Genomic DNA, 57671 nt, shown 5'->3' with positions numbered 1-57671 from the left:
CCACCTTCAACCCAGTCAGGCCGATTAGCGTATTAGGATCCAGGTAACGGGCGCCGCTTACAGTGATGCCGCCCAGAGTGTAACGCTGGGGCTGCTCGCCGGCAGAAGCAGCCGGCACCTGAGTTTGGGCAACGGCCGTGCTTACTGGCACTGCGCCCAAGGACAAGGCCAGCGCGGCAGCTGGAATAAGTTTATGGTAGGAAGAACTCATGTTCTGTTATTACGAAACGGTTAGCTGCTCACTGGTTTTCCCGAAACGACGCTCCCGCTGCTGGTAAGCCCGCAGGGCATCGTAAAAATGCTCCCGCCGGAAATCAGGCCACAGCAAATCGGTGATAAACAGTTCCGTATAGGCCAGCTGCCACAATAAAAAATTACTGATACGCTGCTCGCCACTCGTGCGAATCAGCAATTCAGGATCTGGAATGCCTGCTGTTGAAAGAAAGCTGGCTATCGTTTGCTCCGTGATTTGCTCCGGCTGCAGCCGACCAGCTGCTACCTCTTGAGCCATTCGCTGCGCGGCCTGCGTTAGGTCCCACCGGCCGCTGTAGCTTAGAGCTAGCAGCAGAGTAGTTCGGGAGCCTTCTTTAGTTAGCTCGATTGCCTCCGCCAATTCCTTTTGGCAGGAAGCAGGCAAATTTTCAATCTGGCCGATTGCTTGAAGGCGGATGCTGTTTTTGAGCAGCGTAGGGGTTTCTTGCCGGATGGTATGAACCAACAACTGCATAAGCGCCATCACCTCGTGCGCCGGCCGCGACCAGTTTTCGGTCGAGAAGGCATACAAGGTTAAGTAGCGCACCCCCACTTCCGCGGCGGCCTCTACTGTTTCGCGCACGGCCTTGATGGCGCTCTGGTGCCCGAAAATGCGCAAGCCCCCCTTCTGCTTGGCCCAACGGCCATTGCCATCCATTATGACAGCTACGTGAGCGGGTATATTCTGGGAATCTATCTCGGACCGGACGGCCATCAGTACTTTTTGCGTAAAGAGGCTGCAAGTTACGCAAATGGTTGCATTCGCCTCTGCTCAATAACAAGTTGCGCTCAAGGGCCTTAATACGAACAGCCCCCGGCACCTAGTATGTCGGGGGCTGTTTGCGGCAAGACTTGTAGCCAACTACTTATCAGTAGTAATTAGTTTTTCTTTGCTTTTTCCTGGCTAGGGTCAGGACAGCGAATTTTGTAGAAGGTATAGGAAATGCTCAGGCCGTTGTAGAAGTACCAGTCCTGATCATGCGAATTACCAATCAGGTCGTTTTGCCCCCGAGATTTGCCGTCAATATGGTCCAATTGATCAGTGAAAGTTTTGCGCGCCCCAGCTTCCAAGCCTAGGTTCCAGTGGTCGGAAAGGGCATATTTGAAACCTAAGCCCGCTGGAATAGCCAGATTGATCATGCCCGCCTTGCGGTCTAGCTGAGGGTTAGCACTACTAGCTGTCTGAGTATTGGCATAAAATCCGGCCAGTCCAACGAATACATAGGGCGTGAAGTGGACCTTGTCGCGCCGGTCGTGGTAATCAAAGAAATTATATTCTACTACGCCGGATGCTTCCAGCAGGCTACCTTTCATGTTAGCATTGCGGTATTCGGCTAACGGAGCAATTCTTCCATTAACACCCTGCACGTTACCATCGTCGGCACGTAACAAACCAGCTGTGAACCCTGCCCGCAATGTTATGGGTGCAGACACATCCTTTCGGTAAAAGGCTGTCAGGGCCGGGCGGTTGTTGCGGAATTGGTAGTTCGGTGACAGCTCCCCTTTATAGGTTAAACCGCCCAAGCCTATTCCTATCTCGCTAGTGTTCTGAGCAGTTGCCGTGTAGGCAAAAAAAACACTCCCTACTGGCAATACGCCAGCAAGGAGTGTTTTGAAGAGCTTCGATTGAGTCATTAGACTGGCTGTTGGTGAAAAAGGACAGCCAGTTTACTGGCTATCGGAATTTGGGGCTTCTTACTCGAGGAGCAAGGATATAGTTTACCGACACACCCAAAGTAGTGTACCAGTCTTTTTCAGAGCTTTTGCCGCGCATCTCGCCACCTTGAACGGCTTCAGTATATGTGCCTGGGACCTCTTTCGTAATATCCCAACCGAAATACTTAGCAGCAGGAGAAGAGAGAGCATCCCGGTTAGCTACGTAGTTACCGCTTACGTCGTCAAGATAGTCGGTAAAGGTTTTACGGAAGCCAAGCTCTAGGCCAATATCAAACTGCTTGTTCAACTTGTAACGAGCCCCAGCACCGAAAGGAATAACGAATTGGGTCAAAGAGTAGCCCTCCGACTGTCCCTCAGTTCTCAACGCTTGCAGAGCAACATAATTGCCTTCTGCGTCCAAACCTTTCGGATTATGACGCATTACTCCGATACCACCGAATACGTAGGGTACAAAGTCAGGACGCTTGATGTAGTTGTTGCGATTCTCAATCAGATCAAACATGCCTACTGCCGCAAACTCCAAAATACCGTTGCGGAAGTTCATGTTCCGGTTGAAGCGGAACTTAGCGTCCGCATCGTTCTGATCAGCAGCTTTCGAGTCGTCGCCGCTAATACGACCGTATGTCAAAGAGGCGCGCCCCGATATACGCGGAGCAAAACGACGTGTGAATGTCAGACCTGCATTAAGACGAGTTGCACCGGGACGGAAGCTGGGAATACTAGGCTTGGGAGTAATATCTCCAAAGTAGTTCATGCCAGTTACGGTCAGGCCAACAGAGTTGTACTGCTTCCGCTTGCTGAATTGCTGCGCACTCGCTTCCGTCGCTACCAGTGCGAGGACTAGCAGCAGGGCCGTAGTGTAGGTGAAGAGTTGCTTCATATTAAGCGAAGGTTAGAAAATATTCAAGTTCAAGAATGCGAAAATTGTACAAGCACGGTCGCAGTCAGCGACAAAAGTAGAGGATGACGGGAACTTTAAAAATTATTAGTGGAAAATCTCTATGCTTAAATAGGTATGCCAGCAGGGTTCCGACGGTCCAGACCCCAGTTTAACTTACTGCGCAAGGTACTCAGGAAGTTAACATGGTTAAGCTTTACCAGGCGAGCATTAAAGTTTTCTCGGCGAACAGCAATCTGAATTCCGGCCTCTACTGTTTCGGAGCGGGAGTCAAGTGAAAGCAAAAAGTTGTTGCTTCTGCCTTCAATTTCAAAGGAAATTACACTCCGGTCTGATACAATTAGCGGCCGTACGTTCAGATTGTGGGGACATACGGGAGCGATAATAAAATTGTTTGTTTGTGGTAACATAACGGGTCCGCCGCAGCTCAGCGAATACCCAGTAGAGCCAGTGGGCGTGGCCACAATCAGGCCATCTGCCCAGTAGGAGTTCAGGTACTCTCCATCGATGTAGGTATGTACCACAATCATGGAGGAGGTATCGCGCTTCAGGATGCTGAACTCATTGAGGCCGAAGTTAATAGCGCCAAAGGTATCGGGGTCTGTATCAACCCGAATCAGGCTTCGGTCTTCTAGTACAAAGTGCCCTTTGAATAGGGAGTCCAAGGCGGGGCCAATCTTGTCGGGGGAAATGGTGGCCAAAAATCCTAACCGCCCGGTATTGATGCCGAGGATCGGGATTTGAAGGGCTCCGACGTAGGTAACGGTGTCGAGCAGGGTACCATCGCCTCCAATGCTGAGCACGAATTGCATGCCCCGTAGGGAGTCGCCGCGCCGGAAGGTGGTAATGCCCTCAGGTAAATCAACCCGCTCACTGAGGTAAGCATGAAACGATTCCAGAACGCATACTTCGGCCTGCCGACGCGTCAGTTCTTCTACCATTTCACGCATGAAAGGCGTTAGCTCCTCACTAAATGGCTTACCTAGAATGGCAATTTTCATAACAAAAGCTTAATCTGATGCCTCTTTGGCAGGAAGATTAAATGGGGAACTGCGTACGAAAAAAGAAGCCTCCCTCCCGCTCCCGGGTACGGGCATACTCCAGAGTAAGCACCCAATCGTAGTACGTTACCAGGTGTAAGGCAACGCCGGTGGAGGCCAGCAGCTTATTGGGCAACCGATTCGTAGGCCGGGGTGCTGGTGTCTGCACGTAGCCTACGTCGGCAAAAGTATTCAAATAAAATACGAGGGGAATGGTGTTGAACTTAGTAGTGCGCACTCCATTGAGCTGGAGTTGGCCTACATCAAGCAACCGATACGTAAGCCCTTGCTGCACGAGACCGTAGTGGCGGCCATCTATTACGTAAGCGTCATAGCCGCGCACCAAGACATCATACCCGAATGCTCGGTTGTCGGCGTAGCCTACGGACCGGGCTAGGCGCACTTGCGCGGCTGTACCAATGGTGTAGTAAAACGGACCGCCCAGGGCTAAATAGCGGGCGTAGCGCCCCCGTAGCGTAAGTACATCTGGTGTGCCTGGTGTAACAAACGTGCGGTAGGATAGGGCAAGTTGCGCGTACTGTCCGGTTAAGGGGTAGGCAAATGTATGGCGCTGGTTGAGGGTGCTGACTAAACTGAGCTCCACGTATTCCCGGCGCGGTCCGTGCAGGTAGTAGGTTGGGTTGTAGTAGAGCACGGAGTCGGAGACTTGCTCGCGGTGGTACGACACATCTAGGGCCGTGAGGTGCTGCACGGTACGGCGCCAACGCAGCCCTAGGGTGGCATACTGTCGCTCAATAGGGAAATCATTTTCCTGCCGCAGATTAGCGAGCCTATCTTGCACCGTGGCATAGTCTAGGGCATGGCTGCGGTAGTAGGACAATCCGGCCCCTAGGCCAATACGGCGCCGCCGACCGTAGCCTGGCGCCTCATAGAACACTTCGTATTTGCGGTTGAAGCCTAACTGCACGTTGGCCAGCAGTTGCTCGTTCCGGCCCCGAAAGTTACGGCGCACCAGATGCAACCCGTAATCTACGCGCTGCCAGCGGTCCGCACGGTCGAGCCAGGAGCGAAAATTGCGGTCGGCCAGGGAGAAGATGGGTACAGGAAAGGTGTACCACCGCTCTTGCACGCTGTAGAGAATGGTTACTTCGCCGTCGCGACAGACGGCCTGCAGCAGCACCTGGTGGAAAAGCTGCAGGTTAAATAAGCGGCGGCGGTTGGCTTCCAGTCGTTTACTGAAGGTAGCGGCCCGTAGCGTATCGCCTTCCCGGAAATCCAGCTCGGCTCGTAGCACCGGCTCTTTCGTTACTTTATTGCCCACAAACAGAATGCTGGCAACCCGCAACGTGGGGTAGCCGGGCATTGCAAGCTAATCACACTGTCGGTTGCGGCGCGGCGGAGCGAATCAGGGGGAGCCGCGGAAAGGCCAGCGACAGGCATAGCTGCCGGGGCCGACGGTAGCAGGCCTAGCAGCAACGTCAATACAATAGCTAGCACTTCTCCTACCTGCTCAGATGTTCAGGTAACGCAGCAGGGCATCGTAGCGCTGCTGCTCGTCTTCGCTCACTTCCTCGGTGCCGCTGAACTGAGCCGTAATAGAATACCCGAACCGCTCTAGAGTAGCAATAATGCGGGTAATATTGGGCGTGTTCAGCTTCAGAGTGAGCCGGATCCGGTAGGGGTCGTGTTCGTCCTGAGCCACGTGGGCGCTTATGATTTTAGCGTTGTTTTCCTCTACGTACCGGCTAATCTGGGTTAGGGAATAGTCCCGCTCTTCCATGGCCAGCACAATAATGCCCTGCTGGTTACTAGCAACGGGCACTTTACCGAAGGCCGCCAGCGTGTCGCTTACGGTTACCACACCCATATACTCCCGCTGCTCATCAAGTACGGGCACTAGCTGCACTTTATTTTGCACGGCCAGCTCAATGATATTGTAGAAGTGCTGGTCGCGCTGCACGTGCACATCAGCGTAGTTCAAGGCAATATCACTGAGCAGCTGCTTATCGGCATCCTGATCCATCAGGTCCGATTCCGTCACCAATCCCAGGTACAGCCGATTATCGAGCACGGGCAGCTGGCCCACATGGAATTCCTCCAGCCAGCGGGCCGCCTTTTCCATAGAGTCCGTCACCTTCAGGGCGGAATCATCTGATTCAGTAAATCCTCGGCGATAATGGAGTTCATGGGAGGGAACTAGGAACGAAGATAGAGGTAGGGCACACTACCAAAGAAAGAAATTCCAGCCATACATACGTACGTGGCTGGCTAAAAGAGCGGGTTCACCAGACCAACAGTTGCATTTATTTGGCGAAAGCCTCGGCGGCGCGGAGCTTACCCGGCTACCGGAACAGCTGTGCGCGCTAAAAACTGGTGCAGTAGCTGGTTGAAAGCAGTTGGGCGCTCCATCATGGGCGCATGACCGCAGTGGTCCAGAAAGCGCAACTCAGAGCCGCGGATGAGGCGGTTAAACTCGTGGGCTACTACGGGGGCGTTATCGTGTCGTTCAGCCCCCACACTAGCAGGGTAGGTACGCGGATGTGCTGCAATTCCTTGGCTAGGTTATGCCGCTGCGCCGAGCGGGCAATGCTAATGATGCGCAGGCATTTCGCGTTGGAGTTGGTTACGCTAAATACCTCATCAACCAGTTCCTGGGTAGCAATAGCAGGGTCGTAGAAGGTATAACCCACCCGCTCTTGCACGTAGGCATAGTTACCACGCTTAGGAAACGAACCGCCCATGCTGTCCTCAAACAAGCCACTGCTACCCGTTAAGACCAGCCGGTTTACGCGGCCGGCGTTGCGCAACGTGTACACTAGGGCAATGTGCCCGCCGAGGGAGTTGCCGAGCACGGTGCACGGTTCGGGCAGCTTTACTTCCGCCAGGAAATCTTCGACAAAACCTACCAGGCCGGGCACGCCCGCTTTGGTGAGCGGCATGTCATAAATTGGCAGGAGCGGAATTACTACGCGGTACTGGGCGCTAAACTCGGCCACTACGTCTTGCCAATTGCTCAAGGCTCCGAACAGACCGTGCAGCAGCAACAGCACTTCGCCGGAACCTTCATCTACGTAGTGAAATCCATTCTTTTCCTTGATCTGCAACGCCATCTTCTCAGGGAATATACTGCCGGGCTCAGGGCGCCGGAGCAGGTTGTGCAATGATACAATTCTTGACCCAATTGCCTAGCAGGGCCAGGCCGTTGGGCGTCAGGAGAGCTTCCGGATGAAACTGCACCCCGTACAAAGGCAGTGTACGGTGACGCAGCGCCATGATTTCCTGCTCGGTGGTAGTAGTACGGGCCAGCGCCTCCAACGACGGGGCAGCTGATCTAGTACGAGAGAATGGTAGCGCGTGACGAGCATGCGCAGCGGTAGCCCTGCATTCAGCGGGCTCGGGGCCAGCCATTCTACCTCCGATACTTTGCCGTGCATGGGCCGATTGGCCCGGCTGATCTTGGCCCCAAAAAACTCGCCCAAAGCTTGGTGGCCCAGACATACTCCGAGCATAGGCAGCTGCTGGTGGTAGGCCTCGATGACAGCTGGCATCACGCCTGCCGCCGCCGGCGTGCCCGGCCCCGGCGACAAGACGACACCATCGAAGGATAAGTCCTGCAACTCAGTTAAGGATACGTCATTACGCCGCACCAGCACCTCACAGCCTAGCTGCCGGAGGTAGTCCAGCAGATTATAGGTGAAGGAGTCGAAGTTATCTAGTAGCAGCAAACGCATGGGCAAAGGTAAGGGTAGGTGTACTAACCAAGCAGTTGGTTACTAGTTCCGCCCCGCGCCTACATTCCATGCAGGATGGCTACTAAAACACCTCGCGCAACTTATCCAGCAGAGTGCCAGCGAAGGGCAACACGAAGCTTACGATGCTCAGGGCCAGCGGCGTGGCTTCCCGCACAACGGGTAGCACCTGCGAATCGGCCAGCAGCTGGGGTGAAATCAGCTGCAGACCCGCCATACCTACCCCGTGCAGTAATAAGCTGAGGCCGAGTACCCATTTCAGCACGCCGCTCACCGCGCCGCCCAAGCTATCCAGCACGCCCAGCGGGGTCAGGTGCACGGCCGTGCGGATGACGCCGCTCAGCAGATGCACACCCCAACCGATGGCGGCAAACACCAGCACGAACGACACCAGCGGCAGCAGTCCAAAGGCCTCCCCCACATAGTGACGCACCAGTGGAATGGCATCGTTTAGCAACAGCAAACCACCCACTACCCCAGCACCAGCGCCAGCAACGAGGCTACCTCCAGCAGCAACCCGCGCCGGTAGCCTTTCACCGCGCCAATGCCCAGCGGAATAAGCAGCAGGATATCAAGGGCGGACACAAGGTGGAACAGTGAAGAAGTGAACAGGTGAGTTTGACGGGCTGTCCTAGCAAGGACGCAGATGGCGGTGACCCATCTGCACCCTTTCGCTACCCATTATTGCCCTCTTACAGATTCGTGTTGTTAAGCAGGTTATTTACTACCTGTGAAATCTGCCGGCCATCGGCCTGACCTGCCAATTCGCGGGCGGCTACCCCCATTACCTTACCCAAATCAGAAGGGCCGGTGGCTCCTACGCGCTGGATGATGCCGACGAGCTTTTCCACCAGATCAGCCTCTGACAGTTGCTGGGGCAGGTACTCTTCGATGATGGCCAGCTCTGCCAGCTCTATTTCTTCCAGGTCAGAGCGGAACTGCTTCTGGTACATTTCGGCGGCTTCGCGGCGCTGCTTAGCCGACTTGGTTAGCAGCTTCGTTTCGGCCTCAGGAGTTAGGGCCGCGCCGTGTTGTCCTTCGGCCGTTTCCGCCAGCAGGATCTGGGATTTAATGCTGCGCAGGGCGGTCAGACGAACTTTGTCTTTGGCCAGCATAGCCTTTTTAATATCAGCGTCGATGGTTTCTTTCAGAGCCATGGGAAGGAGAATAAAGGAGGTGCAAGATTACGGGTTATTCCCGACAACGGGGTCGACAAGGCCCTTTTTCAGCTGCGGGAGAACTGCTTGTATAGGCGGTAACGTAACGTTGGGGTTAGCAGCATGACCGGAAACGGAAAGCGAGGTGGGCTGTTTGAGGTTGTATCTTTGACCACGTACCTCCCGGCCAGCCTACCCTACTATGACGAAGCTCAGCGTAAACATAAATAAAATAGCCACCCTGCGGAACGCCCGCGGCCACAACCGCCCCGACCTGTTGCAGGTAGCCCGCGACTGTGAGCGGTTTGGCGCCCAAGGTATTACGGTGCACCCGCGGCCCGACGAGCGCCATATTCGCTACCAGGACGTGCACGATCTTAAGCCCCTGGTTACCACGGAGCTAAACGTGGAAGGCAACCCCACCCCTGATTTCTTAGCCCTGGTGCGCGCCGTGCGTCCGGAGCAGGTGACGCTGGTACCGGACGCACCCGATGCCATTACCTCCAATGCCGGCTGGGATACGGTCCGGCACCAGGAGTATCTGCAGGATGTGGTAGCGGAGCTGAAGAGCTTTGGGGCCCGCGTCAGCATCTTTCTGGACCCGGTGGTAGAGCTGGTGCACGCAGCAGCTAGCACCGGCACCGACCGGATTGAGCTGTACACCGAAGACTACGCCCGCCGCTACCACACCGACCGGGAAGCAGCTATTCGCCCCTACCGAGAAGCCGCGGAAGCTGCCCAACAGCTGGGCCTCGGCCTTAATGCCGGCCACGACCTCGACCTGGACAACTTGGCCTACCTTCACCAAAACCTGCCGGGCCTGGCGGAGGTGAGCATCGGCCACGCCCTGATTTGCGACGCTCTGTATTTGGGTCTGGAAAACACCATTCAGTTGTACCGGCGCCAGCTAGCTTAGGGGATTACCAAGAAGGAAGTAACCATTCATAATCGGGCCGGTAGGCTATATGCCGCTTCAGTTGGCGCCCGGTGGCACCGGCCACTTCGTACTTCTTCATTCCTCATTTTTGGTTCTTCATTCAACAACATGCCCCGCTTGTCCCTCTCCGACTTCCTGCAAGGCCCCGCCGAAGCTCCCATTCTTGATGTGCGGGCGCCGGTTGAGTACGCCCAGGGCCACATTCCCGGAGCGCTGAGCTTTCCGCTGTTTTCGGATGAGGAGCGGGCCCGCATTGGCACCACGTATAAGCAAATGAGCCAGGAGAAGGCCGTGCTGCTGGGCCTCGACTTGTTTGGGCCGCGCATGAGTCAGATGGTGCGGCAAGCGCAGAAGCTTGCCCCTCACAAGCAGGTGCGCGTGCACTGCTGGCGCGGCGGTATGCGCAGCGGGGCCGTGCAGTGGCTGCTGGAGTTGGCTGGCTTCCACGTGCATCTGCTGAACAAAGGCTACAAAGATTACCGGCATTGGGCCCTGGCTGAGTTCGGGCAACCCCGGTCGTTGCTGGTGCTCGGCGGCCTAACCGGCTCGGGCAAAACCGACGTGCTGCAGGCCCTGGCCGCCACTCAGCAACCCGTCCTCGACCTGGAAGGACTGGCCAGCCACAAGGGGTCGGCGTTTGGCAGCATCGGGCAGCCACCTCAGCCTACCCAGGAGCAGTTTGAGAATGAGTTGGCGGCGGTGCTGGCTACCCTGCCGGCGCAGGTTCCTATCTGGGTCGAGGACGAAAGCCGCACCATCGGTAGCATGCACGTTCCCCCGCCCCTATTTGCCCAACTGCGCACGGCCCCGCTGATTTTACTGGAAATTCCTCGTGACGTGCGAGTGCGGAAGCTAGCCGAGGAATACGGCCGTCACGACCCAGCTGCCTTGGCTACCAGCATCCTCCGCATCCGAAAGCGCCTGGGTGGCCTGGCAACCAAGGAAGCCCTGGCGGCCATTGGCGAAGACGATATGGAGAAAATGGTCAGCCTCGTGCTCGACTATTACGACCGGACTTATACGCACGGACTAGCCGACCGCCCGGTCGTGCGCGTAGCCTCCGATACCTGCGACCCGGCTATTAACGCCCACCTAGTGCAGCGGGCCGCCCAGGAAGCTGGTTTTCTGACCACTCATCGGCCTACTTCCCATGGTTCCTAAGCTGCGCGTAGCTCGCCCTACCGATCAGCTAGCAGCCGTAGTACGGTTTTACCGCGACGGGCTAGGCCTTCAGGAATTAGGCTCTTTTGCGGGGCACGAGGGCTTTGATGGGGTAATGCTAGGGCACCTGCAGGCCCCCTACCACTTGGAGTTTACTTCTCAGCCCGGGCACTTTGTTGGCCGGGCTCCAACGGCTGATCATCTGCTCGTATTTTACCTACCCGACCGGCTGGAATGGCAACTGGCTGTTGACCGGCTGCAGGCTCAAGGGTACCCATCAGTGCCGGCCGCTAACCCGTACTGGGACAAGCTTGGGCTTACTTTCGAAGACCCGGATGGTTACCGGGTAGTTTTACAGCAAGCCGCCTGGAATTATTAATCACGCGCCTCCTACCACCTCTATGTCTTCTGTCTCCAACCCCACCGACCACATTCGCCTTACTCAGTATAGCCACGGCGCGGGCTGCGGCTGCAAAATTGCGCCTAAAGTGTTGGATCAGATTCTGCACACCAGCATTCCGCAGCCCCACAACGACAAGCTGCTGGTAGGAAACTCCTCCCGCGACGATGCCGCCGTGTATGATATCGGGGGCGGGCAGGCCCTGATCAGCACCACTGATTTTTTCATGCCCATCGTGGATGACGCCTACGATTTCGGGCGTATCGCTTCGGCCAATGCCATCAGTGATGTGTATGCCATGGGCGGGCGGCCGGTCATGGCCATTGCCGTGCTGGGCTGGCCCATTGACAAGCTGTCGCCCGAGGTTGCTCGGCGCGTAATTGAAGGTAGCCGCAGTATCTGCGCCGAAGCTGGTATTCCATTGGCAGGGGGCCACAGCATTGATTCGCCGGAGCCCATATTCGGTCTGGCCGTTACCGGCCTACTCGACATCAGCAACCTAAAGCAGAACGATACCGCCACGGCCGGCTGCGAGCTGTACTTGACCAAGCCGCTGGGGGTAGGCATGCTCACCACGGCCCAGAAGCGCGGCATCTTGCGGCCGGAACACGAGCAGCTGGCGCCCCACAGCATGATGCAGCTCAACAAAATTGGGGAGCCGCTGGGCAAGCTCCAGGCCGTGCGCGCTATGACGGACGTAACGGGCTTTGGGCTATTGGGCCACCTTGCCGAAGTGTGCGAGGGGAGCAACCTGACGGCCGAGGTAGACTTCAGCAAAGTACCCCTGCTGCCGGAAGCCGAGCAGTACCGCGCCCAAAAGTCGATTCCGGGCGGCACCGTCCGGAACTGGGATTCTTACGGCCACAAAATCGGGGAAATTACCGAGGAGCAGCGCCAGTGGCTCTGCGACCCGCAAACTTCCGGTGGCCTGCTAGTATGCGTGGAGCCTGCGGGCCGAGACGCTGTGCAAGCCATATTCGCGGAGTACGGCTTAGCTTTGGAGTCTTTCGGCCGGCTGCGCGAGCACGCGGCCGGGGAGCCCTGGATTCTGGTGCGCTAAGCCCGATAAATGAAAGTGTTGCCCTTTCTGCGGCCGCTGCTGGAGGCGGCGGCCGCCATTACCCTAATGGTGGTCGGTCTGCGAGTAATTACCGGCTTTTTCACCCGCAAAAGTCGGGTGTACCGCCCCACCTTTCTGCGGCAGTTTGCGCTATTGTTCTGGCCGTTACTGTGCCTGGGGTAGGCTTACCTTTTCTAGGAACCTTTTTCTACGCCGGTACGCTCTCGAGCTACGAGCTGGTTCTGCTGACGGCCGTGGCGGCCGTGGTGCTGGGGTTTTCCGTGCCGGCCTTCCTGCTGCATAGCCAGTACTACGCGCGTAACCTGCACACTACCCTTGTTTTCGACCCGAAGCAAAACGTGTTGGAAGTGTACGAAGGCCGGGTTCGGATTCCGTTTGGCAAAAAGGATATTGCGCGGGTAGAGCGGGTGACTTGTAAGTCGGAGCGGCTTTTCTGGAGTAACTACACGTACCTGAAGCTGCAGTTGCAGACCGGCGAGGTGCTTACCCTTACCTCCCTGCTGACTAATTTGGAACCCGTTACGGAGTTTCTGCGCAACACGCCTCTGGAGAAAAAACAGCGGTGGTTTTGCTGGGCCTGAGGCGAGAGAAAGTTAGCCGTATCGTGCGCCAGCCTCCTCACCCGAAACAAGCTAAACCATACTAATATAAGACAGTTGCTGCCTTCTTATTTAATAGCAACTCCTCTATATTACGCAATCGAACCCCTGCCCATCCGGTACCCATCAGGAGCCCGGCCATCTTATTGCCCCGTTGCTGATGCAGCGCCTGCTGATTCTCTGTTTTTTATTCTGTATTGCCTATACGGTAGCCTCCGCCCAATCAACGGAAGCTACGTTGCTGCGGAAGCTCCGCACCCAACCCGCCGATACGGGCCGGGTGCGGCTGCTCAATGCTTTGTGCTACGAACTGCACGACAGCGCGCCCACCCGCGCCCTCACCTATGGGGAACAGAGCAGGGCGCTGGCCCGTCGTCTTCAGGACCAGCCGGGCCTGTTACAGGCCTTGCTCAACCTGGGTAGCTGCTATGCTAACCTAGCCGACGGCCCGCACGCCTTGCAGTTGCAGCAGCAAGCTCTTCAGCTAGCCCGCCGCCTTAACAACGTAGATGGTATTGTGCGCAGCTACGCGGGTATGGGCGGCGTCTATCATGAGCGTAACGACACGGCAGCGGCCCTGCTGAACTACCGCCGGGCCCTGGAACGAGCTTACGAACCCCGGGTGACCGTCCGGACCCAACTCATGCTTTTCGGCAACCTGGGCAACCTCTACTTCAACCTGGGGCGCCGCCAGGAAGGGCTAGTATTCACTCGCCGGGCCTTGCAACTGGCCCGCCGCACCGGCGACCGGCCCGGAGAGTCGCTGTACCTAGCCGATTTGGGCTCCTTCTACCTGCAGATGAACCAGCTGGAAACAGCGGAAGGATTGCTGCGCCAGTCGGTTATGCTGGTTGAACCGCTCAATATTCCTCGTTTCGAGGCGGGCCACCTGGAGCTGCTGGCAACGGCCCTACTACTTAAGTCGGAGCTGGAAGAGGCGGAGGAGCTTACCCGCCGGGCACTGGCCCTTTCCCGCCGCATCGACTACAAAGAGCGGGTATTGGATGCCTACAGCTTGCTGGCCGAAATCAGTGCCAGCCGGCGCAATTTTGAACAGGCGTTTACATGGCAAAATCGGTTTCGGGACCTGAATGACAGCCTCAACAGCCGCTCACGGGTGCAAACCTTAACCGCCCTGCAAACCCGCTACGAAACAGCCGAAAAAGAAGGCCAGATCCGGCGGCTTACCGAGCGTGGCCTAGCCTCCCAGCAGCGCAACCGGGCCCTTTGGGGCACTATTGCGGCCCTGGTGCTGGGCTTGGGTGGCATGGGCCTGCTGTACTTTAAGCTGCGGCGCAGCCGGGAGGCCCTGGCCGTTAACCACCGCTTCTTGGAAGAGGCCACTAAGGAGTTGCGGCAGGTAGCCGCCTCCAAAGACCGGCTCTACGCTATTGTGGCCCACGACCTACGCGGCCCCGTTACCTCGTTTGCGGGCGTTACCGAGCTTATTGATTTCTACCTCAAGCAAGGCGACGAACAAGGCCTGCGGCGCCTGCCTGACCTCGTGCGCCAGTCGGCCCATCAGCTCAACCATCTGCTGGATAACCTGCTAAACTGGGCCGTTAACCAAACCGGCGAGTTAGCTTTTCGTCCTGAGCGGTTACCCGTGGTGGAGCTGCTTACTCAGGCGATACAACTTTACACTAACACGGCTGAGGCCAAGCAGATTACGCTCCGGCTGGAAGCTCTACCGGAGGCAGCAGTGTGGGCAGATGCGCACATGACCCAGACAGTGCTGCGCAATTTGGTAGGTAATGCGCTGAAGTTTACCCCCAGTGGCGGCACTATTCAGCTCGGGGCGGAAGCGTTGCCCGGTTCCGGGGTGCGGCTAAGCGTAACCGACACGGGCGCTGGCATGGATCAGCGCCAGGTCACGGCCCTGCTTACGGACGCCGGACCCACCAACCACCCCATGCGCGGCCCTCGTTCCGGTACAGGACTGGGCCTGCTGCTCTGCCGAGCCTTCATGCACCGCCAGGGCGGTAGCCTCGATATTAAAAGCGTGCTGGGCCAGGGAACTACCGTGGCCATTACCCTACCTGCCGCCCGGGCCTGAGGCTGACGACGGGCCGTTGCTACTGCCAAAGTCCCCATCTTTGCAGGGTTATGCTGCAACTTCACTTCCGCGAAATGGGGCAGGGCGCCCCACTAGTAATTCTGCACGGCCTGTTTGGCACCCTCGACAACTGGCAAACCCTAGCCCGGCGCTGGGCCGAGGCGGGTCACCGCGTTATTGTGGTGGATTTGCGCAACCACGGTCGCTCCCCGCACGCCCCGGAACACACCTATGCGCTGATGAGCGAGGACGTTCTGGGCCTGTTCAATCAACTTCAGCTCGGCCCCGACACGACCCTGATGGGCCACAGCATGGGTGGCAAAGTGGCCATGCGCTTCGCCCTCGACTACCCCGCCCGCCTAGGCAAACTGGTGGTAGTTGACATTGCCCCGCGCTTTTCCGACATGCGCCACCAGGACGATATTCTGGCTGGTCTGCACGCGGTGCCACTAGCTGCTCTGGAAAACCGACAGCAGGCCGACGAAGCCCTGGCCCGTTACATCCGGCAGGTAGATGTGCGCCAGTTTCTGCTGAAAAACCTGTACCGCCGCGAGGACAACTCTTTTGCCTGGCGCCCTAACCTGGAGGCCCTGACTGCAGAAATGGAAGACATCGGCGCCGAAATAACGGCTGAGCAGCCCTTCCTGAAACCTACTCTGTTTATCCGCGGCGGCAAATCAGACTACGTTACGACGGAAGACAAGCTCTACAGTATTCCGGTGCTATTCCCGAACTCCCAAGTAGAAACCGTGGTAGACGCGGGCCACTGGGTGCACGCCGAGAAGCCCGAGGAAGTATTTGGGCTGGTGAAGGCCTTTATTGAACAGTAATTGCTAGCCGAATTGTGAAAGGCACCCTCTACCTTATTCCGACCGTGCTGGCTGAAGACACGGCCGCCCAGGTCCTGTCCCCGCAAGTAGCTACCCAGGTGGCCGGGCTATCCTACTTTCTGGTGGAGAATGCCCGTACGGCCCGGCGCTTTATCAAAGGCGTAGCCCCGCAGCAAGTCATTGAGGAGCTGCGCATCAGCGTCATTGACAAAGACAGCACCGAGGCGCAGATTCAGGCGGCCCTGGCCCCGGTTGCGGCCGGCCAAGATGCAGGCGTCATTTCCGAGGCTGGCTGCCCCGGCATTGCGGATCCCGGTGCCGAACTGGCCCGCCGGGCCCACCAACTCGGCATTCGTGTAGTACCCTTGGTAGGCCCTTCCTCCCTACTGCTGGCCCTGATGGCCTCGGGCATGAATGGCCAGAGCTTTGCCTTCCACGGCTACCTGCCCATTGAACGGGCCAAGCGCGTAGCGGCTATTAAAAAGTTGGAGCAGCAAGCACTACAGCAGCAGCAAACCCAGCTCTTCATCGAAACGCCCTACCGCAACTTGCCCCTGCTCGAAGACCTACTCCAGACCCTACACCCCGGTACCCGCCTATGCGTGGCGGCCAGCCTCACGGCTGAAAACGAGCTGGTGCGAACCGATACCGTAGCGGGCTGGAAAAAGGCCGGACCGCCCGATATTCACAAGCAGCCGGCCGTATTTCTGATTGGGCACTAACGCCACAGGGCCGCCGGACAAGTGTCCGGCGGCCCTGTGGCGTTTATTTTTCTGGCTTATTTCAACACCTGATACACAATCAGGGACGACACGTAGGCTAGCCCTGTCATGTAAAGCATCTGTAGGATGGGCCACTTCCAGCCCTTGGTTTCGCGGTAAGTAGCAGCCAGGGTGCTCATGCACTGCATGGCAAACACGTAGAAAACGAGCAGGGAAAAGGCCCGGGCTGGCGTGAAAAATGGCTGCCCGTTTTCATCCTTTTCAGCAGCTAGCTTTTGCTGCACCGTCTGCTGATCGGCGTCTTGGCCTACACTATAGATGGTAGACATGGTGCCCACGAACACTTCCCGGGCGGCAAACGAGGTAATCAGCGAAATACCAACCTTCCAGTCGAAGCCCAGGGGCCGAATACCCGGCTCGATAAAGTGGCCGAAGATGCCAGCGTAGGAGCTTTCCAGCTTTTCAGAAGCTACTCGGGATTCTATTTCTGCCGGACTCAGCCCTTGCGCCCGTCCTTCGGTAGTAGCCTGGGTTTCGGCCCGCTCCAGCGCGTCGCCCGGACCGTAGGAGGCCAGCACCCAGAGCATGATGGAAATGGCCAGAATAACCTTACCCGCCTGGAAAACAAAGGCTTTTACTTTTTCTACGATGGTAATGCCCACGTTTTTCCAGCGGGGCCAGCGGTACACCGGAAACTCCATAATGAAGTAGCTCCGCTCCGTGGTTTTAAGCAGCAGCTTCATGGCCCAGGCCGAAAGAATGGCCGCAAAGAACCCCAGCAGATATAGCCCCATTAGGGCTACCCCGCGCAGGTTAAAGATACCCAGCACCGGCTCGTCGGGCACGACCAGCCCAATCAGCACGGTATACACCGGAATCCGGGCCGAGCACGACATAAGCGGCGTTACGAAGATGGTAATGAGCCGGTCCTTGCGGTTTTCAATGGTGCGCGCGCTCATAATGGCGGGCACGGCGCAGGCTACCCCCGAAATCAGGGGCACAATGCTTTTACCGTTCAGCCCAAACCGGCGCATAATCCGGTCCATCATAAAGGTCACGCGGGCCATATAGCCGGTTTCCTCCAGCACGGCTATAAAGGCGAAGAGCAGGGCAATCTGGGGAATGAAAATTAGCACGCCGCCCAGGCCCGCCAGCACGCCTTCCGTCAGCAGGTTAATTAGCGGCCCATCGAAATTACTCTGGATGAGTCCGTTAATCCAGGCTACGCCCTGATCAATCAGCTCCATGGGGTAGCTGGCCCAGGCAAAAACGGCCTGAAACATCAGAAACAGCACCCCGAAGAAAATCAGGTAGCCCCAGACCTTATGGGTCAGAATTCGGTCGAGACGGTTGCTGTAGGGCTCGTTTTTCTCGGTGCGCGTAACCGACACGCAGTTAAGCAGTATCTCGTTGATTCGCTGGTACCGGTCGATGGTTTCCTGGGCCTGCCGGGCTGTGGGCTCAAAACCGTACTGCTCAGTCAGCTCCTGGATATAGGCCCGGTCATCGGCCGTCAGAAAGCTGATGTGGCGGTACTGATGGGCGTAGTGCAGGGCCAAGTAATCGTTGTGCAGATTGAAGTAGTAACGAATCTGCCGAATCATGGGCAGCAACTCTTCCTCCGGCTCGTAGAAATGGGCCTTGGGGGCACCCAGCGTCTGGGCCATAACAATCTTGAGCGCGGCAATGCCCACGCCCTTGCGGGCATTCATTGGGATAATGGGCACGCCCAACTCCTCCTGTAGGGCGGCCACATCAATCCGCACGCCGTGCTGCTCGGCCACGTCCATCATGTTCAGGGCCAGCACCGTGGGTAGGCCCATGTCGGCCAGCTGGGTGAACAGCAGCAGATTACGGCGCAGGTTGCTAGCGTCGGCCGTTACCACCACGAAGTCAGGGTACTGCGCGCTGGTTTGGTCATAGAAAAGGTCCGTGATTACCTTTTCATCCAGGCTTTTGGGGTAAAGGGAGTAAGTACCCGGCAGGTCAATGATTTCGGCCCGGTGCTGTGAGGTAAGCTGGCTGGTGCCGGTTTTGCGGTCCACCGTAACGCCCGGGAAGTTGCCTACCTTCTGGTTGAGGCCGGTGAGCTGATTAAACAGCGAGGATTTGCCGGAATTGGGGTTACCAACCAGCGCAATGCGCGTCAGCGGGCCCGGTTGGCGCAAAGCATTCACGTCAAGCGGAGCACCTGCTACCCCCACGCCGGCCCGACCGGAAAGTAATTGCCCGCCTACCATGTACTGAGGTTATTTCAGAAGAATCGTTGCCGCCTCACTTACCCGCAACGACAACGTATAATCGGCCATATCTCCCACCACCAGCGTAATAGGGCAGCCCAACGGTGCCCGGCTGTTGAGCCGTACCTGCGTGCCCGGAATGCAGCCCATTTCCAACAGCTTCAGGGCCATCTCAGGATCTTTCAGGCAACAAATAGTGCCGCTCTCCCCCAGCTGGAGGTCTTTCACGCTGCGAGGCGCGGCCGGCGTAGGAGCAAGAGGTTGGCGCTTGGACACGGGTGGGGTTATTTAGATTTACTTCAAACAAAGGTACCACCCTTTTAGGTTTCGGCCAAAATCAGGTTTTTCCCAGATTATAGTTCGCCACAAACCGATGCTACTTCCTAACTGGCTGATTTGTAATTATTCCGCAGACAAATTGCATTGGTATAAATATTCTCAGAACACTTGCATTTAGTGCCCGGATTCATTGTAATTTTGGGATATCATATACTGTCTGCATATGCTCCAACGCGTACTTTCTCTTCTCTTTTTTGCTTTGCTTCTTCCAGCACTAAGTTTTGCTCAGGAGAACAAAATTTCGGGCCGCGTCGTCGATGAAAAGACCAAGGAGCCCATTCCATTCGCCTCTATTGGCCTGAAGGAAGAACAAACCGGTGCTCTTACCAACGAGTACGGTTATTTCCAGATAGCCATGCCGGAGAAAAACCCCCAAGACTCCCTGGTGGTAGTAGCCCTGGGCTATTTTCACAAGGCGGTTCTGGTTAAGCCGGGCATCAAGATTCAGGATATGATTATTGAGGTTCCTAAGCGCGCCATCGAGCTGAAGGAAGTTAAGGTAATCAGCAGCGCCAAAATCAAGAACCTTGACCTGGGCTCGAAGTCAAATACGCCGGGCGAGGGTATGATTCAGGGTATGCCGGGTAGCCAGTACGCCTTCTTCGTGAAGAACGATAAGGCGAAGAAGCTGGGCAACGTACGGTCGGTATCCTTTTACATCGGTGAAAACGGCTTCCCCGCGAGCCTTTCCGCGTCCGTCTTTATAAGGCCGACGGTAACTACAACTCGCCCAACACCGACTTGCTCACGGAAAACATTGTGGTTTCGGCTCCCAAAGGCGGCGAGTGGTATACTATCGACCTGACGCAGTACAATATTGAGGCGCCAGTAGAAGGTTTTTTCGTGGCCATGGAGTGGATTGTGAGCGGTGACAAGTTCTACACCACGAACTTCATGGACAACTACACTCCCTACGGTCAGATTCTGCGTCCCACGTTTGAATTCAAGGAAAGCCGCACTTGGAACTACACCATCGGCCGGGGCTGGAGCCTGATTACGCTCGCCAACAACGGCATGCGCTACAACGCCATGATCCGGGCCGAGGTTGACCAGATCAAAGACTAATCACAGATTTCCACGGAAAAAAGCGGATCGGTCGGATTTCGTAGCCGGCGCTCTTTACCGTCAATAAAAAAGGCTTGCCAAATGGCAAGCCTTTTTTATTTCAACATTATTTGGGTCTACCGAATCGTATTGGGGCATTTATAGAATCCGCCCAATCCGCTTTTCTCCGTGGAAATCCGTGAGCTTATTTGCGCACGGCAATTTCTACCCGGCGGTTTTCCTGACGGCCGGCGGCGGTAGCGTTGCTAGCAACGGGAGCAGCTTCGCCCATGGGCTCGAGGCTTACTTTGTCGGCGGCTACTTGGCCATTTTTCACGAGCCAGTCGCGTACGGCGGCGGCGCGCTGGGCGCTTAGCTCGCGGTTGTAGTTTTTGTCGCCGCGCGAATCAGCGAAGCCCATTACCTGAATGTCCTTGCCGCGGTGGCGACGGGCAATAGAGGCGCTGATTTCGGACAGGGCCCGGGTAGCGGTAGGCTTGATGGTGGCTTTGTCCGTATCAAACAGTACTTTTTCTTCCAGGGCGTACACGTTGTATTGGTCGTCGCCGCGGACGCTAACTTCCGGCAGGTCAATTTCTTCCAGCTTCACGTCCGCCAGCTTGGCTTTCGTCATATCCCAGGCGTTGCTTACGGCGTTGCCTGCTTTGTCAGCGGCGTTGTCGACAGAGCCAGCTGCGGTGGCAGCGGCATCACCGGCCGTCTGGCCGTCGCGGTATACCACGGCGGTATCGGCGGTAGCTTCTTGGGGCTGGTCTTTTTCCTCGGGCTTTTTCAGGTCAGAGCAGGAGGCGAGCAGCGTAGTCGCTGCTAGCAGAGAGAGCAGGTGCTTTTTCATAAATAGGGGGAGTGGTTGTGTATCGGTCAAACTACGGGGAAAGATGGGTAATGTTAGGCTAGCGGCCATTACTCGGTTACAAATACGCGCTTGACCCGCTCGCTCACGTTGGTAAGCAACTCGTACGGGATGGTGCCAATGCGGGTCGCCAGTTCCGTCAGGGGTAGCTCCTCCCCGAAAATAACTGCCGGGTCGCCGGCTTGGGCCTCGGCAATAGCAGTTACATCCACCATGCACATGTCCATGCACACGTTGCCGATCAGGGGGGCGCGCCGACCCCGAATTACTACCTCGCCTACCCCGTTGCCAAAGCGCCGGTCGTAGCCATCGGCGTAGCCAATGGCCAGGGTAGCAATGCGCCGTTCGTAGTCAGCGGCCTGGCCACGCCGGCCGTACCCGACGGTAGCGCCGGCGGGCAGGGTTTTGATTTGGGAAACCGTGGTGCGCAACGTGCTGACGGGCCGCAGCGCATCCGGCTCCTGGCCGCTGGCTTCAACCCCGTACAACCCAATGCCCAGCCGAACCATGCTGTGCTGGGCCTCCGGAAAGCGCACAATGCCGGCCGAATTCAGGGCGTGTTGCAGAATGGGGTAACCCAGAGTCGCTTCCAGCTGGGGCACCATGCGCTGGAAGGCCGCTAGCTGCTGCCGGGAAAAATCGTTGTGCTGAGCTTCGTCGGCGCCGGCCAGGTGGGTCAGGGCGCTGGCCACGCGCAGGTGGGCGGCATTGTCGCGCAGCAGCTGGCAAAGCTGAGGCACGTCTTCTTCGGCAAAGCCCAGGCGGCGCATCCCGGTATCGAGTTTGAGGTGAATGGCGGGCAGGGCCTGCTCCCGGGCAGCCGCTAAGTAGTCGTGCAAGCGCTCAAAGGAGTAGATTTCGGGCTCTAGGTGGTACTGACGCAGCTTCTGGAAGGCATCGGGCGAGGGGTTCATCACCATCACTGGCAGACTGATTCCATGCTGGCGCAGCTCTACGCCTTCGTCGGTGTAGGCCACGGCCAGATAGTCGGCGCGGTGGAACTGGAGCAGGTTGGCCACCTCGTAGGACCCGCTGCCGTAGGCAAAGGCTTTTACCATAACCATGAGCTTCACATCGGGCTGAAGCCGGTGGCGGTAGAAGTTGAGGTTATGCACCAGGGCATCAAGGTTGACTTCCAGCACCGTACCGTGAATTTTCTGCTGGAACGCGGCCACAATTCGCTCAAAACCATAGCGGCGGGCGCCCTTCACCAGAATGGTTTCGCGGCGAAACTGTTCGGGCTGAAACTCCAGCAAAAAGGCTTCCGTGTCGGGGTAGAACGCCGTGCTCAAGCCCTGAAAAACAGCCCGATGCTGGCTGATATCTGGCCCGATACCCACGAGGCGGTCGACGCCGTGGGCGGGCAGCAAGGCGGCGGCGCGGGCGTACAGCTCGGCCCCACCCAGGCCCGACTCCAGCACATCGGACAGAATAAGGGTGCGGCGGCCGCGGCGAGGCTGGCGGGAAAGGGCATCGAGGGCGAGGCGCAGGCCGGCCAAGTCGTTGTTATAGGTGTCGTCGAGGACGTAGCAGTCGTTGAGGGCCTGCTTCATTTCCAGGCGCATGGCTACCGGCTGGAGCCGGTCGAGGCGGCGCTGAATTTCGCTGGGCACTACTTGGCGCCACAGCAGCACGGCTAGGCCATGCAGGGCGTTTTCCACCGAGGGCTCGTCGGCGAAAGGCAGGGTGAACGTGTACTCTTGGGGCCGGGGGCGGGCCCGCTCCAGGCGCACCACCGTGCGGTCGGCGGAGGCTTCATGAATAGTAACCAGCAGGTCGGCTTCCTGGGCGTCGAAGCGGGCCCGCTGGCGCGTCCAGGCGCTGAGTACGGTGCGCGTGGGTCGCAACTGCTGGCGAGCCGCCGCGTGCACCAGGGCGTGGTCAGCGCAGTAGAAGAGCGTATCCACATCCTCAAACAAGCGCATTTTCTCGGTCACTTTCTCAGCCGAGGATGTGAAGCCCGCGTCGTGGGCCGTGCCGAGGTTGGTGAAGATGCCAAGGGTAGGCTGAATGATGCGGGCCAACCGCCCCATTTCGCCGGGCTCGGAAATGCCCGCTTCGAAAATGCCCAGCGTGTGCGTCTCGTTCAGCTCCCACACGCTCAGGGGCACGCCCACTTGAGAATTATAGGAACGCGGGCTTTTGCAGATTAGCTCGTCGGGACTCAGCAACTGGGCTAGCCACTCCTTTACAATGGTTTTGCCATTGGAACCCGTGATGCCGAAAACCGGCAGGTGAAACCGGCGACGGTGGTCGGCGGCGGTGGCTTGCAGGGAAGCTAGGGAGTTAGCAACCAGTAGGAAGCCGGCTTCGGGGTAGGCATTTATTTCTCCCGGCACCAACGTTACCTCTTCGACCACAAACAGCCGCACGCCCGCCTGATACAACTCAGGCAGGTAGCGGTGGCCGTCGTGCTGGGGGCCGCGCAGGGCAAAGAACACGCTGCCGGCTGCGGTGGTTACCTGCCGGCTGTCCAGGAGCAGGCGGTGCACGGGCGCCGGCGAGGCGGGCAGCTGCAGCAGAGTGCCGCCGGTAAGCGCAGGAAGGTCAGAGAACTGGAGCATAGCGGCGTAAAGGTAAGGCCGCGGCGCGCAGAGCCGGCAGCGCGTATCTTTGCCGTCTTATTTAGTATTCAGTGTCTCTTTCTCGTCATCACCTGGCGGCCCTGGCGGCCTTTCTCATTTGGGGTTTCTTCCCGATTCCGTTGCGTTGGCTGGCTGGCTACCCCAGCGGGCAAATTCTCTTCTTCCGGATTCTGCTTTCCTTGCTGCTCCTGCTGCTGATCCACGGCCTGGGCCGGCGGGCTACGGTGCGCGCAGTGTGGGCTCAGTGGCAAGCCGCCCCACCCGCCGAGCGCCGACAAGTGGCGCTGAGTACTGGAGTAGGCGGTTTGCTGCTGACTTCTAACTGGCTACTGTTCATTTATGTCGTTAACCAGGTGAGTGTGCAGGCGGGCTCGTTTGCCTACCTCATCTGCCCAATTCTTACGGCCTTGCTGGGCTTTGCGCTGCTGGGCGAAAAGCTCCGGACCAATCAGTGGGTAGCCATTGGCCTGAGTGCGTTGAGCTGCGCCCTGCTGGGCGCCGGCCAGCTGCATACGCTGCTGATGAGCCTGGTGGTAGCTTCCACCTACGCCATCTACCTTATCAGCCAGCGCCGCCTGCAGGGCTACGACCGATTGGTGCTGCTGACGGTGCAGCTGCTGCTGGCGGCCTTTCTCATCTTGCCCCTGGCGCCGCTGTTGGGCGCCCAACCCCTGGCCGGCCTGCACGACACGCACCTATTGCTGGTTACTGGCCTGCTCAGCGTGGGCTTTACCGTGCTACCACTTTTTCTGAACCTGTATGCCCTGAATGTGCTGCCATCGGGGCGGTGGGCATCATGATGTACCTGAATCCGCTGGTCAGCTTTGCCCTGGCATTTCTGTATTTCGGGGAGCGAGCTTCTACCTCGCAGCTGGTTGCCTACGGCGTAATTTTACTGTCAGTGGTGCTGTATAATCTCTCTTTCCCGCGGCGGCCACAGTCAATAAACAGGTAAAAACGGGTACCTTCGGGCTGCCCAGCCGGGCCGTGGGGCGCTGGCAGGCAGTTTTCCGACTCGTAGTAAGCCGAATGACAACTCCTTTCCGTCCGGCCACCGCGCCGCTCTGGCGCCGGGTGCTGCCGCACCTGCTGGCCGTCCTGTTTTTCCTGGTGCTGGCCGCCGTGTACTTCTCCCCCATCTTGTTCGAGGGCAAAACCCTGGCCCAGCACGACATTGTGCAGTTCAACGGTGGGGCTCATGAAGCGGCCCAGTACCGGGAGCAAACCGGCCAAGAGGCCCTCTGGACCAACTCCATGTTCTCGGGGATGCCGACCTACCTGATCAGCACCCGCTTCCCCGGCGACCTGAGCGTGTACCTGCACAAGCTGTTTACGCTGGGCTTGCCGGCCGTGGTAGCCAACTTGTTCCTGGCCCTGGTGTGTGGTTACGCCCTGTGTATTGCCCTGGGCCTCTCGCCGCTGGTAAGCGTGGTAGGAGCCGTAGCCCTGGGTTTTACCAGCTACAACCTGATCATTCTGGCTGCCGGCCACAACACCAAGAGCTTGGCCTTAGCCTACGCCCCCCTGGTGCTGGCGGGTTTGCTGGTGGCGTTCCGGCGCAATAAATGGCTGGGCACAGCCCTATTTGCCCTGGGCCTGGCCATGAATGTGCGCTCTAACCACCTTCAGATAACCTACTACCTGCTGCTGCTGGTGCTGGTGTTTGGGGTAGTGGAATTGGTTTTCGCGTCCCGTGAGAAGCGTTTGCCTGACTTTTTCACCCGCACGGCTTTGCTGGCCGTAGCTGCCCTGCTGGCCGTGGGCGTGAGCTTCGGCCGCCTCTATACTACCCTGGAATACAGCAAGTACAGCATCCGGGGCAAATCGGAGCTGAAAACGGCAGCCCCGACTGCGCCGGGCCAAGCCGCTACCCCTGCCGACGACAGTGAAGGCTCGGGCCTGGGCAAGGAGTACGCTTTCAGCTATAGCTACGGTATCGGCGAAACGGCTACCCTGCTCATTCCGAACTTCTACGGCGGAGCTTCGCAGATGAAGCTGAGCGAGAACTCCGAAACCGGCAAGGCCCTGGCCGCGGCCGGCGTACCGCCCGTGCAGCTCACGGACTACCTGGCCCAAATGCCTACTTACTGGGGCGACCAGCCCATTACTAGCGGCCCGGTGTACGTGGGTGCGGTGGTGTTCTTCCTATTTGTGCTGGGCTTGATGGTGGCCGACCGCCGCACTCGCATCTGGCTGCTGGCCGGCACGTTGCTGTCGGTGCTGCTGGCCTGGGGTAAGAACTTCGAGACGTTTAACTACCTGATGTTCGACTTCTTCCCCGGCTACAACAAGTTCCGGGCCGTGAGCATGGCCCTGACCATTGCCCAGTTGACCATGCCCCTGCTGGCCGTGCTGGCCCTGGCCCGCGTGCTGCGCGGCCGTACCACGGCAGCGGCCCCAGTAGCCGCGGCTCCGGTAGCCGCCAGCCCCCACCCGAGCCTGGCCGCCCTGGCCGGTAAGCCCGCGGATGATGCCGACACGGCCGCGCTGAAAAAGCAGGTGCTACGGGCGCTGGCCATTACGGTGGGCCTATGCGCCCTGGCGTTCTTGGTTGGGCTGGTGTCCGACTTCGCCGCCCCCATTGACGCGCAACTGCAGCAGCAAGGCTTCCCGCTGGACGCCCTGCGCGCCGACCGCGCCTCCCTGCTCCGCACCGACGTATTCCGCTCCTTATTTTTTGTGGCCGCCGCCGCTGGGGTACTCTGGTTTTTCCTGCAGCGCAAGCTCTCGGCCGGGCTAGCTGCTACACTAGTAGGGGTACTAACTCTAATTGACCTGTGGGGAGTGGACAAGCGCTACCTCAACGACGGTAACTTCCAGCAGGAAACTATTGCCGAGCAGTTCGTGCCCACTCCCGCCGACCAGCAGATTCTGCAGGACAAGGACCCTAACTACCGGGTGCTCAACGTGCAGAACCCCTTTAATGAAGCCCAAACTTCTTATTTCCATAAGAGCATCGGGGGCTACCACGGGGCCAAGCTGCGCCGCTACCAGGATTTGATTGAGCGGCAGATTTCGCAGAACAACACCCAGGTACTCAACATGCTGAATACGCGCTACGTCATTGTGCCCGGTCAGCAGGGCCAGCCCCAACAGGTGCAGCGCAACCCCGGCGCCCTCGGCAACGCTTGGTTTGTAAGTCAGGTGCAGAAGGTGCAAAACCCCGACCAGGAAATCAGTGCCCTAACCAGCTTGAACGCCGCTACCACGGCCGTGGTGGACGCCTCCAAGTTTCCGCAAGTGAAAACCTCTTACCCCACCGCCGGCGCCAGCATCGGGCTTACCAAGTACTCGCCCAACGAGCTGACGTACCGCTCTAACGCCCCCGCAGAAGGCCTAGCCGTTTTCTCGGAAATCTACTACCAGGATGGCTGGAACGCTTACATCGACAGCAAGCTCGTGCCCCACTTGCGGGCTAACTATGTGCTGCGAGCCCTGCCCGTACCGGCTGGTTCGCACACCATTGAGTTCAAGTTCGAGCCTACCGAGTACGCCATTGGCAACACGGTTTCCATGATTTCCTCGGTGCTGCTGATTGCCGCCCTTCTGGGCGCCCTGTTCTACGCCCTCAAGCGCCGCCCCGAGCCCCACTCCATTCAGGACACTATGCTGGCCTAGTAGTGAAATGGTACGTTAGCAGGTAGAAAATTGGTCATCCTGCGTAGCGCGAAGGACCTTGTCACGCGTAAACGAGTCGTTGTTACGATGTCGTGCTGCCGCGTGATAAGGTCCTTCGCGCTACGCAGGATGACGTGTTATTAAAGCATTAATTCCTCTATCTCACGCTTCGTCTTTCTCTATGCTTCTTCAGCCGCTGCATGAGCCTGCCGCCGATAAGGCGGGTGTTCGGCTGCTCCTGCTGCGCGACGATCTGAATCATCCTGAGTTGCCCGGCAATAAGTGGCGCAAACTCAAGTATAACCTGCAGGAAGCGCGGCGGTTGGGTCATGATACGCTACTCACCTTCGGGGGCGCGTACTCCAACCACCTGGCGGCCGTAGCTGCGGCAGGCCGCCTAACGGGGTTGCGCACCATTGGCATCGTGCGGGGTGAAGAGCTAGGTAGCCGGCCGCTAAACCCCACGCTAACCCAGGCCCGGGCCGATGGCATGGAGTTGCGTTTTCTGGACCGTGCTACCTACCGCCGCAAGCAGGAACCGGATGTGGAGGCGGCCTTACTCCAGGAAACGGGTCCGGCCTACGTACTGCCCGAAGGCGGCTCCAACATCCTAGCTCTGCCGGGCTGCGCCGAGCTAGTTGCAGAGCTTGCGCACCTCACTGAGTTTGACACCCTCTGCGTAGCCTGTGGCACCGGCGGCACCCTGGCTGGCTTACTCACGGGCCTAGCCGGGCAGCGCGAAGCTCTGGGTTTTGCGGCCCTGAAAGGCGCCGATTTCCTACGGGCTGATATCGACGCGCTAACCCAGCAAGCAGTGGGGCGCAGCTACGCCAATTGGTTTCTCCACACGGCATATCACGGTGGTGGGTACGCCCGTTTAAGTCCGGAACTGCGCCGCTTTATTCAAGAGTTTGAGCATCGTCACGGCGTTCTGCTTGACCCCATTTACACCAGCAAGATGATGGTAGGCATCCTAGATTTGCTGACCCGTGGCTACTTCCGACGGGGTAGTACGGTAGTCGCCATTCATACCGGCGGTTTGCAGGCCTGGGCCGGTTTTGGCGGTAGCGGTGCATAAAATCACTTTGCGTACTGCTTCTCTACGCTAATTGAAAATACAGCCTCAAGCAGGGCATCTTGCGGGCTGACGCCAGGTTTGCTGCTACAACATCAACCCGCAATGCGCTTCGCTTCCAGCTTTGCATGATGGCCAGCACTGCGTCAACCACAACTTTTACTACCTGCTTTCACCCTCTGATACCTCCGCAATAAGTGACGGGTGACTGCTTTTCTCCAGCCACTGCTGGGCCCGCCGCCACAGGGGTAGGGCCCCCAGAGTGGCCAGGGCAAACACGTAGGGCAACACAGGACCCGAAAACCGAATATCGTAGTCCTCAATGGTGAGCGTGATGATGCCGGCCTGCACTACGAAACCGGCCGCCAGAAACACCCGCATGGGCCGTGCCACGAAACGGTAAGCCAGTCCGCGCAGCGCCAGCCAGTAAACCAACGGCAGGGTCATAAACTGCCAGAAAATGTGCAAGGCCGAAAAGTAGGGCTTGGGAAAACCCATAAAAAAAATTAGCTTCCAGATAGCCAGCTGCCCGAAGTAGCGCGGATTATGCAGGATAAAATATGCCAGCCGTTCTACCGGCGTAGCATCCGGCGCGGGCAGCGCTAGCGGCCCAGTCGGGTGCATCAGGATGCCATCGTACATGAAAATGATCATGCCCTCCCGGTAGGTTTTTATCAGTTGAAAAGTAAGTAACAGCTGGTTGAGCGCCGTCCAGGCCACTGGCAACAGCAGTAGCGCCGCCCCTAGCACCAGCCACTTCAACCGGCGCGGCCCCCGCTGCTGCACCACAACGGCCAGGGCTAAGGCCGCTGCTACCAGGGCCACAAACCCGTTGGGCCGTACGCTCACGGTGATTAATAGCACGAGCAGGGCTAGGGCCCCACTGCCAACCGTACGCACGCGTGCCACTGCCCAAAAAGACAGCAGCAGCAGACTGGTAAACAACGACTCCGTCAGTAGAAAAGCGTTAAACCGTTGAATGTCGGACCACCCGATGTAAAGCAACGTTGCTAAAAAGGCTGGCTCCCAGGCGCCGCGACCTAGACGCCGGACAGCGCGGTAAAGCGCTACGGTGGCTACGCCGGCCACCGCATATTGGCCTAAGGCCATGGCCGTGCGCCCCAGCCCTACCTTCAGGAATGCACTCAGAAATAACGGGTAGCCAATGTAGCGGGTGTAGTGCACCTTCACGAAGTTGCCTTGCTCGGCTATTTGGTGGGCGTAGTCGAGGTAGTGGACACTGTCGCCATAGGCGTGCGGACTGTGGTTTACGTGCCAACTCACCACTTGCACCCCCAGCCAGCATAATACCAGCACCGCCACGTGGTAGCGGGCCAGCAAGCGCAAGCCGCGCAAAGCCAGCGCACTAACACGGGGTAGCAGAAAATTAGGAGCAGCGGCCATCAACGGTAACTAATATGCCCTAAAGCTAGGCTGCCAAGCCGGAACTGCGCGCCCCGGTCGTCGTTGGGCCAGTAGCTTGCGTATACGGGGCCATTACTGCTCTGCTTCTGTATGCCTCTACCGCGTTTGCTACGCCGCCTGCTGCCCTTAGCTTTTCTGCTGGGCCTGGGCTGGTTTCTCTGGCTGAAAGTCCGTCCGGTCTTGTCTGAGTTGGACAATCCGCTCAGCCCCACCCCGCGCATTACCGTGACGCACAATACCGTGCTGCAGAAGGTAGAAAGCCTGGGCCGACTGGAGTTGGTGCGCTACCAATTTAGGGATGTAGTGGAGTACAAGAAAAGCACTTACCGTTTCCTGCCCGACGCGAAAGTGGCGCTCATTGTAGCCGGCAATGCCGTAGGCTGCCTCGATTTGCGCAAAGTGCGCCCCCAGGACGTCGTGCTGGAAGGCGACTCGGTGCTTCGGCTGGCCCTACCGGCGCCGGAGCTATGTACTTGGCAAGTCGACCACGCCAAGAGTAAGGTGTACAGCGTGGAAAACGGCTTTTTCCAGGATGCAGAACTGGTAGACGCCGGCTACAAGTACGCCGAAGCCAACGTGCGCACCGCCGCGCTGCAGTCCGGCATTCTGGCCCAGACCACCCAAAACGCCGAGCAGATTCTGCGGCCCATGCTTGAGACGATGACTGGCCGCCGAGTGGTGCTGGTGCCCCGGCTGGAAAACCCACTCCTACCCGCCCGCCGGTAAGTAAGGGTCTGACTAAGCACTGTAAGCTGTCATTCCGACCATAGGGAGGGAATCTGGCTTAGACACCAGAAGATTACCCCAGATTCCTCCTTACGGTCGGAATGACAGTAGAACATTACGTAGGCCTGTGGCCCCCAGAGTCATCGGCTAGTTTTCCTCTTCTTCGGGAGCTTTACCGAGGTCATTCAGAGCCATTTTTATCAGGTCCTGCTCATAGCCCTTGCCCACGAGGTAAAGCTGAATTTTTTGGCGGCGCTTACCCGGATGGCGCTCCTTTTCCTGGCGGTCCTTTTTCTCCAGCACGTCCACCAGGTTCTGGTAGTACTCGTCTCCGTCAATTTCCTTCATGCCGGCTTTAATACAGTACTCCGACAGGCCTTTTTGCTTAAGCTCCTGTTGAATACGGCGGCGGCCCCACTTCTTCTGACGTACGTGACCCCGCACAAAGCTCTTGGCGTAGCGCTCCTCGTCCAGCAGGTTTTCCCGACTCAGCCGGATCATGATTTCCCCCGCCTCATCCTCAGTCAGGCCGTAGTCGCGCAGTTTGCTTTCGGTTTCCTTGAACGTGCGCTCCTGGTAGGTGCAGAAAGCGGCAATTTTTTGCAGGGCCTCGGTGGGAGTATAAAATTTCTTCTTGGGCTGATTAATCATGGGGCAGAAAACGGAGTAGCGCGGCGGAAAGGATGTAAATAACCCAACACGGCCCAGCCTGCCTTGATTCCGCAGGAAGGCATAAGTCGGGAAGTTTGGGCAGCTAAGGTGCTTTGGGCTGGCGCAGTGAAGAATCGGGAGCTGTGGCTAGTATCGGGGCGCTGGGCAAGGTAGCGGAAGATCTATTTTCATCCTCAGCCAACCATTGCCGGCGCTATTTCCTCTATCTTGATACCACTTGTGATGATTCCGCAAATGCACCGCTATTTCCTAATTTTACTTCTACTGCTACATACCGTTGCGCCCGCTGCCGCCGGTATCGTCCGGGGCCGCATTACTGATGCGAAGGGAGAAGGCCTGGCGTTTGCCAACGTGGCCGTGCGCGCCAGCACCACCAGCACCGCCTCCAACGAACAAGGCAACTACCAGTTGCGCCTGCCCGCCGGCCGCTACGAGTTGGTGTTTCAGTACGTGGGCTTCAAGCCCCGGCTCGAAACCGTGCGCGTGGCCGGCGGCGACACGGCCACGGTACTCAACATCACGCTCAGCCCGGAAAACTACCAGCTGCGCGAAGTCATTGTGCGCTCCACCGACAAGGACCCCGCCTATACCATCGTGCAGCAGGCCATGCAGTGGCGGCGCTACCACCAGCGCGAGGTAGCGGCCTTCAAAGCCCGTACTTACATCAAAACCCTGGGTCGCTTTACCGATGTACCGGGCAAGATTCTGGGCCTAGTGAAAGTAGGGCCCGACATCAAGCCCGGCATTTTTTACCTCTCCGAAACCGTATCGGAAATGAGCTTCCGCCAGCCCAACGTGGTGCAGGAGCGCATGATTTCCTCCCGAGTCAGTGGCGACACCAAAGGCATCAGCTTCAACCGGGCCAGTGCCGGGCGGGGCCTGAATTTCTACCAGAATGTGCTGAAAAGTGGCTTTTCGGAGCGGGGCTTCGTCTCGCCCATTGCCGCCAATGCCCCGCTGTTTTACCGCTACGAACTGGAAGGTAGCACCCGCCAGGGCGCGCTGCTGATTCATAAGATTAAGGTGACGCCGCGCCGCCGCACCGACCCCGTATTTGCGGGCCACATCTACATTGTGGATGGCACTTGGCGACTACACTCCGTGGCCCTAAACCTGAGCAAGGATGCCCAACTCGACTACGTAGACAACCTGCACATTGAGCAGATTTTCGCGCCCGCACCCGGCCCGTCGGATGTGTGGGTCATGCAGTCACAGAAGGTAACGGTGGGCTTCACGGCGTTTGGCTTCAAGGGCAACGGCTACATCACGGCCATCCTCTCCAATTACAAGGTGACCCCCACGTTCCCGAACCGCCCCGCTCCTACTACCCCCGCGCCCGCCCCCGGCCCTGATGCGGCCGACGAGGCGCCGGCGGTAACTCGCGAAACGGTGGCTCAGGTGAAAAAGCAGAAGCCCAAAGTGGATGGCCTCAACCGCACCATGCGCCGCCAGAGCCGGCAGGTGGCCACTACCCGCGACACGAGCAGCCTTGCCCTGGGCCAATTGAAGCGGGGTGAGGTGATGCTGGTGGAAAAAGGCGTGAATGAACGGGACACCAGCTACTGGACGTCCATTCGGCCGGTGCCGCTCACGGAAGAAGAGCAGAAAGACTACCAGGTAAAGGACAGCACCGAGGTTATCCGCAATTCTCGCCCCTATCAGGATTCCTTGGACCGCAAGCGCAATGAACTCAGCCCCAGCAAGTTTCTACTAACGGGCTACGTGTACAGCAACACCTTCCGCAAGCGCCAGTGGTACGTGGCGCCGGTGTTCAACATTGTGAACTACAACACGGTGGAAGGGCTGGTCATCAACCCCCAAGCTACCTACACCCAGCGCACCGACGACCGGCGGGCCTGGTCCGTGACTCCATCCTTGCGCTACGGTTTCAGCAACGAGCTGCTTAGCCCCAGCGTAGCCGCCTCCTGGCAGCTCGACGCCGTAAAATTAGCCCGCATAAGCGTGGTGGCAGGCCGCACCATCGAGAATTTTGACCCCAGCAGCCAGCTTACGCCGTTTATCAACACGTACTACACGCTGCTGCAAAACCGCAACTACGCCAAGCTCTACCGCCGCGACGGACTGCAGCTAGGCTACCAGTGGGAGCCCCTGAACGGCCTGACCGTGCAGACGACGGCCAGCTATTTCACTCGCCACGAGCTACAGAACACTACCTTTAAGCTGCTCACTGACCACGAAGACCGCACTTTCACCCCGAACGAACCCGTCAACGCGGAGCGGCCCGACGGCACTCGTTTTGGCCGCAGTCAGGCACTTACTACCGAAATTACGGCTTCCTTCCGGCCGGGCCAACGCTACATCACCCGTCCCGATGGCAAGTTCAACCTCGGCTCCAAGTACCCCACCTTCTCCCTGACCTGGCGGCAGGGCATTGGCGGTATTTTGGGTTCCGATGTGCGCTACACGCTCCTGGAAGCCGGTGTGCGCCACTCTGTTAGCCTGGGGTTGTTGGGCACCAGCAACTATCGGGCGGCAGCCGGTTTTTTCCCCGGCTCACCCCGGCTGGCCTTCATGGATTTCCGCCACTTCAGCGGTAACCGCACCTACCTCACTGAGGACTTCGCCAAGTTCCAACTGCTGGATTACTACCGCTTCAGCACCGCCGATAAGTTTCTGGAAGCCCACTACAACCATCATTTCAATGGCTTCCTGCTGAATAAGATCCCGTTGCTGCGGCGTTTGCACTGGCAGGAAGTGGCCTCGCTCAACTACCTCACCACGCCTACTGCCAACCATTACCTGGAGCTGGGCGTGGGCGTAGAGCACGTATTCAAAATTCTGCGCGCCGACTTCTACACCAGCTTGCAATCTGGGCAGCGGGACGGCACGGGCGTCCGGATTGGAATTGGGTTTTAACCGCAGCAAAAAGGGAGTGAAGTTTAGCTACTTCACTCCCTTTTTGCTGCGGTGGACTAGCTATTTAACGTCCTCGAAGTCCACGTAGTCACCACCGGTAAACTCTTTAGGTTTCTGGGGCTTCTGGCGGGGCGGCACGTAGTCGACGTGAACTTGGCCGGAACCTGGACGGGTAGGGCCTGGCCCGGGGCGAGGCGCCTCGAATGGAGCGCCACCAAACTGCTGCCCAAAGCGCTGGGCTTGCTTTTTAACCAACTTGCCGACCACCAACCGGAGCACCAGCGGCATTACGAAGCGCATGATGAGCCAGAGGACCAGCAGAATGAGCAGTAATTTTACCATTAGCGAAGCTCTAGAGTGGGAGCTGGGGAAACGGGTTGAAAGTAGAAATCAGCCGTGACGGTGCTGCTTAGCTGCGCTTCGGTGCACGGCACAAGCTCAAAACGCTCGGACAAGATAAATGGTTTATACCCTAGCGTGGCTAGCAACCCAGCCACGGCCCGGCGGTTTTCCAGTCCATTTAGCTCGGTTTGAATAAGGGGTTGAAAGCGGCGTAGGGTAGCCTGCATATGGCGAAACACCTCATACTCAAAGCCTTCCACATCACACTTCACGAAATCGAGGCGGGGAAGGTTCTGGAACAGCGCATCGGGCACGCGCATGGGCACTTCGTAGGTGCGGGCATACTGCTCCTGGGGGTTGCTGGCGGCCACTTTCGTCATGCCATGATGCAGGAGGCCGTCGCGCTCCGGGGTGCCCATTTGCACGGTGGTTTGTTCGCCGCCCAGGGCGTAGGGTAGCAGCGTCAGGTTCTGGTAGCCGCTCAGGCGCACATTGTCCTGCCAGATAGCCTGAAAAGCAGGAATGGGTTCCACGGCTAGCACCTGCCCTTGCGGCCCTACCAGCCGGGAAAGGGCCACGGAATAGTAGCCCAGGTTGGCCCCGATGTCAATGCACACGAAGCCAGGCTTTACAATCCGCTCCAAAAAGAACAGCTCCGGGTATTTCTGCCGACCCCAGCCCGCACCCACCAAACGCAGGTACACACGACTGACCAGGCGGATATAGCGCTCAAAACCCAGCGTGCGGACCAGTAGTTTGCGCAATTGTTTCATCATAGCGGCGCAAAGATGCCGGAAAGACGGGAATCCGAGCTGCCGCGCCGGGCTTTCCTGCTACTTCTCTTCCGTAGTTGCCTGACTCCACCACGCCGAGGTGCCAGCCGCTACCAGTCCGCCCAGCAGGTACCAGGCCACGGTCATGGCTTTGGTTTGCGGGGTGCGGTTGCTTGGGCCGTCGCCCAGACCTAGGGGCCCGGGCAGTACTACGCCGCCTACCCCAGCAGCCAAGCCCAACGCTATACCGCGCCACCACACGCCCTGGCCCGTGCCTACCAAACTGTAATACAGCCCATTGCTAGCAACGTCCCCCAGCAGCGTGAGCCCATAAGCGGTATTCTCATCGGGCTGCGGAGCATTGGCTTTGAACAAAAGCTTGCGCAAGCCTCGCTCGCCCAGAATGTCCATGCGTGGGGCGTCCACGGGGCGCAGTTGTCGCACCGACTCGTGCACGATGTTTAGGACTAGGGCGCCGGCCAGGCCACTGCCAAGGGCCTGCAGAAAGGAAGAGGAAGTTGACTTCATATGGGTAAAGCAGCCAGCGGTTAGTAGACGGTGGTTTCTAAAAATTTACGACGAGTGCTTGCGCGTTGTTCGCTGGGCTTTCTATCTTTGCTGCCCCTGACGGATACGCCGCCTCGGAAATGCCTCTTTAGCTCAGTTGGTAGAGCAGCTCATTCGTAATGAGCAGGTCGTTGGTTCGAGTCCAATAAGAGGCTCACAAGTACAGAAAGTCCGCCATTCTCTCGCACCAAGCGAGGAGTTGGCGGACTTTCTGCTTTACTGGCCTTACTGGAAGGCCTAGTTAAACAGTACCGGCGTTAAATTTTGCCCAGGCCCCGCACGTACTCCTGCACGACGGGTAGCAACAGAGGAACGGCAGCGTCCAGGTAGTCCCGCTCGGCGGCAGTCCAGTGACGCGGGTGCCCGAATACGCAAGGCTGCAAAATCCCCCACAGCTGGCCATTATACGTGATATGCGCATGTACTAAGGCCCGGTGCCCGAAAGTGCGGCGCTCAAACTCTTGGTTAAGCACTTCGGGGCCCGCTTCGTGCACATCCTCCACATACACCGAAGGACGGGCGGCCAGAGCGGCCCGGAACAACGGATCCTGTTTCGGCAGCTCGCCGGTGTCATCTTGCCAATCGTGGCGCGGATCGGGCACGGCTTCATCCAACCGCCAGACCAAGGCAATGCGGCCCCGAGCCTGAGTCGGGTCGCGGACGTAGAGGAAGCACCGGTCGGCGCGCAGGTGGGGGCCAATCAAGTTGAGGGCCCGTTGCAAGGCCTCGGCCGGTGGGCTCCCGGCAGCTAACACGGCCGTAAGTTCGGCTAACGGTGAGACAGACATTGTTTTCTTGGCAAAGTTGTAGGCGTTCTTTCTTGGTAATTATCTGCCGTTCCGTGCCTTCCCGATAATCGGAAACCACACAGAGCTGCTGGGCTTGACTGAGCAGTACGTTGGAAACTCCGCCAAAAAAACCGGCCCACGAGAAATTTCTCGCGGGCCGGTTTTCTACTCACGTATCAGCTGGGGCTGACAGTGGGTTGCTTACAAATCGGAAGCGTAATCGTCTTCGCCGTAGCTGCGGGTAGCGCCCCGGTACACAGAGTCGTTGGCGCTGTCCCACTTCGACGACGAAGCGTTTGACTTGCTTGACTTATCGGATGAGCCGCGGTACGAGCGGTAGGTTTCGCCTTTGGCGCTGCTGCTCTTCGAGCGCAGGGCCAGCCAGCTCAGGCCGCCTACCAGCAGCGCGCCGCCCATTACTTTTTGGCGGGGCGTCAGCTTGTTTACTTGGTCCAGCGCCTTCGTGCCGAAATCTTTGATCTGGTTAACGTCAATGTTTTTCAGCCACTGCTGTTGATCCAGCCATGACTGCTGCTGGCCCGACTGGCCTGACCGGCCCGAAGTGGAAGCTTTGCCTTGGGAGGAACCGGCGTTGCTGGGCTCATTGTAGACGGAAGAAGCAGAGTTGTCTGTGCCTTCGGCCGAGTTAGCGGCGTCCTGGGAGGTTTCGCTGGCAGGAGTGAAGGTGACGTGCTTATGGGCGGGAGCGCCGGGCTGGTTGGACTTTTGCGTGCTCATAGTGGAAAGGGTTGGGAATGGAATCTAACCTGAACCAGACCAGGGGTCAGTTCCCTCCCCTATTCGTGAAAAGTTAACGTAAGGTTATAGCCAGTACTAAAAATTATCCTGCTCAGGGCCAGGCACAACCTTGCCGGCCCGATGCTAGTAACAGCAAGGTTTTATCACCTGCTTGGTACTACAGCCATCCACAGTTAACCGCTCGCCACATGCCCTTTTCGCCCGTTGCCGATCCCGCCCGCCGCTTTCAGGATAAGGTTTGCTTGGTTACGGGTGCTACTTCCGGCATTGGGCAAGCCGTGGCCGTTCGGCTGGGCCGGGAAGGCGGCCGCGTGGCCGTGCTGGGGCGCGACGCTAAAGAGGGCCAGGAAACCGTGCAGCTCATTCAGCAAAGTGGTGGGCAGGCGCTGTTTGTGCGCACCGATGTGGGCAAAGACAGCCAGCTAGTGCACGCCGTGGAGCGCACCGTCAAGGAATGGGGCCGCATTGATGTGTTAATCAATGATGCGGGCACGATGACGTTTGAGCCCATCCTGAAACTCGACCCCAAGGCCTGGGACCAACTCATGCTGGTTAACCTGCGGGCGTTGTTTCGACTAACCCAGCTGTGCCTGCCTCACATGAAATACGGGGCCATTGTGGCCGTCAGCTCCGTGCACGCTCAGCAAACTACCGCTAACGTGGTGCCCTACGCCACCAGCAAAGGAGCCATGGAAGCCTTCGTGCGCGGCCTCAGCCAGGAAATACCGCACACTCACGCCCGCATTAATGCCGTAGCGCCCGGCGCCGTGGATACGCCCATGCTCCGAGAAAACCCGAATGTTAAGAGCGGGAAAGAAAAGATTACCGGCCAGGTAGGCACCCCAGAAGAACTAGCAGCTGCTATCTGCTTTATTGCCTCTCCCGAAGCCAGCTTTATCAACGGCACCACCCTAGTAGCCGACGGCGGCCGCCTAGCAGCGCTGTGATAGGTGAATGAGTTACTGAGTAGAGGGAAGTACTGTCATAGTGAGGGCACCGAAGCCATCCTTCCATTCTTGACCAGCCTAATAACCAGACAAGCCCCTGACGCCAGCACGGACGTCAAGGGCTTGTCATATTTCTAGGGTAGGCGTTGGTCAGGACAGATGACGTCATCGTGCCTCCTCGCCATGACACACTTCACTTAGTCATTCAGTTACTAACTCACTTTCGGCGTAGGATGTCGTTCAGCTTCCCCAGGCAAGGGCCGACCTTGGGCGTAGAGGTGGGCTTTTAACTCGGCGGCTTCCCGGGCGGCTACCTCAAACGGAATGTTGTAGTAGCCGTAGCGCACCCAGTCGCGGAGGTAGCGGGCCAAGAAGCCCAGGCGCCCATACTGTTCGAATTGCTGGATATGCTCCATCTCGTGAGCTACCCAGAAAGGGTCACGTAGGAACTGGTCCCGACTAACCCCACTCAAGTGGATGCTGGAGCCCAGCACCATCGCCACATTGGGAGCCCCGAGCTTTAGCCGAGCCAGGCGAGCGAGGGGCGAATTCTCGACGATACGGGGGAGCTTCATGGATAGGAAAAAGTTGGCCGGAGTATACGGAGAGTATTCCGAAGCGGTTGAGGAATTCGATATGATTCTTCCCCGAGTATCGTGTGCTATAAGAAGAATTTTATCTTAAATGAGGGGGTAAACTTGGTACTTCAGAATTTTTGGGCCTAGCTTTAACCAATAGCCGTCGGACTGGACTTCAGTTTCAGCGACTAAAAAGTCCCTTTTCGTCTCCCTTTTGCTTGCCGGATTTCCCGGTTGCTTATCGAAAAAAAGAAGCACGCTTACGCTGCTCGGCTGACCCGACAGCGCTCCTACCACCTCCCGACGGACAATGAAAAACAGCATTCTCTATTGCCTCGCCGCGGCCTCGATGGTCCTCTCTTTTTTCTTCGACAGCTCCTCTGCTCGCCCCGCTGCCTCAGCAGTGCCAGCCCCCAGGAAGCTTCCTTCATCAGCACTTTACTCTCCGGCTCGGAGGAGCCCCGCTTGCTTACCGCCTCCGATTCCGTTGCCTACAACAAAGCAGCTCATCAGCTAGGCATTGAAGCTACTTATACGGCCGACCAATCATTGCTGGAAACGGTGGTATCGTGGTTGGGCACTCCCTACCGCTACGGCAGCAACAGCAAAAGCGGTACCGATTGCTCGGGCTTCGTGACCCGTGTATTTAAAGAAGCTTACGGCATTACGTTGCAGCGCAGCTCCCGCTCCATGTTCAGCAGCGTAAAGCACGTGCAGAAAGAGGAGATGCAAACCGGCGACCTAGTGTTCTTCCGTCGGGGCCCCGGCCAGCCGATTTACCACGTCGGCATCTACCTGAAAGATGGCAAGTTCGTGCACTCTGCTACCAACGGTGGAGTTATGGTAAGCTCCCTCAATCAGGCCTACTACAGCCGCAATTTTTACGCCGCTGGCCGCGTAGACCACTAAGCTTTTTCCGACCTGATTTTTCTGACGCCCCGCTTTGTCAAGTGGGGCGTTTTTGTTTTTGCCCCGATCTTGGGGCTGAAAACCATTTTACTTTAACGGAGTATAGCACACCGCTGGGGCACCAGTCTGCTCCTTTCCCACTTCTTCTCTTCTTACGCTCTATGGACAAGCAAACCCCTAACGGCGAACATATTGCCTCTTCGCCCCTCTTCAAAAAATTTGTTGGCAAGGCTGAAGAATACATCAAGAAGCCTACGCGCATGAAGCAGCTGCTGAATGATGCCTACCAGAAAGCTAGCGAAAAGAACGACGTAGGCTCTATTGCCCACGAGGCCTGGGATACGCTCCAAACCCTGTTTCGTCTGATCCGCACTTCGGTTTCGGGAGAATACACGGGCCTACCAACTACCACCGTTATAGCGGCCGTAGCGGTTACCATTTACTTTCTAAGCCCCATTGACGTCATTCCGGACTTTATTCCGGTGCTGGGCCTCCTAGATGACGTGGCCTTGGTTGCCTGGTTTAGCACCACCATCAAGGAAGAAATGGACAAGTTTCTGGAGTGGGAAAGAACTCGGCCTTCCCTGGTTTCGGATGCCGTGATTGTGGAAGACAAAGTAGCGGCTTCCCCCTCCATGCCTCCGGTAGAAGCACCTCCTATTGGCACCACCTCGTCAGCTAACACTGATTCTGGCATTAGCTCGCCCAATAGCAGCAAGCCTGCTCCAGCCAGCATCACTGATGCTACCCCAGCAACAAACGTTACTCCCCGCACTGACACGGCCGGCAACACCACCGATAGCAGCCGGGAGCCTCACCTAAGCGCCAGCTCGGGCCGTGCTAGTGGTGGCGACCCAGGCGGCAACGTTCGCTAACGTTTCAGCCTTCCCCACGCAAAAGCCCCCGCGGGGCGGTAACTCCTAGGAGTTGCCGTCCCGCGGGGGCTTTTGCGTGGGTCAGAAACAGTACCAGTTGATAACGTAACCGATAAGGCTGGTAGGCTAGCCTGACCAGCAATAATCCGATTCTGGCTGCTTAGGCAGCCTTGGCGTGCGAGGCCACATAGTCCACGAAATCACCAACGGTAGCCAGGGGTACTTCGTCGGGGATGGTGATGTGGAAGTTACGCTCTAACTCCAGGATAATGTCGACAACGTCGACTGTGTCAAAGCCCAGCTCTTGGCTGAGGCTGCTACCGATACGCAGGCGACGGGCCTTGATGGCCTTGCGCTTGCTAATAATGCGCAGTACTTGCTGCTGAATGGATTTGGGGGCGGTAGTCGTTGAGGTGAACATACGGGGGAAACGACAGGGTAAAAGGGGGCTTGCAAACAAAGCGGGCCGGTAGGTCAGCTGCTACCCCGCCCGTTCGGGCGAAGGAGTCCTGGACCCGGCTGCATGGTTGCAAGCACCACCAGAAAAATCAGGGAATGTGCCTAGAAAGCTGCGGTCCATCGGCCCCGGCCCGGACTTCCGCGTTGGGTGCAACGAGGTAATAAGTCCGGGCCGGGGCAGAGGACGTCAGAAGCCCTAGTATTCGGCCAGCACCGGAGGGCGGGCAGCCGCTACCTCTTCATCGGAGGCAGGGGTTTCAGGGGTCTTTTTGAGGCGCAGCTTCAGGCTTTCACTCATCAGGTACATCACCGGCACTACCAGCAGGGTAACAGCCGTAGCAAACACCAGACCGAAGATGATGGTCCAGGCCAGCGGGCCCCAGAATACGACCGACTCACCTCCAATGAAGAAGTGCGGGTTGCCGGAAGCGAACAGCTCGTAGAAGTCGATGTTCAGGCCAATTGCCAGCGGAATCAAACCCAGCGTAGCGGCTGTAGCCGTCAGGATTACCGGATTCAGGCGGGTGCGGCCGGCCAGTACAATGGCTTCGCGCAGGGGCATCCCCTGGCTACGTAGAATGTCGGTGAATTCAACGAGTAGGATACCGTTTTTCACCACGATACCTGCCAGGGCAATGATGCCTACCCCGGTCATAACGATACTGATGTTCATGCCCGTTATGGCCAGGCCCCAGAACACGCCCGCAATAGAGAACAGCACTTCCGAGAGGATGATAACCGGCTTGCTAAACGAGTTAAATTGCGTTACCAGAATCAGGAAGATGAGGGCCAGAGCACCCAGACCAGCCATAGGCAGGAAGTCGGTGGTTTCCTTCTGGTCTTCCTCGGCCCCACCCATTTTAATGGTGTAGCCTGCCGGCGTGGGGAAGGACTGCAGAGCCGTGCGGATGTTGGCTACCACGTCGGGGCCGGTGTAGCCGTTGAGCACGTTGGAGCTGATGGTGATGACGCGCTTGGTGTCTTTGCGCCGGATGCCGCCGTAGGTGGAACCGTAGCTTACCTGGGCAATAGACGAAATAGGCACCTGACGCACGGCGCCAGTAGCGTCGCGGAAGGTCAGTGGGGAGTTGATGATGGCATCCACGTCGTTGCGGTAGGGCTTGGCGTAGCGCACCTGCACGGGATACTCATCGTCGGGGGTTTTGAATTTGCTGGCTTCCGCGCCGTAAATGGCCGTGCGCACTTCCAAACCAATCTGGCCGGTGCTGATGCCTTCCCGGTTGGCCCGGGTCCGGTCGATGTTCACGGCAATTTCCGGGTTACGATCCTCCAAGTTGGAGCGCAGGGCTTCTACCCCACCAATGTTGAGCGAATCAACGTAGCGGGTTACTTTCTTGCTGAGCTTAGCCAGGGTGGGGTAATCGTCGCCGATAACCTCAATGGCAATGGGCTTCTGCTGGGGCGGGCCGCTGGCTTCCTGGTCGACGGAAATTTCGGCGCCGGGAATCCCTTTCACTGCCTCCCGGATTTTATCCATGTAGGTACCGGTCGCTGGTCCGGTCCGGTCGCTAAGTTCCTTGAAGGCCACGGCCACTTTGCCCATGTTCGACATGGCCGTACCACTCGACGAGGATGCGTCGCCGGGGTCACCGGCGCCAATGGCCACGTTGCTGATGACGGACTCTACGTCGGGGTTATTGCGGCCAACGACGCCATAGATGCGGTTTTCCAGCACTTTGGTGATGGAGTCCGTGATTTCTACGCGGGTACCCACCGGCATTTTCAGGTAGGTATAGATGAATTTCGGGTCGCCTTTAGGGAAGAAGTCCACCTTAGGGCTGCGCATGCCAATGGCCACAAAAGAGCCAACGAACAGCACAATCACGCCCACCATCACCAGGGCCGGGTGGCTGATAGCCCAGCGCACCAGACTGGCATAGCCGTTCTGGAAGCGCGGCAAAGCGCGCGTCTGGAACCAGGCAATCATCTTCACCAGCACAAACTTATCGAGCAGGATGAAGCCGGCCAGGGCCAGGCAGATGTTGCCGATGAAGTGGCCCATCAAGCCGCTGGTTTCGCCGTCGGGACCTACCTCTGGGGTAGCACCGAAGGCCAGCACGTTGAACAGCACGCCCAGCACCACCAGTACGCCTACGGCAATAAGGAGGCCTTTGCTCAGCTTGGGTTTGCTGTGCAGGTCTTCCTCGAAGTGCTCCTCGCGCTCCATGAAGCTCACGGCAAATACCGGGTTCATGATGAAGGCCACCACCAGGGACGACATCAGGGTAATGATGAGCGTCACGGGCAGGTAGTACATGAACGAGCCCACAATACCGGGCCAGAACATCAGCGGCACGAAGGGCGCCACCGTGGTAAGCGTACCGGCCAGTACCGGCACGAATACTTCCCCGGCCGCAAATTTGGCGGCCTTTTCGGTGGTCAGCTCGGGGTGCTCATGCAAGAGGCGGTGGGTGTTTTCAATTACCACAATGGCGTCGTCCACCACAATGCCCAAGGCCAGCAGGAAGGCAAAGAGCACAATCATGTTCAGGGAGAAGTCGAAGCCCGGAATGATCAAGAAGGCCAGGAACATCGAAATCGGCACCGAGAGGCCCACGAACATGGCGTTGGTGGTGCCCATGAAGAACAGCAGAATGGCCGTTACCAACAGGAAGCCGATAACGATAGTGTTAATCAGGTCGTGCAGGGTTACGCGAGTGTCATTGGAGGTATCACCCGTGATGGTCACTTTCAGCTCGTTAGGCAGCGTTTTCTCGGCATCCTTTACCAGGGCCTTGATCTTGTCGGAAGCGTCAATCAGGTTTTCACCCTGGCGCTTTACTACGTTCAGGGTAATGGCGGGCTTGCCATCGAGGCGGGCGTACGACTCCCGATCCTTGAAGCCATCCTCCACGGTAGCAATGTCGCCGAGGCGCACGGCGGCGCCGTTGAGGTTCTTCACCTGAATATCGGCAATGTCCTCGGCGCGCACGTACTGGCCGGCCACGCGCACGGCCCGCTTCTGAGAGCCCACATCCACGGAGCCGCCCGAAATGGTCACGTTTTCACGGGCAATGGCATTGCTGATATCCGAGAAGCTCAGGCGTGAAGCCCGGAGCTTGTTCAGGTCCACATCCACGTTCACCTGCTGATCAAGGGCCCCGACGATGTCCACGCGGGTAATTTCGGGTAGGGCCTCAATCTTATCCTGGAAGTCGTCGGCGTACTTTTTCAACTGTACAGCCGGCAGGTTACCGCTCAGGTTCACGAACATGATGGGCTGCTCCGAGATGTTGATTTCCTTAACCGTGGGCGGCGAAGGCAAATCGTTGGGCAACTCGGGCGCGGCCTTGTCCACGGCGTCCTTCACCAACTGCTTGGCGTACTGCACGTCCACACCCGAGTTAAACTCGATGTCCACGATGCAGTAGTCCTGGTTGGAGGTGGAGTTGATTTTCTTTACCCCGTTCACGCTTTTCAGCTCCTTTTCGAGCTGGCGCGTCACCAGGTTTTCAATATCTGCCGGCGAGGTGCCGGGGTAAATGGTGGCCACGATGATGCGCGGAATAACGATGTCGGGGAATTTCTCTTTGCCCAGCTTGATGTAGGCAAAAATCCCCGCCACGCACAGCAGCACCGTGATGATGTAAATGCTGGTTTTATTATTAATCGACCAACTGGTCGGCCCAAACTCTTTCTCTATGTCCTGCATGTTGTTGGGTTTTTGGCGGTTGAGGTGACGCCGGTTAAATCGTCACCAATTGACCTTCGTTCAGGGTCTGGTAGCCAGCCGAAATCACCTGGTCGCCAGCCTGCAGGCCGCTGGTTACTTCCACCTTGCCGTTGTAGGTCTGGCCGGTCTGGATAACGCGCTTGGCAGCCACTTTCTTGCCACCTTTCTCACTGACTACCAGCACGTAGCTGTTCTGCTCATCCTTCTGCACCAAGTCCACGGGCAGCACGGTGGCATTCTGACGGTCGTAATTCTGGATGCGGACGTTGGCCACCATGTTGGGGCGCAACTGGCCGGCTTTGTTGCCGCTTAGGCGCAGCTCAGTAGTGAAGGTGCGGCTGGTGGGGTTAATGGTGCTCGACACCACCCGCACGGTAGCGGGCAGTTCCTCACTACCCAGGTCCGGAATGGTTACCAGGGCCTTGTCGCCGGCCTTGATGCGGGAGGCGTAAGCTTCCGACACATCCGCCAGGATTTTGCCCGTGCCACTGCTGCTGATGAGCTTTACTACCGGCGCGCCGGGTGCTACGGCTTCGCCCAGTTTGGGCAACACATCATCTACAGTGCCCGCAAACGGAGCGACTACGGTATACAGAGCACGCTGCTGGTTAAGAGTGCTGAGGTTGCGCTGCAAGGCCTGGTAGTTATTCTTGGCCTGCAGGTACTGAATTTCGGTACCAATTTGCTGCTTCCAGAGGCGGTCCTGCTTCTCGTATACCACGCGGGCCAAATCCATGCGGGTGCGCAGCTCAGCAATGCTGGCGTCGAGGATGCTGGCGTCCACGGTAGCCAGGGTCTGGCCTTTGCTTACCCGGTCGCCGCGCTGCACGCGCAAGCTGGTGAGGGTACCGGCGGCGCGGGCGGCTACGGTGGCGTTCTGATCGAAGTCAACGCGGCCCTGCAGCTCCAGGTAGCTCTTAAAGCTCTCGGGCGCTACGTTGATGACGGATACGGGCGTGGTCTGGGCAGCCGCTCCTTCGGCCTTGGCGCCAGTTTTGGCTTCCAACTCAGCAATTTTAGCCTGGTTGGCGGCTTGTTCTTTCTTCAGCTCGGCCAACTCTGCTTTCGGGTCTTTCTGACCGCCGCAGGCCGCCGTGAATATGCTGATAGCTACTAGCGGATAGCTGATAGCTTTGTTTAGAGAAAAGTTCATAGGAAGTCGTAGGGAGAAGTTCCGAGGAAAAAGCTAACAGCCAGCAGCTATCAGCCAACAGCTTATTTCTTGGCTTGGTTGTACAGCTCGCCAGTAGCTTTGTCGCGGTCCACTTTGGCTACCAGCACGTCGTAAAGGGCGGCGTAGTAGTTGGTTTGGGCTTCGCGCAGGGAGGTTTCGGCGGTTACTACCTCTAGGTTGGAACCCACGCCTTCTTTGAACTTGATGCGCGATACGCGGGCTACCTCGTCGGCCAGCTCCAAGTTGGCTTTCTGGTTGTCCAGCACATCCAGGGCATTCACGAGGGTAGTGCGGCTCTGGGCATCCTGCAAGTCAATGCTCTGGCGCAGGGTTTCGAAGCCCCGCTCAATGGTTTGCTGGGCAATGCGCGCCTGCTGCACCTGGTACTTGCGGCGGAAGCCATCAAACACCGGTATCTGCAAGCTCAGGCCCACGTTGCCGAAGCCAAACCAGTTCTGGTTCGGGAAGCCATTTGCCGCCCGGGAGTCGGGCCCACGGAAGGCAAATAGGTCGCCGGCAGTATTAGCCGAACCCGTGAAACCATAGGCAGCCGTAGCCAGCAGACGGGGGTAGGCGCCAGCCCGGCGGTTGGCCAAATCGAGACCCGCCAGTGCCTGCTGGGTTTCCAGCGTGCTAAATTCGATGCGGTTATTGTAGTTGAAGGCGGCAGCCAACTGGCCCGTGCGCGCTCCACTCAGGGCCGTTTGCTGGTCCTGGCGGTTTTGCGCATCGGTATTGCCAGTGGCCGGAGCCGGGGCGCTCGGCACGCCAGCCAGGCCACTCACACCGCCACCCGTAGTCGGGCTGGCTACCCCAAGGCGCTGGCGCAGGGCACCGGCATCTACTACGGCGGCTCCGAGGGAGTCGGTGAGTTGCACGGTCTGGTCCTGGGGTAGGCCCATCTGGAATTTCAGCAGAGCCACGCTCAGGTCAGTGAGGCGAGCCGCTTTCTGCTGCTCCACCACCAGGTTATTGCGCTGCACCTGCAGGCGCTGCACGTCCAGCTTCTCGGCAAAACCAGCCTTGAAGGTTTGATTCGTTTGGTAAAGAATTGTGTCGAGGCGCTGCACGTTGCGGGCTAGCAGCTGCAGCCGTTCCCGGGCTACCAAGGTGCTGTAGTAGGCCTTGCTTACCTGCTCCACTACCTCAATTTCTGCCTGCTGGGTTTGCTTTTTGGCGAGCTGCTCGTACACTTTGGCGGCTTTCAGACCAATCAGGTAAGAACCATCGAACAACAGCTGCGACACCGAGGCACTGGTGTTACCGGCGTACTGCAGGCCGAAAGCCAAAGCCTGAGGCGGCGCGGGCTCGGAGGGCAACACGACCGTCGACAGGTTGACGGTTTGCCCGCCTTGGGCTGCGGCAATATCGGTGGGCGTTAGTTGGGTAGCTGTTGAACCACCGGCGAAGGCACCAAAATCCACCAGGCTCTTCTGGAGCTTGAAGTTGTCGGCCAGGTTAGCGGCCACGTTCACCTGGGGCAAACCCGCCGACTTAATCTCGCCGACCCGCGCCCGCGCCGTCTGTTCGCCTAGGCGCGTAGCCAGCAACGACGACTTATTTTTAATAGCGTAGTCAACGGCCTGTTGCAGAGACAAGGCCATGTCGCCCAGGGGCGCCGACTGGCCGGCCACGGCTGGCCGGGGTGCCGGCGTCTGGGCTAGCGCGGCGCTGGCCGGAGCCAGCAGCCCCGGCCCGGCGGCCAGCAACAAAACGCGGAGGTTATTCTTCATATCGGAAAGCAGGTGTTAGAGCTTATTCTTCTTCCGTCACGTGACGGTACTCGTTAATGAGCTTGTGGCCTTTCAGCGTTACCATGCCCAGCAGAAAATGCTCGTTGCAGGCTATCTGCACGCGGGGCTGGTCAAACTGGGCGTGGGGAAATATTTCGGGGTCAAACAGCACGTCGATCTGGGCCAGGCGCAGGCGCGAGAGCACCTCAATGTCGAGGTCGGCACGGTAGAGGCCTTCGGTTACACCCCGGCGCAGGTTGGCCTGAATCTGACTCAGGATGTACTTGTTCTTGTGGGCATGAAACAGGTTCCAGGCAGCGGGGTAATACTTGCGCAGGTCATGAATGGCCGTGGGATTCACGTTGGCAAACTGCCGCTTGGCCCAATCCATCATCTGTACCATTTCGTCCACGGCATTGAGAGCATGGCCAATAATGCCTTCACACTCACCCTGAACCCCGTTTAAATGGTTGCTGATGACAGCTGATACAATCTGGTCCTTGTTTTCAAACCACTTGTAAAGCGTCTTTTTCGAGATACCCAAGTGGGTAGCAATATCATCCATCGACACGCTCTTAATCCCATTGCGGGTAAAGAGGCCCATGGCTGCGTGTAAGATTCGGTCTTTGATTTCCATGACTACGGGTGCAAAGATACAATGGAAACTTTTAACGACTCCCTAGTTTCCATTAATTTTCTGCTATTCTTTTTACCTCGTAGCGAGTGGCCCTTTCTGCTTGACGGGTGAAACGCGGTTTTACTTTGCCGGCCGTTGCTTTTTTTTGCCGTAGCGCAACGGCGCTGGTGCCGTACCTTGCTACCCTGTTTCCTACTTCCCCTACCCCATGAAAATCCGGACTGGCTTCGGCTACGACGTTCACCAACTTCAGGAAGGCCTGCCTTTCTGGCTCGGCGGCATTCAGGTGCCTCACACCCACGGCGCCCTCGGCCACTCCGATGCCGACGTGCTCATCCACGTCATCTGCGACGCGCTGCTGGGCGCGGCCAACCTGCGCGACATCGGCTTTCATTTCCCCGATACCGACCCGCAGTACAAAGGCATCGACAGTAAGCGCCTGCTCTCGGAGGTAGTGCGTTTGCTCCAGGAACGCGGCTACAGCATCTCCAACATCGATTCCACCATCTGCCTGGAAGCGCCCAAGGTCAATCCGCACATCCCCCAGATGCAGCGCGTGCTGGCCGAGGTGATGGGCATCGAACCCGACGACATTAGCATCAAAGCCACTACCACCGAAAAGCTCGGCTTTGTGGGCCGCCGCGAAGGTGTGGCCGCTTACGCCTCCGTGCTCATCATGCAACCCTAAGTGGTGGATGCGTGACTGAGTGAATGAGTGAGGTGGTGCTTTAGTGAGCGTCATCCTGAGTTCAGCAAAGGACCTTTTCAACTGGAGCGAGTCGTTGTGACGAGGTTGTGCTGACGTGGTAAAGTCTTACAGCTACTACCTCAGGATGGCGTATCTTTTCACTACTCACCCATGCACCAACCTACTTAGCCACCCAGTCCTCAAATCACTTTTTCCTACCCAATCTTTTCCTTCTAATGAAGAAAACCTCCTTTCTGGCCTTCTTGCTGGCAGCAGGCGTAGCTACCTCCGCGGTAGCTCAGCAGGCGCCCGAGAAAACCAAGGTCAAGGTAAAGCGCAAGAATAAAACCGAAGCGCCCGCCGCTACGGCCGAAACCGCGCCTGCCCAAGCGGCCCCAGCTGCTACCGCCGACTTTGCTCGTACCTACGCCGAGAGCATCACCCAGGCCGATTTGCGCCAGCACCTGACTGTGCTGGCTTCAGATGCCTACGAAGGCCGCGAAACCGGTGAGAAAGGCCAGAAAATGGCCGCCGAGTACATTGCCAACCGTTTCAAGGAACTGGGCCTGCAGGGTCCGGTGCAGGGCTCCGACAACCCTTACCTGCAGCACTTCACCATGGTGCGCAGCACCTGGGCCGATGGTGCTACCCTCAAAGTGGGCGGTCAAACCTACAAGTGGCTGACAGATTTCTACGCGGCTGGCAGCACTGGTTTCGCGCAGGAAACGGCCATTCAGCCAGTATTTGCCGGCTACGGCATCGAGCAGGATGGCTACTCCGACTACGCTGCCCTCGGCGACGTAAAAGGCAAAGACTTGCTAGTTCTGATTGGTGAGCCCCAGAACAGCAAAGGCACTGCCCTGCTGGGCAAGGATGGGCAGGGTAGCAAATGGGGCCAGGACTACCGGGCCAAGCTGCAGATGGCCACCCAAAAAGGTGCCCGCTCGGTCTTCTTCGTAGATTTTAACCCCAACAGCAACTTTGAGAAGATGGCGGCGCGCATGACGCCTTACATCAGCCGCCCCAGCATTGCCTTCAAGGATGCCGCTCCCGGCCAGACCCGCGCCACGGCATTTTTTGTGTCGCCGGCAGTAGGCTACAAGATGCTCGGCGCCACGGCTCCGGCCGTAACTAAGTACACTACTAGCGTAAATACGGCTGGCAAGCCGGTGGCAGGCCCATTCAAGCCAGCCAAGATTTCGGTAAAAGCCGCAAAGAAGACGGAAGACTTCACCACCGAAAACGTGCTGGGCTACCTGGAAGGCACCGACAAGAAGGACGAAATCATGGTTTTGTCGGCGCACTTTGACCACATCGGCATTATCAATGGCGAGGTGCACAACGGCGCTGACGATGACGGCTCGGGCACGGTAACGGTGCTGGAAATGGCCGAAGCCTTCACCAAGGCCAAGGCCGAAGGCCGTGGTCCGCGCCGCAGCGTGCTGTTCCTGACGGTAACGGGCGAGGAAAAGGGCTTGCTCGGCTCCGAGTACTACACTGACCACCCCATCTTCCCGCTGGAAAAGACCATGGTCGACCTGAACACCGACATGGTGGGCCGCACCGATAAGGACCACGAGGGCAAGGGTGACTACGTGTACGTCATCGGCTCCGACAAGCTTAGCTCCCAGCTCCACCAGGTGCTATTGGATCAGAACCAGAAGTACACCCAAATGGACTTAGACTTCCGCTTCAACGACCCCGAGGACCCGAACCGCTTCTACTACCGCTCCGACCACTACAACTTCGCCAAGCACCGTATTCCGGTGGCCTTTTTCTTCAACGGCGTGCACGATGACTACCACGGCCCGGGCGATGAAGTTGACAAAATTGAGTTTCCGCAAATGGAGAAGCGCGCCCGCCTGGTGTTCTACACCGCCTGGGACCTGGCCAACCGCGACCAGCGCATCATCGTCGACTCGAATAAGAAGTAGAGAGGTACTGGGTGAAAAGTGACAGGTAAGGAAGTGACGGGCAAAAAGAACGTCATTCCGAGCCCCGCGAGGAATCTCGTGTGCTGACGTTATACGTTAGCCAGCGGTAGAGATGCTTCGACTACAGCTGCGCCTCTGCATGACGACTTTTACTTCCTCTTTCCCTTCTTACTAACCAAAATAAAAACCCGCCGAACCTCCTGGGGCCCGGCGGGTTTTTATCTTTGCTAAGAACCTGTTGTACTTTGTGCTGCCATGAACCCGACGACCACCACTCCCCTCGCCCTTACCAAAGCCCACCAGTTTCTCACCGATTCGGACCGCAAGGCCTTTGACCTGGAGCACCGGCGCAAGATTCGCTTCAACATTGGCAAGTACAACGCGGCCGTACAAACCGGGTTGGGCTTCTACCAGGACCACGAACTGGCGCGGGCGCGGGCTTCCTACCTCAAAACCCAGGTCATTAACCGTCTCGATGAGTACTTGCTGCAGTTTGAGGAGAAGTTCACGGCTAAAGGCGGCAAGGTTATTTGGGCCCAGAGCGCGGAGGAGGCCTTGTTTGAGGTGGGTAAGATTATGGAGCGTCGCAAGGCCCGCACCGTGGTGAAGGCCAAGAGCATGACTACTGAGGAAATTCACCTGAACAAATACCTCGAAAAGCGTGGTATTGAGTCGGTGGAGACAGATTTGGGCGAGTTTATTGTGCAGCTGAACGGGGAGCGACCCTACCACATCGTGACGCCGGCCATGCACCTGAGCAAGCTCGATATTGCCGACATTTTCGTGAAGCACCTGGGCATTGAGTACACCGACGATGCGCAGAAGCTAGTACTCACGGCCCGCCACCTGCTCCGCGACAAGTACACCACGGCCGAGGTAGGCATTACCGGTGGTAACTTTCTGGTGGCCGATACCGGTGCCGTATGCGTGACGGAAAACGAGGGCAACGCCCGCCTTTCCGCTACCTTCCCGAAAACCCACATTGCCATTGCGGGTATTGAAAAGGTGATTCCAAGGCTGCAGGACCTAGATTTGTTCTGGCCCCTACTTAGCACCAGCGGCACCGGCCAGCAGGTTACAGTGTACAACACCATTTATACCGGCCCGCGCCAACCCCTGGAAAAGGACGGCCCGGAGGAAATGTTCGTAATTCTGCTTGACAACGGCCGCACCAACTTGCTGGCCCAGCCCGACAAGCGCGAGGCCCTGAACTGCATTCGGTGCGGGGCGTGCCTGAACATTTGCCCGGTATATAAGAACATTGGCGGCCACACCTACGAGGCTACTTATTCCGGCCCCATCGGCTCGGTTATCACGCCCCACCTCTCGGGCATGGCCGAAAACAAGCACCTGAGCTACGCCAGTAGCCTGTGCGGGGCCTGCACTTCAGTGTGCCCGGTTAAGATTCCGATTCATAACATTCTGCTTAGAAACCGCCAGCAGAGCGTGCAGGAGGGTTTAACCGATAAGGAGGAGCGACGGGCTATTTCGCTGTGGTTGCACGGCATGAAGCACCGCTGGGTCTGGGACCTGGCCCCGGCTTCGGCTAAAAACTGGGTACTCAGCCGCCTACTGGGCGAGGTGGGTTGGAGCAAGCGCCGCGACGCCGTGCAAGTAGCTCCCAAAACGTTCCGGCAGCTCTGGAAAGAGCGAAAGTAAGCGGCTTCCTAGTGCAGCGCTTGCTCGTACGAGCGTAATCTGCGGAGTTGTTGCCAACCCTGTCATACAGAAGCCAGTACACAGCAACCGGCAGCAGTGCCGCTTACTTTGTACAAAGCCTTTATGCTGGAAATGGGATTACGGATACTGGCTTTCGGGGCCGGAGTATTCTTGGTGATTACGACAGTACTGGCGGCTATTCGCTCGTTTGTGCTGCCCCGCAACGAGTCGGTGCTGCTCAGCAACTGGGTGTTTTCCGGACTTCGGCGCGCGTTTACGGCCATTGCCAAGCTAGGCCGCACCTACAGCCAACGCGACAAAGTAATGGCCCTGTACGCCCCAGTAGGGTTGGTGGCCCTGCCCATTGTGTGGCTGGGCGTCGTGAGTCTGGGGTACACCATTATATTTTGGGCGCTGGACGAAGGCAGCCTGGAACGGTGCTACCGTCTCAGCAACAGCTCCTTGCTTACGCTAGGCTCCGAGGAGCCCACGGAGGGCTTTACGGCTAGCTTCATGTCCTATTCCGAAGCTACGCTGGGCCTGTTTCTAATGACCCTGCTGATTTCCTATCTGCCTACCATCTACCAAGCTTTTTCGCGGCGAGAATTGGTAGTTGCCCGGCTGGAGCTGCGCGCGGGCACCGAGGCTTCGGCCGTGGAGCTGCTGTGCTGGCTCAACCGTAGCGGCTCGCTCCAGGACGACCGGGAGCAGTGGGAAATTTGGGAAGAATGGTTTGTTGAAATTGAGGAGACTCATACTTCCCTACCGGTGCTTTCCTTTTTCCGCTCGCCTCAGCCGGGCCGCTCCTGGGTAATGGCCGCAGCTATTATTCTGGATGCCGCGGCCCTGCTCATCAGCGCAGTTGAAATGTCACATGCCCCGAACATCACCCTCTGCTTTAAGGCGGGCTGCGTGGCCATTAATCGGGTGTCGCGCTTTTTCAAATTTGAGGCGCAAACCAAAGCTCCCACTCCCGTGGATGGCAAGGAACCCTTGGAAGACCCTGAACGCCAGGACTTCGAGGATGCTTGCGAGCAGCTCAGCAAGGCCGGCATCCCACTCAAGGCCGATGTGGAGGGCGCCTGGGAACAGTACCAGCAACTCCGAATCAAGTACGCCGGTGCCGTGGACTACCTGGCCAAGCTCACCATGGCCCCCGTAACCAAGCCTATTTAAAACGCAAGCGTGAGGCCCGAACCGAGGAACGGCTACTCTGCCTATTGGCGGGTAGCCATTCCTCGGTTCGGGCCTCACGTGCACTTCTAGAAAGCTGCTAGTTCGCGTCTTCGTCGGGCAAAATCTGTACGTCCTGCACCAGCACCATCTTCTCAATTTCGCGGCCTTTGGGGTGTTGGCAAGGCCGCCCAGAGCCGTTTCCTTGTAGCGAGTTTCCATGCTCTGGCCTACCTCGCCTAAGGCAGCCACGCACTGGTCCACGGGAATCACCGGGTCGACGCCGGCAATGGCAATTTGGGCTGAGCTGAACGCAATGGCGGCTGCCGAGGCGTTACGCACCACGCAGGGCACTTCTACGAGGCCAGCTACCGGGTCGCAAACCAGGCCAAGCATGCACTGAATGGTAATGGCAACGGCGGCAAAAGTTTCTTCCACGGAGCCCCTAGGCAGTACACAATGGCCCCACTACCCATGGCGGCCGCCGAACCAGTTTCGGCCTGGCAGCCTCCTACGGCACCAGCCAGGGAGGCATTCTGCTCGATAATCAGCGCAATACCGGCCGCTACTAGTAACCCTTCCAGAATGGTGCGGTCTTCGAGCTTGTGTAAATCCTGGAGTGTCACGAGCACACCGGGCAGAATACCGGAGGCACCGGCCGTTGGGGCCGCTACTACCCGGCCCATGCACGAGTTAACCTCCTTAGCCCCCAGCGCCCGGGTAACCAGTTGTTTGAACTCCGGCGACAATACAGTTACGGGTGAGGCGGCAATCTTCTTGGCCCCGTTGTTTACCATGCCCGAGCGGGAGGTCATGTTCTGGGTAAGGCCCGTGTGCACGGCGTCGCGCATTACATCGTAGGCCCGCTGCAGGCCGTTCCAAATTTCCTCTTCCGTGCGGCCTTTCTGCTCTACCTCGTAGGCTAAAACGGGTTGGTGAAGCGGTTCGCCGGTAGCCGCGCAATGGGCCTGCCAGCTGGCAAAGTCAGTGAAAAGAAGGGACATTGGGCGGGTAGGAAAAAAGGGTGGGAAAGACTAGTAACAACGCCTGCTCCGGCTCAGTTCGGGCTGGCGGGCCACGAAAATCGGGATAAAATTAACAGGCTCACTACCGGCGCTGCTTGGCGGCCCATTGGCGCTAGATCAGGAGCTTTGGTATTTACGAAAAAGGCCCCTCTGCGTGGAGCGAGGGGCCTTTTTCATGGTATAGATGAACCGGAGTAGCTAGCTTACTTTTTCGTTTGCGCTAATCAGTTTCACGGCCGCCGAGTTGATGCACAGGCGCAAGCCGCTGGGGGCCGGGCCGTCGGGGAAGACGTGGCCCTGGTGAGCATCGCAGACGTTGCAGAGTACTTCTACGCGCGTCATGCCGTAGCTAGTGTCCTTCTTGTAGCGGATGGCGTTTTCCTGCACGGGCTGAGTAAAGCTGGGCCAGCCCGTACCCGACTCAAATTTGGTGCGGGAATCATAGAGCGGGGTGCCGCAGCACACGCAGGCATACAGGCCGGCTTCGTGAGCCTCGCAGTACTCGCCCGTGAAGGCCCGCTCAGTGCCGTGCTGGCGGGTTACGTGGTATTGCTCGGGCGTGAGTTGGGCGCGCCACTCAGCATCGGTTTTTTCTACTCGTTTTTCGGGGGCGGGGCTGCCGTGGTTGGCGAGCCGGATTACATCGTTCCAGGTTTGCATGGGCCAGAATACGTAGTTCGAGGGGTTAATAGGTAGGAAACGCGCCGAACCAGACGGAAGTTTTCTACGGCGGAGTCGATTACGCAAGACAAGAAAAGTATTCCGGCTTCATCGAGGCTAAACCCGGCTGTCTGGAAAGAATACACTGTCATAACGATATAGCTGAGCAGGACCGATATAACAGAATTATTGCCTTGATCTAGCTTGCCCCGATTTTTGATACTTCCCGGCTACCGTCAATTTACTTCCTGCTATGAAGATACTTACTGCCGCCCAAACCCGCCAGGCTGATGCGGCCACCCTACTAGCCGAGGGCATTACCTCCGCGGAGCTGATGGAGCGGGCGGCCACGGCTTTCTGCCACTGGTTGCAGGAGCGTTTGCCCGCTCACAGCCAGCGGCCCATGCACATCTTCTGCGGCCCCGGCAACAACGGCGGCGACGGGCTGGCCATTGCTCGCCAGTTGCACGAGGCGGGTTACCAGCCCCAGGTATGGACGCTGCCCGCTGCCCAGCCCTCGGCTGATTTTACGCTTAACCGTCAGCGCCTGCCGGCGGGCCTGCCTTGCCATGAAATACAGCCGGAAACACTGCCGCAGCTCCCCGCTCGCGCAGTGGTAGTTGATGCCCTGTTTGGTACCGGCCTGAGCCGGCCGTTAACCGGCGCAGCAGCAACGCTAGTAAAGCACCTCAATCAGTCGGAGGCTACTGTTGTGGCCGTGGACATGCCGTCTGGGTTACTGACGGACGCTCCGCAGAGCCCAGACAGCCTGGTAGTACGAGCCCACCACACTGTCAGCTTTGAGCTTCCCAAGTTGGCTTTTCTACTGCCCCAAAACGCAGAGTTTGTTGGCCAGTGGGAGGTGCTACCTATTCACCTCGACCCCGCATTTATCCACAACGCCCCTGTGGATATCTACTTCGTGAATGATAACTTCATTCGGGGCCGCCTACCTGCCCGGAGTAAGTTCAGCCACAAAGGCACGTTTGGGCACGCCTTGCTGCTGGCGGGCAGCCGCGGTAAAATTGGGGCCTCCGTACTGGCAGCAAAGGCCTGCCTGCGGGGTGGGGTTGGACTGCTTACCGTGCGCACCCCGGCCGTTGGCTACCCCATTATGCAGGTTGCGGCCCCGGAAGCCATGGCCCTGGCCGACTCCGCCACCGATTTCGTGACCGAGCTACCAGACCTGAAACCGTACGCCGCCATTGGTATCGGGCCGGGGCTGGGGCAGGAGCACGCCACCTGCGAAGTGCTGCGCCAGCTGCTGCGCAAGGCCAAAGTGCCGCTAGTGCTAGACGCCGATGCGCTAAACCTACTCGGGGCCAACCCCAGCTTACTGAAGCTACTACCCCGCGAGTCCTTGCTTACCCCCACCCCAAGGAGTTTGAGCGGCTGGTGGGCAAACCCGCCCGCGACGATTACCACCGCCTGGAGCAACTACGCGCCTTTGTGCGGGAGCATGGGTGCTACTGCGTGCTGAAGGGTGCTTACACTACCCTAGCGGCCCCAGATGGCACACTTTACTTTAACAGCACTGGCAACCCCGGCATGGCCACCGGCGGCAGCGGCGACGTGCTAACGGGCTTGCTGCTAGCCCTGCGCGCCGACAAGCGCCTCTCGCCCCTCGATGCGGCCCTGTTGGGCTTATATGCCCACGGCCGGGCCGGCGACCAAGCCGCTCAGCAAACCGGCGAAGCGGGCCTGGTGGCCGGCGACCTTATCCGCTTTATTGGCCCGTGCTGCAGGAACTCACAACTCCCCTACCCGGCCTTTAATCCGCTGAACCGTCAGTTTCGTGCAGTGGTATCCGGGGTAGAAAAAGTTACAGTAACCTGGCAGCCACTCCCGTGCTGGCCCACCACACCGCCAGGAACTGCACCAGCATAACCCCGTCGGTGAGCAGGGCAAAGTAGTAATCAGGCCTCGACTCCTCAGCAAACCAGATAACGGCCGCGGCGGCTAGCAGCGGCATTAGAAGCACGAAGTCGTGGCCGGCCGGAGTTCCTGGCGGCACGAGCAGAGCTGCTGTGGTTAGCGCAGCCAGGGCTAGGAGCTTGGTGGCTTGAATCCCGAAGACGCCTGGAAAAGTGCGGGTGCCCGTCAGGCGGTCCTTGGTGTAGTCGCGGATGTCGAACACAAAGGCTAGGGCCAGAATAAACAGAAAGCGCCGCCCAAATAAAATCAGCACGACCGGCTCCTGTAGGCCGCGCCCCAGGTACAAGGCCGGAATCCAGACGGTGACGGCCGCCCAGACGTAGCCAATCAGGAAGACCTTCAGCAGGGGCAGGTCGCGTAGGGCCCA

At 58.1% G+C, this 57671-nt stretch carries 50 protein-coding genes, 1 tRNA gene and 5 pseudogenes (1 of these 56 cut by a window edge); 25 read left to right on the top strand and 31 right to left on the bottom strand.

The window, feature by feature from the left end:
• Positions 1 to 220 precede the first annotated feature (220 nt).
• From MUN84_RS13935 to MUN84_RS13885, 11 genes and pseudogenes are all read right to left on the bottom strand, one after another.
• On the bottom strand, positions 221 to 967 hold the full coding sequence (locus MUN84_RS13935; RefSeq protein WP_244694619.1) for an isoprenyl transferase: 747 nt from the start codon (positions 965 to 967) through the stop codon (positions 221 to 223).
• A 164-nt stretch (positions 968 to 1131) separates the two neighbouring features.
• A complete protein-coding gene (locus MUN84_RS13930; RefSeq protein ID WP_244694618.1) occupies positions 1132 to 1887 on the bottom strand; it encodes a DUF6089 family protein in 756 nt (251 codons plus the stop codon).
• Between the two features lie 40 nt (positions 1888 to 1927).
• Positions 1928 to 2809, bottom strand: coding sequence for a DUF6089 family protein (locus MUN84_RS13925; RefSeq protein ID WP_244694617.1), 882 nt, complete (start codon positions 2807 to 2809; stop codon positions 1928 to 1930).
• Positions 2810 to 2934: 125 nt separating this feature from the next.
• Positions 2935 to 3828: an NAD kinase gene (locus tag MUN84_RS13920; RefSeq protein WP_244694616.1), complete on the bottom strand. Its 894-nt coding sequence runs from the start codon at positions 3826 to 3828 to the stop codon at positions 2935 to 2937.
• A 37-nt stretch (positions 3829 to 3865) separates the two neighbouring features.
• Complete coding sequence (locus tag MUN84_RS13915; protein ID WP_244694615.1) at positions 3866 to 5191, bottom strand: POTRA domain-containing protein; 1326 nt, start codon at positions 5189 to 5191, stop codon at positions 3866 to 3868.
• A 147-nt stretch (positions 5192 to 5338) separates the two neighbouring features.
• Positions 5339 to 5962: a CBS domain-containing protein gene (locus MUN84_RS13910; protein ID WP_244694614.1), complete on the bottom strand. Its 624-nt coding sequence runs from the start codon at positions 5960 to 5962 to the stop codon at positions 5339 to 5341.
• 200 nt (positions 5963 to 6162) lie between these two features.
• Positions 6163 to 6938 (bottom strand): annotated as a pseudogene (locus tag MUN84_RS13905) (alpha/beta fold hydrolase).
• Positions 6939 to 6963: 25 nt separating this feature from the next.
• Positions 6964 to 7559 (bottom strand): annotated as a pseudogene (locus MUN84_RS13900) (anthranilate synthase component II).
• Positions 7560 to 7641: 82 nt separating this feature from the next.
• On the bottom strand, positions 7642 to 8010 hold the full coding sequence (locus MUN84_RS13895) for a CvpA family protein (RefSeq protein ID WP_244694613.1): 369 nt from the start codon (positions 8008 to 8010) through the stop codon (positions 7642 to 7644).
• Positions 8011 to 8048: 38 nt separating this feature from the next.
• Positions 8049 to 8162 carry a CvpA family protein gene (locus MUN84_RS13890; RefSeq protein ID WP_244694612.1) on the bottom strand — a complete coding sequence of 38 codons (114 nt, stop codon included), beginning with the start codon at positions 8160 to 8162 and terminating at the stop codon, positions 8049 to 8051.
• Between the two features lie 107 nt (positions 8163 to 8269).
• Entirely contained in the window at positions 8270 to 8734 is a 465-nt protein-coding gene (locus MUN84_RS13885) for a GatB/YqeY domain-containing protein (protein WP_244694611.1), read from the bottom strand.
• A gap of 202 nt (positions 8735 to 8936) precedes the next feature.
• Here MUN84_RS13885 and MUN84_RS13880 point away from each other — a divergent pair, with 202 nt between their 5' ends.
• The 9 genes from MUN84_RS13880 to MUN84_RS13840 all read left to right on the top strand — a co-directional run bounded on the left by MUN84_RS13880 (position 8937) and on the right by MUN84_RS13840 (position 16520).
• Entirely contained in the window at positions 8937 to 9650 is a 714-nt protein-coding gene (locus MUN84_RS13880) for a pyridoxine 5'-phosphate synthase (protein WP_244694610.1), read from the top strand.
• Between the two features lie 129 nt (positions 9651 to 9779).
• A complete protein-coding gene (gene mnmH, locus MUN84_RS13875) occupies positions 9780 to 10832 on the top strand; it encodes a tRNA 2-selenouridine(34) synthase MnmH (protein WP_244694609.1) in 1053 nt (350 codons plus the stop codon).
• On the top strand, positions 10822 to 11211 hold the full coding sequence (locus tag MUN84_RS13870) for a VOC family protein (RefSeq protein ID WP_244694608.1): 390 nt from the start codon (positions 10822 to 10824) through the stop codon (positions 11209 to 11211). Before mnmH ends, MUN84_RS13870 begins: the two co-directional genes overlap by 11 nt.
• A gap of 22 nt (positions 11212 to 11233) precedes the next feature.
• Complete coding sequence (gene selD / locus MUN84_RS13865) at positions 11234 to 12292, top strand: selenide, water dikinase SelD (protein ID WP_244694607.1); 1059 nt, start codon at positions 11234 to 11236, stop codon at positions 12290 to 12292.
• Between the two features lie 9 nt (positions 12293 to 12301).
• Entirely contained in the window at positions 12302 to 12475 is a 174-nt protein-coding gene (locus MUN84_RS13860; RefSeq protein WP_244694606.1) for a hypothetical protein, read from the top strand.
• Positions 12463 to 12894 carry a hypothetical protein gene (locus MUN84_RS13855; protein WP_244694605.1) on the top strand — a complete coding sequence of 144 codons (432 nt, stop codon included), beginning with the start codon at positions 12463 to 12465 and terminating at the stop codon, positions 12892 to 12894. Before MUN84_RS13860 ends, MUN84_RS13855 begins: the two co-directional genes overlap by 13 nt.
• Positions 12895 to 13072: 178 nt before the next feature.
• Positions 13073 to 14968 carry a sensor histidine kinase gene (locus MUN84_RS13850; protein ID WP_244694604.1) on the top strand — a complete coding sequence of 632 codons (1896 nt, stop codon included), beginning with the start codon at positions 13073 to 13075 and terminating at the stop codon, positions 14966 to 14968.
• Between the two features lie 50 nt (positions 14969 to 15018).
• Positions 15019 to 15798 (top strand): alpha/beta fold hydrolase, encoded by a 780-nt coding sequence (locus MUN84_RS13845; RefSeq protein ID WP_244694603.1) that lies wholly within the window; start codon positions 15019 to 15021, stop codon positions 15796 to 15798.
• Positions 15799 to 15812: 14 nt separating this feature from the next.
• The gene (locus MUN84_RS13840) at positions 15813 to 16520 is read left to right on the top strand and encodes an SAM-dependent methyltransferase (RefSeq protein WP_244694602.1); all 708 of its coding nucleotides are present in this window, start codon (positions 15813 to 15815) and stop codon (positions 16518 to 16520) included.
• 56 nt (positions 16521 to 16576) lie between these two features.
• Here MUN84_RS13840 and feoB read toward each other — a convergent pair whose 3' ends face one another.
• Both feoB and MUN84_RS13830 read right to left on the bottom strand, forming a co-directional pair.
• Positions 16577 to 18760, bottom strand: coding sequence for a ferrous iron transport protein B (gene feoB, locus MUN84_RS13835; RefSeq protein WP_244694601.1), 2184 nt, complete (start codon positions 18758 to 18760; stop codon positions 16577 to 16579).
• Positions 18761 to 18769: 9 nt separating this feature from the next.
• The gene (locus MUN84_RS13830) at positions 18770 to 19036 is read right to left on the bottom strand and encodes a ferrous iron transport protein A (RefSeq protein WP_244694600.1); all 267 of its coding nucleotides are present in this window, start codon (positions 19034 to 19036) and stop codon (positions 18770 to 18772) included.
• A gap of 262 nt (positions 19037 to 19298) precedes the next feature.
• Here MUN84_RS13830 and MUN84_RS13825 point away from each other — a divergent pair, with 262 nt between their 5' ends.
• Both MUN84_RS13825 and MUN84_RS13820 read left to right on the top strand, forming a co-directional pair.
• Positions 19299 to 19904, top strand: a complete 606-nt coding sequence (locus MUN84_RS13825; RefSeq protein ID WP_244694599.1) for a carboxypeptidase-like regulatory domain-containing protein — start codon at positions 19299 to 19301, stop codon at positions 19902 to 19904.
• On the top strand, positions 19841 to 20164 hold the full coding sequence (locus tag MUN84_RS13820; protein WP_244694598.1) for a hypothetical protein: 324 nt from the start codon (positions 19841 to 19843) through the stop codon (positions 20162 to 20164). Before MUN84_RS13825 ends, MUN84_RS13820 begins: the two co-directional genes overlap by 64 nt.
• Positions 20165 to 20348: 184 nt before the next feature.
• Here the strand turns inward: MUN84_RS13820 and MUN84_RS13815 are convergent, their stop codons facing one another.
• Both MUN84_RS13815 and MUN84_RS13810 read right to left on the bottom strand, forming a co-directional pair.
• Entirely contained in the window at positions 20349 to 20999 is a 651-nt protein-coding gene (locus tag MUN84_RS13815; RefSeq protein ID WP_244694597.1) for an OmpA family protein, read from the bottom strand.
• A gap of 68 nt (positions 21000 to 21067) precedes the next feature.
• The gene (locus MUN84_RS13810; protein WP_244694596.1) at positions 21068 to 23581 is read right to left on the bottom strand and encodes a bifunctional UDP-N-acetylmuramoyl-tripeptide:D-alanyl-D-alanine ligase/alanine racemase; all 2514 of its coding nucleotides are present in this window, start codon (positions 23579 to 23581) and stop codon (positions 21068 to 21070) included.
• 71 nt (positions 23582 to 23652) lie between these two features.
• Here MUN84_RS13810 and MUN84_RS13805 point away from each other — a divergent pair, with 71 nt between their 5' ends.
• The 3 genes from MUN84_RS13805 (at position 23653) to MUN84_RS13795 (ending at position 28298) form a co-directional block, all read left to right on the top strand.
• Complete coding sequence (locus tag MUN84_RS13805; RefSeq protein ID WP_244694595.1) at positions 23653 to 24402, top strand: EamA family transporter; 750 nt, start codon at positions 23653 to 23655, stop codon at positions 24400 to 24402.
• 229 nt (positions 24403 to 24631) lie between these two features.
• Positions 24632 to 27220 carry a YfhO family protein gene (locus MUN84_RS13800; protein WP_244694594.1) on the top strand — a complete coding sequence of 863 codons (2589 nt, stop codon included), beginning with the start codon at positions 24632 to 24634 and terminating at the stop codon, positions 27218 to 27220.
• Between the two features lie 181 nt (positions 27221 to 27401).
• Positions 27402 to 28298, top strand: coding sequence for a 1-aminocyclopropane-1-carboxylate deaminase/D-cysteine desulfhydrase (locus MUN84_RS13795; RefSeq protein WP_244694593.1), 897 nt, complete (start codon positions 27402 to 27404; stop codon positions 28296 to 28298).
• 159 nt (positions 28299 to 28457) lie between these two features.
• On the opposite strand, the gene MUN84_RS13790 is transcribed toward MUN84_RS13795, so the two are convergent.
• Entirely contained in the window at positions 28458 to 29699 is a 1242-nt protein-coding gene (locus MUN84_RS13790; protein WP_244694592.1) for a hypothetical protein, read from the bottom strand.
• A 111-nt stretch (positions 29700 to 29810) separates the two neighbouring features.
• Between MUN84_RS13790 and MUN84_RS13785 the strand changes: the two genes are divergently transcribed.
• Positions 29811 to 30446, top strand: a complete 636-nt coding sequence (locus MUN84_RS13785) for a DUF4230 domain-containing protein (protein WP_244694591.1) — start codon at positions 29811 to 29813, stop codon at positions 30444 to 30446.
• Positions 30447 to 30593: 147 nt separating this feature from the next.
• Here the strand turns inward: MUN84_RS13785 and MUN84_RS13780 are convergent, their stop codons facing one another.
• Positions 30594 to 31097, bottom strand: a complete 504-nt coding sequence (locus tag MUN84_RS13780; protein ID WP_244694590.1) for a regulatory protein RecX — start codon at positions 31095 to 31097, stop codon at positions 30594 to 30596.
• A gap of 228 nt (positions 31098 to 31325) precedes the next feature.
• On the opposite strand from MUN84_RS13780, the gene MUN84_RS13775 reads away from it, so the two are divergent.
• Positions 31326 to 33995, top strand: a complete 2670-nt coding sequence (locus MUN84_RS13775; protein WP_244694589.1) for a DUF5686 and carboxypeptidase regulatory-like domain-containing protein — start codon at positions 31326 to 31328, stop codon at positions 33993 to 33995.
• Positions 33996 to 34055: 60 nt separating this feature from the next.
• Here MUN84_RS13775 and MUN84_RS13770 read toward each other — a convergent pair whose 3' ends face one another.
• From MUN84_RS13770 to MUN84_RS13760, 3 genes are read right to left on the bottom strand one after another with little or no spacing between them, the layout of a single operon-like run.
• The gene (locus MUN84_RS13770; protein ID WP_244694588.1) at positions 34056 to 34337 is read right to left on the bottom strand and encodes a DUF4834 family protein; all 282 of its coding nucleotides are present in this window, start codon (positions 34335 to 34337) and stop codon (positions 34056 to 34058) included.
• Positions 34337 to 35113 carry an FkbM family methyltransferase gene (locus MUN84_RS13765; RefSeq protein ID WP_244694587.1) on the bottom strand — a complete coding sequence of 259 codons (777 nt, stop codon included), beginning with the start codon at positions 35111 to 35113 and terminating at the stop codon, positions 34337 to 34339. The genes MUN84_RS13770 and MUN84_RS13765 overlap by 1 nt, the downstream gene beginning before the upstream one ends.
• Positions 35114 to 35170: 57 nt before the next feature.
• Positions 35171 to 35638 (bottom strand): hypothetical protein, encoded by a 468-nt coding sequence (locus MUN84_RS13760; protein ID WP_244694586.1) that lies wholly within the window; start codon positions 35636 to 35638, stop codon positions 35171 to 35173.
• A gap of 121 nt (positions 35639 to 35759) precedes the next feature.
• Here MUN84_RS13760 and MUN84_RS13755 point away from each other — a divergent pair.
• Positions 35760 to 35832, top strand: a tRNA-Thr gene (locus tag MUN84_RS13755).
• A gap of 102 nt (positions 35833 to 35934) precedes the next feature.
• Here the strand turns inward: MUN84_RS13755 and MUN84_RS13750 are convergent.
• Together MUN84_RS13750 and MUN84_RS13745 are read right to left on the bottom strand one after the other, a co-directional pair.
• Positions 35935 to 36432, bottom strand: coding sequence for a GAF domain-containing protein (locus MUN84_RS13750; protein ID WP_244694585.1), 498 nt, complete (start codon positions 36430 to 36432; stop codon positions 35935 to 35937).
• A 234-nt stretch (positions 36433 to 36666) separates the two neighbouring features.
• A complete protein-coding gene (locus MUN84_RS13745; RefSeq protein ID WP_244694584.1) occupies positions 36667 to 37203 on the bottom strand; it encodes a hypothetical protein in 537 nt (178 codons plus the stop codon).
• 209 nt (positions 37204 to 37412) lie between these two features.
• Between MUN84_RS13745 and MUN84_RS13740 the strand changes: the two genes are divergently transcribed.
• Positions 37413 to 38171 (top strand): SDR family NAD(P)-dependent oxidoreductase, encoded by a 759-nt coding sequence (locus MUN84_RS13740; protein ID WP_244694583.1) that lies wholly within the window; start codon positions 37413 to 37415, stop codon positions 38169 to 38171.
• A 212-nt stretch (positions 38172 to 38383) separates the two neighbouring features.
• On the opposite strand, the gene MUN84_RS13735 is transcribed toward MUN84_RS13740, so the two are convergent.
• Complete coding sequence (locus MUN84_RS13735) at positions 38384 to 38746, bottom strand: hypothetical protein (RefSeq protein WP_244694582.1); 363 nt, start codon at positions 38744 to 38746, stop codon at positions 38384 to 38386.
• A 237-nt stretch (positions 38747 to 38983) separates the two neighbouring features.
• Between MUN84_RS13735 and MUN84_RS13730 the strand changes: the two genes are divergently transcribed.
• Together MUN84_RS13730 and MUN84_RS23060 are read left to right on the top strand one after the other, a co-directional pair.
• Positions 38984 to 39658, top strand: a complete 675-nt coding sequence (locus MUN84_RS13730; RefSeq protein ID WP_244694581.1) for a C40 family peptidase — start codon at positions 38984 to 38986, stop codon at positions 39656 to 39658.
• A 161-nt stretch (positions 39659 to 39819) separates the two neighbouring features.
• Positions 39820 to 40173, top strand: a pseudogene (locus MUN84_RS23060) (YkvA family protein); the annotation flags it as partial.
• 520 nt (positions 40174 to 40693) lie between these two features.
• Here the strand turns inward: MUN84_RS23060 and MUN84_RS13720 are convergent.
• From MUN84_RS13720 to MUN84_RS13700, 5 genes are all read right to left on the bottom strand, one after another.
• Positions 40694 to 40954, bottom strand: a complete 261-nt coding sequence (locus MUN84_RS13720) for an acyl carrier protein (RefSeq protein ID WP_188557956.1) — start codon at positions 40952 to 40954, stop codon at positions 40694 to 40696.
• Positions 40955 to 41188: 234 nt separating this feature from the next.
• Positions 41189 to 44665, bottom strand: coding sequence for an efflux RND transporter permease subunit (locus MUN84_RS13715; protein WP_244694580.1), 3477 nt, complete (start codon positions 44663 to 44665; stop codon positions 41189 to 41191).
• Positions 44666 to 44699: 34 nt separating this feature from the next.
• Positions 44700 to 45839, bottom strand: coding sequence for an efflux RND transporter periplasmic adaptor subunit (locus tag MUN84_RS13710; protein ID WP_244694579.1), 1140 nt, complete (start codon positions 45837 to 45839; stop codon positions 44700 to 44702).
• Between the two features lie 62 nt (positions 45840 to 45901).
• Positions 45902 to 47593, bottom strand: a complete 1692-nt coding sequence (locus tag MUN84_RS13705; protein WP_244694578.1) for a TolC family protein — start codon at positions 47591 to 47593, stop codon at positions 45902 to 45904.
• A gap of 22 nt (positions 47594 to 47615) precedes the next feature.
• Positions 47616 to 48230, bottom strand: a complete 615-nt coding sequence (locus MUN84_RS13700) for a TetR/AcrR family transcriptional regulator (RefSeq protein ID WP_244694577.1) — start codon at positions 48228 to 48230, stop codon at positions 47616 to 47618.
• 208 nt (positions 48231 to 48438) lie between these two features.
• On the opposite strand from MUN84_RS13700, the gene ispF reads away from it, so the two are divergent.
• From ispF to MUN84_RS13680, 4 genes are all read left to right on the top strand, one after another.
• Positions 48439 to 48918 carry a 2-C-methyl-D-erythritol 2,4-cyclodiphosphate synthase gene (gene ispF, locus MUN84_RS13695; RefSeq protein WP_244694576.1) on the top strand — a complete coding sequence of 160 codons (480 nt, stop codon included), beginning with the start codon at positions 48439 to 48441 and terminating at the stop codon, positions 48916 to 48918.
• Between the two features lie 236 nt (positions 48919 to 49154).
• Positions 49155 to 50852 (top strand): M28 family peptidase, encoded by a 1698-nt coding sequence (locus tag MUN84_RS13690; RefSeq protein ID WP_244694575.1) that lies wholly within the window; start codon positions 49155 to 49157, stop codon positions 50850 to 50852.
• Between the two features lie 255 nt (positions 50853 to 51107).
• Positions 51108 to 52511, top strand: coding sequence for a LutB/LldF family L-lactate oxidation iron-sulfur protein (locus tag MUN84_RS13685; RefSeq protein ID WP_244694574.1), 1404 nt, complete (start codon positions 51108 to 51110; stop codon positions 52509 to 52511).
• Between the two features lie 96 nt (positions 52512 to 52607).
• Complete coding sequence (locus tag MUN84_RS13680; protein WP_244694573.1) at positions 52608 to 53687, top strand: hypothetical protein; 1080 nt, start codon at positions 52608 to 52610, stop codon at positions 53685 to 53687.
• A 97-nt stretch (positions 53688 to 53784) separates the two neighbouring features.
• Here MUN84_RS13680 and sdaAA read toward each other — a convergent pair.
• Positions 53785 to 54688 (bottom strand): annotated as a pseudogene (gene sdaAA, locus MUN84_RS13675) (L-serine ammonia-lyase, iron-sulfur-dependent, subunit alpha).
• A 219-nt stretch (positions 54689 to 54907) separates the two neighbouring features.
• Positions 54908 to 55369, bottom strand: coding sequence for a peptide-methionine (R)-S-oxide reductase MsrB (gene msrB / locus MUN84_RS13670; RefSeq protein ID WP_244694572.1), 462 nt, complete (start codon positions 55367 to 55369; stop codon positions 54908 to 54910).
• A gap of 253 nt (positions 55370 to 55622) precedes the next feature.
• Here msrB and MUN84_RS13665 point away from each other — a divergent pair.
• A pseudogene (locus MUN84_RS13665) lies at positions 55623 to 57256 on the top strand (NAD(P)H-hydrate dehydratase).
• Here the strand turns inward: MUN84_RS13665 and MUN84_RS13655 are convergent.
• On the bottom strand, positions 57192 to 57671 hold the 3' portion of the coding sequence (locus MUN84_RS13655) for a UbiA family prenyltransferase (RefSeq protein ID WP_244694569.1). It continues 318 nt past the right edge of the window; 480 of the gene's 798 nt are visible here — the last part of the coding sequence; the start codon falls outside the window, past its right edge; its stop codon occupies positions 57192 to 57194. The pseudogene MUN84_RS13665 and the gene MUN84_RS13655 overlap by 65 nt on opposite strands.

Source organism: Hymenobacter sp. 5516J-16, assembly GCF_022919335.1.
Lineage (GTDB): Bacteria > Bacteroidota > Bacteroidia > Cytophagales > Hymenobacteraceae > Hymenobacter > Hymenobacter sublimis.
The sequence above is the reverse complement of the archived record's forward strand: the minus strand, read 5'-3'. Positions and strand labels throughout refer to the sequence as shown.

Bases quoted from the DNA above. Each gene is read 5' to 3' on its own strand.
- MUN84_RS13770 (WP_244694588.1), bottom strand. From the start codon at position 34,337: ATGGTAAAATTACTGCTCATTCTGCTGGTCCTCTGGCTCATCATGCGC.
- MUN84_RS13710 (WP_244694579.1), bottom strand. From the start codon at position 45,839: ATGAACTTTTCTCTAAACAAAGCTATCAGCTATCCGCTAGTAGCTATC.
- MUN84_RS13800 (WP_244694594.1), top strand. From the start codon at position 24,632: ATGACAACTCCTTTCCGTCCGGCCACCGCGCCGCTCTGGCGCCGGGTG.
- MUN84_RS13935 (WP_244694619.1), bottom strand. From the start codon at position 967: ATGGCCGTCCGGTCCGAGATAGATTCCCAGAATATACCCGCTCACGTA.
- MUN84_RS13700 (WP_244694577.1), bottom strand. From the start codon at position 48,230: ATGGAAATCAAAGACCGAATCTTACACGCAGCCATGGGCCTCTTTACC.
- MUN84_RS13925 (WP_244694617.1), bottom strand. From the start codon at position 2,809: ATGAAGCAACTCTTCACCTACACTACGGCCCTGCTGCTAGTCCTCGCA.
- mnmH (WP_244694609.1), top strand. From the start codon at position 9,780: ATGCCCCGCTTGTCCCTCTCCGACTTCCTGCAAGGCCCCGCCGAAGCT.
- MUN84_RS13790 (WP_244694592.1), bottom strand. From the start codon at position 29,699: ATGGCCGCTGCTCCTAATTTTCTGCTACCCCGTGTTAGTGCGCTGGCT.
- selD (WP_244694607.1), top strand. From the start codon at position 11,234: ATGTCTTCTGTCTCCAACCCCACCGACCACATTCGCCTTACTCAGTAT.
- MUN84_RS13815 (WP_244694597.1), bottom strand. From the start codon at position 20,999: ATGAAAAAGCACCTGCTCTCTCTGCTAGCAGCGACTACGCTGCTCGCC.
- MUN84_RS13885 (WP_244694611.1), bottom strand. From the start codon at position 8,734: ATGGCTCTGAAAGAAACCATCGACGCTGATATTAAAAAGGCTATGCTG.
- feoB (WP_244694601.1), bottom strand. From the start codon at position 18,760: ATGGTAGGCGGGCAATTACTTTCCGGTCGGGCCGGCGTGGGGGTAGCA.
- MUN84_RS13845 (WP_244694603.1), top strand. From the start codon at position 15,019: ATGCTGCAACTTCACTTCCGCGAAATGGGGCAGGGCGCCCCACTAGTA.
- MUN84_RS13735 (WP_244694582.1), bottom strand. From the start codon at position 38,746: ATGAAGCTCCCCCGTATCGTCGAGAATTCGCCCCTCGCTCGCCTGGCT.
- MUN84_RS13720 (WP_188557956.1), bottom strand. From the start codon at position 40,954: ATGTTCACCTCAACGACTACCGCCCCCAAATCCATTCAGCAGCAAGTA.
- MUN84_RS13740 (WP_244694583.1), top strand. From the start codon at position 37,413: ATGCCCTTTTCGCCCGTTGCCGATCCCGCCCGCCGCTTTCAGGATAAG.
- MUN84_RS13930 (WP_244694618.1), bottom strand. From the start codon at position 1,887: ATGACTCAATCGAAGCTCTTCAAAACACTCCTTGCTGGCGTATTGCCA.
- MUN84_RS13870 (WP_244694608.1), top strand. From the start codon at position 10,822: ATGGTTCCTAAGCTGCGCGTAGCTCGCCCTACCGATCAGCTAGCAGCC.
- MUN84_RS13920 (WP_244694616.1), bottom strand. From the start codon at position 3,828: ATGAAAATTGCCATTCTAGGTAAGCCATTTAGTGAGGAGCTAACGCCT.
- MUN84_RS13860 (WP_244694606.1), top strand. From the start codon at position 12,302: ATGAAAGTGTTGCCCTTTCTGCGGCCGCTGCTGGAGGCGGCGGCCGCC.
- MUN84_RS13780 (WP_244694590.1), bottom strand. From the start codon at position 31,097: ATGATTAATCAGCCCAAGAAGAAATTTTATACTCCCACCGAGGCCCTG.
- MUN84_RS13715 (WP_244694580.1), bottom strand. From the start codon at position 44,665: ATGCAGGACATAGAGAAAGAGTTTGGGCCGACCAGTTGGTCGATTAAT.
- MUN84_RS13760 (WP_244694586.1), bottom strand. From the start codon at position 35,638: ATGAAGTCAACTTCCTCTTCCTTTCTGCAGGCCCTTGGCAGTGGCCTG.
- MUN84_RS13795 (WP_244694593.1), top strand. From the start codon at position 27,402: ATGCTTCTTCAGCCGCTGCATGAGCCTGCCGCCGATAAGGCGGGTGTT.
- MUN84_RS13785 (WP_244694591.1), top strand. From the start codon at position 29,811: ATGCCTCTACCGCGTTTGCTACGCCGCCTGCTGCCCTTAGCTTTTCTG.
- MUN84_RS13685 (WP_244694574.1), top strand. From the start codon at position 51,108: ATGAACCCGACGACCACCACTCCCCTCGCCCTTACCAAAGCCCACCAG.
- MUN84_RS13915 (WP_244694615.1), bottom strand. From the start codon at position 5,191: ATGCCCGGCTACCCCACGTTGCGGGTTGCCAGCATTCTGTTTGTGGGC.
- MUN84_RS13810 (WP_244694596.1), bottom strand. From the start codon at position 23,581: ATGCTCCAGTTCTCTGACCTTCCTGCGCTTACCGGCGGCACTCTGCTG.
- MUN84_RS13705 (WP_244694578.1), bottom strand. From the start codon at position 47,593: ATGAAGAATAACCTCCGCGTTTTGTTGCTGGCCGCCGGGCCGGGGCTG.
- MUN84_RS13850 (WP_244694604.1), top strand. From the start codon at position 13,073: ATGCAGCGCCTGCTGATTCTCTGTTTTTTATTCTGTATTGCCTATACG.
- MUN84_RS13880 (WP_244694610.1), top strand. From the start codon at position 8,937: ATGACGAAGCTCAGCGTAAACATAAATAAAATAGCCACCCTGCGGAAC.
- MUN84_RS13745 (WP_244694584.1), bottom strand. From the start codon at position 37,203: ATGAGCACGCAAAAGTCCAACCAGCCCGGCGCTCCCGCCCATAAGCAC.
- msrB (WP_244694572.1), bottom strand. From the start codon at position 55,369: ATGCAAACCTGGAACGATGTAATCCGGCTCGCCAACCACGGCAGCCCC.
- ispF (WP_244694576.1), top strand. From the start codon at position 48,439: ATGAAAATCCGGACTGGCTTCGGCTACGACGTTCACCAACTTCAGGAA.
- MUN84_RS13690 (WP_244694575.1), top strand. From the start codon at position 49,155: ATGAAGAAAACCTCCTTTCTGGCCTTCTTGCTGGCAGCAGGCGTAGCT.
- MUN84_RS13765 (WP_244694587.1), bottom strand. From the start codon at position 35,113: ATGATGAAACAATTGCGCAAACTACTGGTCCGCACGCTGGGTTTTGAG.